Below are 44,388 nucleotides of genomic sequence, written 5' to 3' on the forward strand. Positions count from 1 at the left end.
ATTTGGTTGGTGATCAGGACTTTTAGAGGTAAAGCATCGGCCTAGAGCTTTGCGGAGCAATTTTTACAGAAAATTGCATCATGATCATGACCCTTTTTCCCACAGGCAACACATTCCTTTCCTGAGGATTCAGTTTTTCGCTGATTTTTTTCTGCTTGAGCGATTTCGGAAGTAACAATTCCAGTTGGTACTGCAATAATCGCATACCCCATGAGCATCAGCATGGATGCAAATGCCTGTCCCAGCACAGTCTGAGGAGCTATATCCCCGTATCCCACAGTTGTAATCGTTACAATAGCCCAATAAATACTCCTGGGAATACTGGTGAAGCCACTCTCTCCTCCCTCAATCATGTACATGAGCGTGCCCATGATCATTGCCAGTGTAAAAACAGCCCCAAGAAAAACAAATATCTTATACCTACTCGCTGCTAAAGCATTGGATAAGACAGAGGCTTCCCGCAGGTATCTTCCTAATTTGAGGATTCTAAAGATTCGTAAGAGTCGAAGAGATCGAATTACCACTAAGTAGCTCCCTCCTACCATAAATAGTGTGAGATAAGTAGGTAATGTGGCCAGCAAGTCTACGATTCCAAAAAAGCTAAAAATATACTTTTTAGGCTGGGCTGTAATAAATATACGCAGCAAATATTCGACTGTAAACAAGATGGTGAACAACCACTCAGAAACAAAGAAAATGGTATCATAGGTCTCGCGAAACTCCTTGACACTCTCAAGCATGACGCTGAGTACACTTAATACTATTGCCCAGAGTAGAATGATATCAAACAACTTACCTGCTCTGGTCTCTGTACCAAAAACTACCACAAATAGCTTTTGTCTTAATTGTGGAAAGTGCTTGAACTGTGGCTCGGACATAGTTTAAAAATACTATGAAATAAAAAACCCCACGCTAAGCATGGGGTTTATATTTTGAGATTCTAAAAGATTACTCTTGAAATGTCACTCCAAGTTTCTCCAATACACTTATTGTTGGAATACTTGCATTCCAACGTGCATTGATAGTAGCAATAATTTCGTTGGCCACAATGGCATGTCCTCTTGGATTTGGATGGACACCATCGGTAGAAAATACTCCATTTGGAGCAAAATCAGGAGTTAACGTTACTCCATCCACCTCAATTCCTTTCACTCCATCAGCTGAACCAGTTGGTAATGCCAACGCAGCTGCAGTAGCCGCATCCAGACCTAACATATCAACAAAGAGTGGCTGTACAGTTACGAGTGCTATATCAGCTCCTGCATCGTTTAGACTAGCTACTGTTGCTGAAATAGCTCCGTTATATGTAGCTCTTGCTGTTACTATAGCTGCCTGTTCAGCAGCATTCAAAAAGTATTGATCTCCGTTAGCCGCTTCTGTAAATGAAAATCCGAGAGGAATAACCACTCCTATGGGAGTATCTTCTACACTATCGTCACCATCTGCCTCTGTACCTAAGACAGCACCCGCACTTAAGAGAACCAGTTCACCAGCTACAAGTGGTCTGGATTGTTCGTAAGGAACTAAAGCCGCTCTTTCTTGAGCTGTGATTGCCATTCCTGCCTCCAGATTATCAAAATAAGGCTCCAAATCCACTAATTCTTCATCGTGAACAAGAATTGGGTTATCTCCTTCAGAATAAGATATAAGTCTACGAGTAATATCATCACTATCACTATATCCGGCACTCAGAGTCCCCTGCAATGCTGTATTGACAGCTGCCAGACCATCATTCAATTGAGATGCTGTAGCGGCATCTAATTCAATTGCATCCCAAGTAACCGCTTGAAAGAATGGTAAAGTCACCACAGGTGGTAAATCAATCACCACACCTTCTGAGCCATTGGCTGTTAGTTGCGTTAATGCTGAGCCTAAATCAGTAGCAAAATCAGTGGAAGAATATGCCGTAAGCGGCTCAGTTCCTTGTCCACCTGCAAGTGCATATCCTAAATAGTCATTAGCTCCTAACCATAAGGTGAAAAAAGTGCGATCTACAGCAAGTGCATCACCTAATACACTAGAAGTATTTGGGTCTACAGCAAATCTCGTAAAGTAAGGATTACCTACGTCTGGAAAACCATAACCAGCAGTTTCGAGATCAGCAAGTTTAAGCCCTGGTACTCCAAAATTCCCAAGAGTAGTTTTATCACCAGAATAAGCGGCGATTAATTCACCGGAAGTAGGTACTGGTGCTTGTAAAGACAAATCCAGCACGGTACGTCCTGCAATCACTCCACTTCCAACATCTGAAAAAGTAGAATTAAATCCGTTTTCTGAATTGATATCTGGTTGGTTGAAATCGCCTCCGCCAACCATCGCAAACTGACCAGCTAAGAGATTAGGGAAGCTATTTTCCTGACCTTGATTATAAAGTGCTCCATCCGCATATCCTGCAGATAATGAGTTACCTATTGCAACATAGCTGGAGAGATCCAAATCTCCAGAAGTGCCAGGAGTAGGACTTTCCACCTCATTTACGGCAATCCAATCCTCTATTAATTCATCCTCACTGCTACAAGCAAAAACTAGTGTAGCAAAGAAAATTATAGATAGTTTATTAAATATTTTTTTCATCGTCTTCAATTTTAGAAGTTACTTAGAATGTTATCAAGGTTCAACTGAACGTAGTATAGAGCTCCTATACTTGGGTTTCCATGAGAGGTTGTATATCGCTCATTAAGGATATTTGAACCTCCAACCTTGATTCGTCCATTGATGTTTGGAAGACTATAAGTAACCTGAGCATCCAATGTTGCAAAATCAGAAATAACGCTAGATCCAATAGCTGATTGCCACAAGAAAGCATCTTGCCATCTATATGTCAATCCAAAGCCAATTCGCTCAGTCACCTTTCTATTACCAAACGTAATGTTGTATCTCCACTCAGGAGTGTTAAACGCGACGTTATAGGTTCTTGCAGTCAAGTCATCAAGGTCTTCAAGTTTATTGTATGAAGCATTCGCGCCGAAGTTAAACCCTTCAAGGAAGGTGTATTCTGCACCAAATCCGAAACCGTAGGAGTTAATATCTTCATCAATATTTGTGTCATATCCGTATCGTTGAAGGCTTATTCCTGTGCCTCCTCCATCAACAAAAGTCTGTAATTCATTATCATCATGCCGAGCACCAGCTGATGCAACAGTATAACCGCTAGGAACAGACTGGATATCACCAGTCACGACCGCTTGAGTTACGTCAATTTCAGCTCCAAAATCCTGATACGTACTATTATAGTAGAAAGCATCAATCAAAAGTCTTCCATCCATAAGAAGACCTTTATAACCTACCTCCCAGGTTGTTACTTTCTCAGTTTCAAATGGCTTATAAGCATCTGAAGCAACCACAAGATCATTAACATCACCACTCGCCTGAGCGGCCATCACACTTTGGGTAGTATATACTGTGTTTCTGTTGATGTTATAGTTCTCTGTTAAAATCTCGTTTCTTCCGATAAGTCTTCTCGTTACCACATCAAGATCTATATACTGATCCTGTGTTGTAGGAATTCTAAATCCTCTTTGATATGAAGCTCTCAAATTTTGATCTGCCAAAAATTCCCAAACCCCTGATAATCTTGGTGAAAGCTGACCGTCAAAATTCTCATTTTTATCAAATCGAATTGATCCTTGGAGCTTCACATTGTCTATTACATTTTTAGAAACTTGAAGGTACCCTCCAAATTCATTGAATGATATTTCATCACCATTTTCGTCCAGCGTAAACAGCGTACCCTCAGAATTAAGTGCATACGTTCTAAAGTTTGCACCTACAACTACATCCGCAAAATCAATTTCATTTTTGAAATTGTAGCTTCCCTCATAGTGCCATAATGCTGACTTATCTAGGAACTTAGCCCCACCTTCTGCAATTGAACGATTTCTAAATTCGTCAAAGTCAGACTGAAAAGTCTCAGAGTTTACTCCGGGCTGCTGAGCATCAGCTGCTGCTCTTGCAGCTGCATGAAGTGCTTCATAGTTATTCGGTGCTACTGCGCCAGTTGCAATTGCGCCGGCATACGTTTGGAAATATGCTGGCAGATATCTTCTCTGATTAATAAGTGATGCAAAAGTGTTTGCTGCATATGTATCTCCAGCATCTTCCTGCGTTGTGTATCCTCTAACAAAGAAGTTGTCTCCTCTTAGCTCAAGCTTTCCTGTCCAGATAGAGAAGTTGTCTAATATAAATCTGTCATTCGCAGTATATACTGAGCTTCCACGTCCCCAGTTCATTTGGGCTATCGCTTCTATTTTATCATTCAATCTATAGTGGAATGCACCACCTAATTTTAAACTCTCTGTTGTATTATCTACAAAATCTGATTCCTGATAACCTGTTGGAGAAAAAGCTCCATTAGCACCATTTGGCAATAAGCTTCTAATTGCTGCAATGCTTGGTCCATTTACCGGATCGGAAGCAATTGTAATGTCAGCAATTGTACCAATATCGATTAAAAAATCTCCATAGGTGTTGATACCATCATATGTTCTATTGTTGCTTCGGTTACTTCCGAGATTCCCTTCAACAGTTGCGCCACTTTGATCTCTTTGATCAACTCCAATAAAATCTTGAGCTCTCAGCCATGAAGCATTGATTTTGAAAGCCATTTTATTATTGAATGCTTTGGCATATCTAAAGCCCATATCTGTATATGGGGACATTTCGTGATCACGCTCATCTGCATGTGTAACCCCTACCTTGGAGTAAAAATCAAGTCCCTGATAATCAAATGCACTTTTACTTTTCATTAAAAGAATCCCCTGAATTGCATTTGGCCCATAAAGCGCCGATGCTGCACCTGGAATCATTTCCACACTTTCCAAATCCAGTTCACTAATACCTACAACGTTTCCAACCGGGAAGTTAAGACCGGGAGCCTGGTTGTCAATTCCATCAATTAGCTGAACAAATCTGGTATTTCCGTTAGAACCAAAACCTCTAGCATTAACTGACTTGAAGGTTAAACTTTGAGTACTAAAATCAACTCCATTAAGGTTTCGAATTGCTGAATAAAAATCCTCAGATGGCGTGTTTTGAATATCCAGAATATCCATTCGCTCAATACTAACTGGGGACTTAAGTGCGCTCTCCTCAACTCTGGAGGCAGAAACCACAACTTCCTGCCCTAATAATGTTGATTCTACAAGTTGTACATCTAATTGGGTAGTACTTGAAGAAACTTCAAGGCGCTGCGTTTCATATCCAACATACGAAACTATTAGATTGAAAGGGGGCTGAGCCTTTACCGTCAAGGAGAATTTACCATCTACATTGGTGATGGTACCGAGTACCGTCCCTTCAACGAGAACGTTTACACCGATAAGTGCCTCGCCCTCACTATCTACGATGGTTCCACTTATCGTGGTTTGAGCGAAAGCGGTGACCGATAAGAGTGTCAACGCCAACCCAAAAATCATCTTTGTCAAATTCCTAATCATAAGGTTGATGTTTTGTGAATAATTTTTTGATATTAATAATACTTAAAAAAGCGAACATACAAGCAATTATCTATTGCTTATTGAACACATGCATTGTAAATATTCCAATCCGGAAATATTATGCATGCATAATATTAGTGATTTTTCTTGAAATCAAGGAATTTATTGGCAATCCAATAATTATTTATCCCTGACTCTTCACATGTTCAACAAGGCGATCACATAGTGTAGAAATCTCCTGATTCATGTATTCATCACCTGTTGCATTTAGCACACTCTGAGCAAGCCCACCCAGACAATCGATGTAGAAATGTTTCATTTCATCCATGGGCATGTCCTTTGACCAGAGGTCAATACGCATGGTGTTCTTGTTCTCATGATCCCACAGATTTAGGCTAATGGATTTCGTTTCAGACAAACCTGGTTGATCCTTTTCATCTGCATCCCACATGATTTTCTCCGGAATGTTTTCCTTGTCCAATTCCACGACAAATTTGATTTCTGACTTCTTCATGAAAGGTTTATTTATAAAAATTTAATCACCAGATTGGCGATCTATTATGGCAATGAATTTCTAAAACTTTGGTAACGGCTTGTTGATCCGCTATCAACAGTCGTATCACATCCAATCTCATCGGACTTGGCGTTGATATTCTCTACTCTTGATTGATCAAGCTTATGCGCTCCGCTAAATGCGGATATTAATTCTGGCTGAACGTTTAAAGCACGATCCATAAACAAGCCCCAACCATTGCATGCCTGTCCGGAACCTGCTAATAAGGATGTGGAGAGAGTGTCAGAAGCCAACTCATTAGCGCGAGAAAAAACCAGGTAATTCCCCCTCAAATCCAAATCTTCAATAATCTGCTTTAGCTTTTCATCATCACCGGATGTTGCAATGGATTTAAGTCCATTTACCCCATACTTAAAAAAAAGACGCTCAGTAATGTATGAGCGATCCACATTAGCAACCAGGAAGGCAAGAAGACCTGAAAATTGATCCTCGTTAGTCAGATAAAAGATCATTCCAGTACTCACATAAAGATTGCCTCCTGGCAATGCGAAAGCCTGTCTTGTATCATCATCCAGTAATGTGATGCTCCAGGTGAATGACTCACTCTTAGTCAATGCCGCAGAAGAGGTTATTTCATTTAATCGTGAATTGACATACCCATAAGGGATCGAATTTCCTACTGATGGAATGATACTAAAGTCTGGGTCTTCCGAGATAGCCAGTGCGAGCTTCTCTCCTAATAAAACCTCATCTTCCTCGGTAAAGTCAATTAAAGATTCTGTCTTCGAACATGACGTCATTAAAGTCAGGGTGACCAGAAACACTATCAATATTTTAAAACCCAACAATTTCATTTTAAGATTTTTAGTGCTGCTTCTTTGTCCCTAGCTAGCTGAACTTTCAGGTCATCAATACTGGCAAATTTCATTTCCTTCCGCAGCGACCTTATAAACTCAACGGTAATTTCCTTACCATAAATATCTTCATCAAAATTAAATAAATGCGCTTCTATACTCCTATTGGTACCATTTACCGTGGGTTTAAAACCTATATTGAGCATTCCATTAACCATCCTTCCCTCAACTGAGGCACGTATAGCATAGGCTCCATCTGAGGGCAACAGCTTATATTTTTCAGGAACTTCGAGATTGGCTGTAGGGAAACCGATGGATCTGCCTTTCTTATTTCCGTCCACCACATTGCCTGTGATGCTATAATTTCTACCGAGCAGTGAATTTGCAAGGTGTATCTCACCTGTTTCCAGCGCATCACGAATTTTAGTAGAGCTAACACCTACATGATCAATTTCCTGTCTTGAAATTTCATTCACTTGAAAACCATATTCGTCTGCATGCTCATGAAGAAATTCAATGTTTCCTTCTCTATTGTTTCCAAAATGGTGATCGTATCCAATAAATAGATGCTTGGTACCCGCTCGGTTTATCAATATTTCCTTCACAAACTGATCAGCACTCAGATTTGAAAACTCGGGTGTGAAAGCAATCTTCAAAATATAGTCTACGCCTAAATCCGCAATCAATTTCACCTTCTCGTCAAATGTGGACAAGAGCTTCAGTTTGTCCGCATCTTTGTTAAGGATAAATCTGGGATGAGGCCAAAAAGTAATCAGAATGCTTTTTCCATTGTTTGCTTTAGCATCAGCTACCAGTCGCTTAAGAATAGCCTGATGACCAATGTGAACACCATCAAACGTTCCTATTGTTACAACCGAATAGTTGGGCTTTTCAAAAGCTTCAATATGATCAATTACTCTCATTGTGCTGGCGTACAAACTCATCCAAATCTACTGCATCTGACAACTGATATTCTCCCACACTGGTTCGAATCAATTTCTTTAAATATCCTCCCACTCCAAGCTTCTGCCCAAAATCATGTGCCAGACTTCTGATGTATGTTCCCTTGGAGCATGAAACTTTAAATCCGATGTTAGGTAAATCTGAGGTATCGATCTCAAAATTGTGAATGGTTACATCACGAGGTTCAAGCTTCACCTCTTTATTCTTCCGTGCCTTCTTGTACGCACGTTCCCCTCCCACCTTGATTGCGGAGTGGGCAGGCGGTACCTGTTGGATCGGTCCTGATAAAGCCTGCTTTACATTTTCTAATTCATCGAGTGTGATATGGGACCAATCAACTTCGGAATCAAATTCAGTTTCTAAATCATAAGACGGTGTAGTCTTACCGATCTCAATGATACCCTCATAAGTTTTATCGAGCCCTTGAAGTTCGTTCAGCTTCTTTGTAAACTTCCCCGTCCCAATGATCAGAAGACCTGTGGCCAAAGGATCGAGAGTGCCGGCATGCCCTATTTTCTTTACCTTTAGCGTATACCGAAGCTTTTTCACCACATCGAAGGATGACCAGTCTACTGGTTTATTGATCAATAATAGCCTCCCTTCCTCGTAGGTGTTTTCCATATATTACGACGCAATGATGGCGATAGCCCCAACAATAAAACAATAAATAGCGAAGTAAGTCAGCTTTCCTTTCTTAACAATTGCGATCATCCATTTGCAAGCGACAAACCCAGAAATAAATGCGGCTAGAAACCCAACAAGCAAGCTAGCAGCATTGATGCTGTGAGCAGATGGATTTTCAGAAAAGTCCAACATCTCCAAAAAACTCGCACCTAGGATCGGAATTAGCACCATCAAAAAAGAAAACCTCGCTGCTTTTGACTTTTCTACTCCCAAAATCAGCGCAGTAGCAATCGTAGAACCAGATCGGGAAATTCCAGGAAGAACGGCAACAGCCTGAGCAACCCCAATCACCATTGCGCTGAGGAAGCCGACTGATCCAGTGCCGTCCTTCTTGTAATGTGCATACAGCAGCAAGGCTCCAGTGATTAACAGCATGGAACCCACCAGCGCGAGATTGCCAACAAAAAGCGCTTCGATCTGATCTTTGAAAAAGATAGCCACCACAAAAACCGGAATCATCGACAGTAAAATTTTTGCAGCAAATTGAGTTGACTCATTCCACTGAAATTTGAAGATGTCTTTTAAGAGAACGACAATATCTTTCCGAAACACAGCGATTGTTGCCAATGCAGTAGCCAGGTGTACTACAACTGCAAAGAGTAGATTATCAGAACTTTGGGCATCCAGAAGCACAGAACCTATCTCCAGATGACCACTACTGCTCACCGGTAGAAATTCAGTAAGCCCTTGAATAATCCCTAAAATGAGGGCCTCTACCCAGCTCATTCAGCGTCAGTCTTTTCTTTGGGTTTGTAGAAAATGGCCACAAACTGAATAATAAAGCCCAGCATAACCACGATTGGACCAAGTGTAAGACCTAGAAAACCAAAACCATATGGTTCTGTATCCATGGTCATAATAATAAAGCCAATTGCCAGCACAACAACACCAGCTATCATGATCATATAATTAGCTTTCGAAAAAGCAAGTTTTCTTTTCTCTGACATAGTTTAGTAAAGTTCGTCCAAAGACATTTTTAAATATTTTCTGATAGCCCGAAGTGAGCTGAAGTATCCTACGATAATTCCCATGATAAGGATGAGCGAAAAGAGAATTAAGAAACCATTCATATCCTGAAGCTCTTCGAGTCCCTCGATGATACTATTCATATAGACTGTAAATCCGTAAATGATACTGCATGCAAGCACTCCTGCAAAAAATCCATAAGCCATGGAGCGATAAAGGAAAGGTCGCTGTATGAATGAACTTGTGGCACCAACAAGCTGCATGCTACGGATTAGAAAACGCTGCGAGAAGAGGGCCAGCTTAATGGTATTATTGATCAAGATGATCACAACGAGTAGGGCAAAAATAGCTATCCCCAAAAGAATGAATCCAATTTTAGCCAGGTTATCATTGATGCTCTCGATTAGGCTTTCTTCATATTCTACCTCAAACACACCTCGTATAGCTTCGATCTCAGCCTTAATTTTTTTAAGACTATCTAAAGCCTGATGACTACCTCTCACCTTTACAGCAAACAGATCTCGCAAGGGATTGTCGCCTAAAAAGTCTTTGAAATCCTCGCCTGTGGCTTCTACAAATTGTTGAGCGGCTTGCTCCTTGGTAATTAGTGAAATCTGAGGCTCTTCCTTAACAAGTATATATGGTTTAGAAGCAATGGCCGTCCTAATTTTGGTAATGTCTGACTGAGAAATGTTTTTGTTGAGGTAAACCTGAACTTCAATGTTTTCCTGAATGCGAGTGCCAAGTCTGGTGCTATGGAGTAGTAGCCAACCAAAAAGGCCTAAAACCAACAATGCCACTGTGATACTAAATACCACACTGGCAAAGGGATAACTTCCAAGTTTTCGTTTTTTTCTGACTTTCTTCTCTTCCATTAAGTCACGAATTTAGACAAAATGGAACTGCTTTGAAACGAGAAAGCGTCTACTTATTTTCTCTAAGCAGCTTCAACTCTTCAATAACCTCTTTATTGGTCACGAGTGGCAACTCAGTCAGCTTGTTTGCCATGCCGACGCTGTAGTAACTTCCCTGATGGTAAACGTAAATTCTTCTACCTGCAAGGCTGTTGATCTCAAGAATCTCATATGGAGATTTATTGAAATCACCACTTAGGAAGAGTTTACCATCAAAGTATTTATACTTGATTACGTTAGACCTGTTGTTTTCAGATTCTACGTCAATCGGCTCATTAGAAGATTCTGAAGAAGTATTTTCTGGCAATTCATCCAAATCAGAGCCGGAGAAACGACTTTCATCTTCAACACTAGCTACTGCTGGTGCATCGAAAGACGGCTTAAATTCCTCTACCTTCTCAACAACCTCTACTAGTTTTTCGGATTGAACAGGAGTGCTTTCCTGAACGACTGGTTTTTGATCAGTTGTATTCTCCACCTTAGCTACTGAAACTGCTTTTTCTAACTCAGTATCATTTTTTACATCCGTCTCGTCACCAAGCTCCAGTACATAGTCAGTCGACCCTGTTTCAACAGGAGCTGTAATGGTAATAGGCTCTGTGGATTCAATTTCTTCTTTAGACTCACCCATGAAATAAATACCTGTACCAATGATAGAGGCCACAATTACTCCTCCCATCGACTTCATTAGGGCAGACTGCTGAACAAATTCAACCCAGGTAGGGCCTACGTTTATTGCATCTAGTCTACTCTTAAGTTCGAGTTTTCTATACTCCTTCAATCCGCCAATCACATCTCCCTGAAGATCACTCTCAGCTTTCAATGCAGGATCGGCTTCCAGCTGTTTTTGAAAAGCTGCAATTTCCTGCTCACTCATTTGGCCTGAGTGAAATTTGTCGATTTGCTCTTGTTGTTGGTTCGTCATAATTAGTCAAAAAAGTCTTCGGTGGTGTATTTACTTTTTATTAAACTATCTAGCTTTTTCTTACACTTATATTTCTTTGTTTTTGCAGTGTCCGTATTGGCAAAATTCATCTTCTCTGCAATCTCAGGCATACCCATACCATCAAAATAATAGTAGGTCAATACCTTTTTGCACACATCTCCCAACTGCCCAATACAGTCCATCACAATCTTTAGACGCTCTTTAGCGTCGTGCGTTTGAAACTCTTCTTTATCTACCTCCTCCGAACTCAAACGGCTCTTTCTATCCAACTCCTTTCTCCACTGATTGAGACAGATGCTGTATAAATAGGTGCTGATCTTGGAAGTCAAAACCAGTTTCCCACTTGCAGCTTTCTGCCAAAAAGCGAGTAAGGCCTCTTGGTATACGTCTTTCGCCTCGTCCTCAGTCCCATTATTGGACAGAACAATCTTGGTCATCATCCTGTAATATTTCTTATACAGGTGATCAAGCATATGCTCGTCTCCACGACTAATTCGCTCCAGAATCTCACTGTCCTTCATACACCAAGCCAGTTTTAAATACGATTTAAACTCAAATAGTAACCCCTCATTGATGAGTATAGGGTTTACAATTGTAAAATACGCTAAATATCATGTTAATTCAACGATGGTTCTATCAGCAATCCCAAATACTCGATCATCCTTCTTCGGTCTAATCTTCTTAATTCCGGTGAATTGTCCAAACGCTGGAAGCACCCCATAGTCTTTCGAAAAATAAAAGCATGGCATAGTCATGCTCTGCCTACCTCTTCCCCTGATGGAAACTCCCGGATGAATATGTCCTGAGATATTATAAAGTTTTGATTCTTCCCTGATGTGTGAAAATGAAAAGGGTGAAACCTCTAAAAGGGGTATCATTGGTAGGTTTTCAGGGTAATTAGATAAAATATCATGATTTCCCTCCACCAGGATGAATTCCACAAAGTCATAAACATCCAGAAATCGCAGAAAATCATCCCATTCATTGTTTTCTACACTGTGAAACAAATCACCAAGCAGAATGACCCTTTCAGGCTTATGATTTTTGATAAGTCTTTCCAGCGTTTGTAGGTCGGTCAAATGTATTTTCCTGGAAATAGGGATACCGTGCTTACGAAAGTGACCAGCTTTTCCGAGGTGGAGATCGGACAAGATCAGTGTTTTTAGAGCTTCCCAAAAAATAGCCCGCTGAGGAAGCAACTTCAGTTTTTCGCCTTCAATGTCGATTATAAAATCACTCACCTGTAAAGGGTAGCCAGGTCTGTGTTCGATAAAAAAAGAGCAAATATCCTCTCACTTTCAGGTTTCCATCTTCTACCCAAAGTTTGCAATCGTAGATGTTTCCATTTTCGGGATCCATGATCTCTCCTTTATGATACACATTATCACCTTTATTATACTTCATATCGGTGATGATTTCCATCCCTATAACCTTCTGGCCCTTGCGGTGATCCTCGCATTCTTCACAAATAGGATCAGGGTCTTCACCTGGTTCACGGAAAAGCTGGATGATCTTACCGAAATACTTTCCATCTTTTTCAAATATCTCCACCACGGAGCGTGGCTTTCCTGATTCATCGTCAATGGTTTTCCATTTACCAACAATAGATTGTGCTGAAATAGAAGAGGCTATGCAAATTGCAATGATGAGTAAAACTTGTTTCATAGATCAAATTTAGTCGTCAGCGACAGATCGTTCAAGCTGCATCTGCATTTTTAAAATACGATCGGTGATATCTTCGGTACTAAGGCGCTCTCTTCGAATCATATCCACCAAAATCGGAAAAGCAAATGGGGTCGGTTTTTGAGTTTCTTTCACTACAATCTTTTGAGAATTGATCCTTCGTATGGCTTCCATGAATCGGGATTGATCCAGTTGAAGCGTTAAGACTTCATCCATGGCTTGTTTGAGTAGCAGATTGCTCTCATCATATTCTTTGAATGCCTTGAAAAGAATCCCCGAGGATGCTTGTAAATGGCGAGCTTTGATATTCTTGCCGGGATATCCCTGAAAAATCAGTCCTGCAATGGTCGCCACATCTCTGAATTTGCGCTGAGCCATCTCAGTCATGTTGACTGATTCCTGGATGTCCTGAAAAATGTTTTCCTCTGAAAATAAATCCAGTTCAAGTGCCTCATCTATAGCGATCTCCTGATCAGAAAGCAACTCAAAACCGTAATCATTCATGGAAATAGAGAAAGTGATTCGTTGAAGTTTACTAATCCTATAGGCAATCAAACCAACCAATACTTCATGCACAAACATGCCTTCGAAAGTGAAAAAGAATAGGTGATGCCCATGCTCAGTTTCCACTTTCTCAATCAGAAGTGAGCCCTTATCTGGAATCATTGACATCCGACTCTGGAGTTCTAAAATTGGTTTGATCTTTTGTAGCTCCGGGTCGGTAAAATTTCCCTCAATTACTAATTGAAGTTTATTCCTGATCTGATCTGATAGCAATGAAGACAGAGGCAATCTTCCTCCTCCCCATGCCGGAGTAAGGCCACTTTTTCGTTTTGATTTTTTTACCAGAACAGTCAAATCCTTGATCCTGATGAATTCAAGGTTTTGTCCTGCAAACCAAAACCTATCACCCGGATTTAACTTTGCCACAAAGCTCTCCTCCACTGTACCCAGGTGGCCTCCTGAAATTAGCTTAATGCTCATGGCAGGATCTCCTACGATCGTTCCAATGGATAATTTATGACGATGAGCTGCTTTATTGTTGATGATTTTATAGATGCCATTGTCGTTGTAGACCCGGGAAAATTCATCGTATTCACCCAGGGTGCTTCCTCCAGTGGTTATGAACTCCAAAGCCCAGTTCCATTCATCAGCAGTCAATAAGCGATAACAATACGTCTGTTTGATTTCCTCCAGAATTTCAAGCGGTCGAAAACCTCCACTAACCGAAAGCGTCACCAGATACTGAATGAGTACATCGAGACATTTCTCTAATGGTTTTCGTTGCTCAAACTTTCCCTCCTTTATAGCCGACCTTAAAGCTGCTCCTTCAATCAACTCTAGTGAGTGTGTAGGAACAAAATAGATTCTACTAACCTCTCCGGGACCATGACCACTACGTCCGGCGCGCTGTTGAAATCTGGATACACCTTTTGGCCCACCAATCTGGATCACCGTATCAACAGGTCGGAAATCCACACCTAAATCAAGGCTAGATGTACATACAACCAATTTCAGCTTTCCTTCATGCAAGGCATCTTCTACCCATCCGCGAATGTTCTGATCCATGGACCCATGATGCATGGCGATGATACCCGCCAGCTCGGGTGCTTCTTTCAAAATAGCCTGATACCAAAGCTCCGTTTGGGACCGGGTATTAGTAAACAAAAGAGTGGTGTTGCTTTCATGGATAATTGGCAGCACTTTATCGAGCAGCTTAACACCGAGATAGCCTGACCATGGAAATTTCTCAACCTCATCAGGCATGACAGAGGTCACCTCTATTTTCTTTTCAATATTGGACTTAATCGAAACCGCATCCTTATATAAATCCTCACCTAGTAATACTCGTTTTGCCTGAGGTAGATTGCCAATCGTTGCAGATATTCCCCAGATTTTAAGCCTTTGATCTGTAAGCTTCTTGATTCGCGAAATTGCCAACTCGGTAGCTACTCCACGCTTGGTTCCGATCAATTCATGCCACTCATCAACAATGATGCTTTTGATGTTTTTGAGATAGTTAGGATAATCACTCTGGCTGAGTAAAACATGCAAACTTTCAGGAGTAATAACTAAAGCTTGAGGTGCTGATTTCTTTTGTCTTTGTCTTTCTGAGGTTGAAGTTTCACCTGTTCGCAACCCAACCTTCCAACGGATATCCATTTCATCACAAACCAGTTGCATGGCTCGCTGAATGTCCTTGGCCAGAGCCCTTAGCGGGGTGATCCATAAAATCTGAACTTCCGGTTTTACATCGTATGGTTCGTGATTCCTTAAAAATTCCAAGAGGCAGGGAATCCACAAAGCATAGGTTTTTCCTGATCCAGTCGGAGCATTGAGCAAACCACTCTTTCCATCGAGGTACGCCTTCCACGTCTCTCGTTGAAATTTAAAAGTTTCCCAGTTTTTAGACTTAAACCAGTCTTCGCCAATCTGAATCAGGGATTTATTACTCACAGCAGGAAGTTAAAATAAAGGCACAAAAAAACCTCGATCCGCAACAAGCGAACCGAGGTTCTTGATAATTTAATACAGATGAACTATTGTTTCATTGCATCTATTTGCGCTTTAACATCAGCTTCAGCTCCTACCAACGTATCAACTCTGGTCATAGCCTCAGCATTTTCCATTGCTGTATAAGTTACAATTGCCTGAACCTGTCCATCTTCAAGTGATTGCATCTCAACTTTGAACTCCTTAGATACCTTTACGATCTCCTCAACCGGCTCCACTTCATCTACAACGATAATAGCCGCTTCTTCAACAGCAGATCCATGGCTACCTGATCCGTAAACCTCTCCCAAGATTGGGGCAATCACAAGACCTACAAGACAAGTCAGTTTGATTAGAATGTTCATTGAAGGGCCAGAAGTGTCTTTGAATGGATCACCCACTGTATCTCCTGTTACTGCTGCTTTATGAGCTTCAGAACCTTTATAAGTCATTTCACCATCGATCATAACACCAGCTTCGAATGATTTCTTCGCATTGTCCCATGCACCACCGGCATTGTTTTGGAAAATAGCCCAAAGTACACCCGAAACGGCAACTCCAGCCATGTAGCTACCAAGTGCTTCAGGTCCCATCAAGAATCCAATTAGAATTGGCGCTATGATGGTAATAGCTCCTGGAAGCATCATTTCTCTCAAAGCCGCTTTTGTAGAAATATCCACACACTTGCCGTATTCAGGCTTGCCAGTTCCTTCCATAATACCAGGAATTTCTTTGAACTGTCTTCTCACCTCTTTTACCATTTCCATAGCTGCTTTACCTACAGATCTCATTGCCAGAGCAGAGAAAACCACTGGCACCATACCTCCAATGAATAATGCAGCAAGTACATCCGCTTTAAAAATGTTAATCCCATCAATTCCTGTGAAAGTCACATATGCTGCAAAAAGGGCTAATGCTGTCAAGGCAGCAGAAGCAATTGCAAATCCTTTACCGATTGCAGCTGTTGTATTTCCAACTGAATCAAGAATATCAGTTTTTTCTCTTACATCGTCAGGCAGTTCACTCATTTCAGCAATACCACCTGCATTGTCAGCAATCGGCCCGAATGCATCGATGGCCAACTGCATCGCTGTAGTAGCCATCATAGCAGAGGCTGCTATACCTACTCCGTAGAATCCAGCCAGCTCATAAGCTCCCCAAATCGCACCAGCAAAAAGAAGGATTGGAGCGAACGTGGAAATCATACCGGTAGAAAGTCCGGCGATGATGTTTGTAGCAGCTCCCGTTGCAGAGTTTTGTACGATATCTAGTACAGGCTTTTTACCAAGACCAGTATAGTATTCAGTGAAGTATGAAATAAGACCTCCTACAGCCAAACCAACCAAAACTGCATAGAATACACTCATTGATGTTACAGTTAAGCTTCCTTCCCCGAAGAATACCATAGTCATTTGAGCAGGAAGTAACAGGTCAATTACGAAGTAACATGCAACTGCAGTAAGGATAATCGATCCCCAGTTTCCTTTGTTAAGTGCTGCCTGAACCTGAGGCTCTTTGGCATTATTACCTGAAACTTTGATCAACATCGTTCCAAGAATAGAGAATACGATTCCAAGACCAGCGATTACTAATGGAAGCAAGATTGGGCCTATTCCATTGAATGCATCGTCAATTGATCCACCCATATCACGAATCACATAGTTTCCTAGTACCATTGAAGCCAATACAGTTGCAACATAAGAGCCAAAAAGGTCAGCACCCATACCTGCAACGTCTCCCACATTATCTCCAACGTTATCAGCAATTGTAGCTGGGTTTCTTGGATCATCCTCTGGAATCCCTGCTTCAACCTTTCCTACCAAATCAGCTCCTACATCAGCAGCTTTCGTGTAGATACCTCCTCCTACTCTTGCGAAAAGTGCAATCGATTCAGCTCCCAACGAGAAACCGGCAAGAGCCTCAAGCACTACAGTCATATCATTAACTCCATTAGCAGTCCATTGTCCGCCCATGAAGAATTGAAACAAAAAGATAAATAGCATACTTAGGCCAAATACCGCAAGCCCGGCAACACCAAGTCCCATTACTGTACCACCAGTAAACGACACTTTTAATGCCTGAGGTAAGCTTGTTCGTGCAGCTTGTGTGGTTCGTACGTTTGCCGCTGTAGCTATCCGCATCCCTATATTTCCAGCCAATGCTGAAAAGAAAGCCCCAATTACAAAGGCTACAATGATGAACCAGTGAGTGGTTTCAACCATCATTGATATTACTCCTAATAGAGCTCCAGCCAAAACAACGAAGATGGCCAAGATTCTGTACTCTGCACTTAGAAATGCTAATGCCCCCTCTCTAATGTGATTTGCAAGTGTTTGCATTTTCTCATCACCTGCATCCTGCTTGTTTACCCAGCGGGATTTGATGATCATCACAAGAAGCCCTAGAAGCCCTAGAGCAGGCACTAAATAGATTAATTTATCCATGATTTTTTAAATGGTTTTTCAAAAACAGTGCGCAAAGATAGGTCATCAGGCTTTTATAGAAAACCCAGATTTAAATCATAGAAGAAAGAAATAATTAGAGATCAGAAGAATCAGTATTGATGTAATTCAAAAACTCGTTTTTAATATTCTGATCCTTGAATTTTCCATCGAAATAAGCAGTACCTGTTCGGCTATTTGTGTCGTTCACTCCACGCGATGAAACACACATGTGTGAAGCATCCATCACAACTGCTACATCCTCAGTTTTTAGAATCGATTTCAATTCCTGACCTATTTGCACGGTCAACCGCTCCTGAACTTGTGGGCGCTTTGCGAAATACTGAACGATTCGATTGATCTTGGATAGACCGATCACCTTCCCGCTCGAGAAATAGGCTACATGGGCTTTTCCGTAAATTGGCACAAAATGATGCTCACAATGAGAATAGAATGTGATGTCCTTTTCTACGAGCATTTGATTGTAGTTGTACTTATTATCAAACAGTCTGATTTTGGGCTTGTTTGCAGGGTTCAATCCTGAAAAGACCTCTTTCACAAACATTTTAGCCACTCGCTTAGGTGTCCCGGCAAGACTATCATCCTCCAGATCAAGGCCAAGAATCTGCATGATTTCCCTGAAATGCTTAGAGATCAGTTCTATCTTCAATTCATCATCCTGCTCGAAAGCATCAGGACGCAATGGAGTCTCGTACGATGATCCAACATGATCATCTCCAAACTCATCTACCTCAACCCGGGTATTCAACGAAGTTTCTTTCTGTTTCATAAAGTGTAATTTTCATCTCGTACCGGTCTTCTATTTCTGGTCGAAGTAAATCGTAGATGACTTTGACGATATTCTCTGCTGTCGGATTCAAATGTTTAAATTCGGCAACATCTAAATTCAAGTTTTTGTGATCAAATCTTGAGAGCACTCGCTCTTTTATCAGATCACTCAATTTTTTCATATCATAAACATAACCGGTATCCGGATTCGGTTCACCAGTCAGACTTACGACTATCTCATAATTATGCCCATGCCAATTTGGGTTGCTGCATTTCCCAAATACCTCCGCATTTTTTTCATCTGACCATTTCTCATTGTATAGACGATGTGCAGCGTTGAAGTGTTCTTTTCGGTTGATTGTAACTCTCGGCATTTGGCAAAATTACTGGAACTCTTAACAAACACTTTCATAAAGATGTTTCCCATCACTATGAATTTATTTTTGTGTGGGTTTGTTTTGCCTTGAAATTCATCCAATGGAGATTCCAGAAATCAGAAAAAAAATTGAGGAATACCGAATCGAAGGAAAGCGGCTTTTCACCACTTCTTCCTTTCAAACGCACAGTATTCCAATGCTGCACATCTTAAGCGAAATAGACAATACGATTCCCGTCTATTTTATAAATACTGGGTATCTCTTCCCGGAAACTGTCTCATTTCGTGATGAAATAGCTGAAAGATTCGGTCTCACAATCGTAGACTTAAAACCAAATACACCAAAATATATGCAGCGCGAGACGAACGGCAAGCTGTTGTTTACAACCGATCCAGATCATTGCTGTTATCTCAATAAAACCCAACCTATGGAGTCCGTACTTGCTAGCCATGATGTTTGGATCAATGGCGTTAGAGGTGATCAGAGTGCCGTACGAAAAGCCATGAAAGTAGAACAACCAGCTCCTTTTGAAAGTATTCGATTTCACCCAATGCTGGATTGGGACAATCGTAAAATATTTGCCTATATCAAGGAGCATGACCTTCCAAGGCATCCACTAGATGCGAAAGGATATATCAGTATTGGTTGTGAACCGTGCACTAGAAAAATGGATCTGGATATGCAGGAGCGAGAGGCAAGATGGTTTGGTCTGAATAAAGTAGAGTGTGGTTTACACACGGATCTAGTTAAATAATTGTCACATTGAGCCTGTCGAAATGGACATTCAAAAGACAGGTTTCGAGAACCTCAACCTGACACAAAAAATATGAAAGTACTCATCACCGGGGGAGCCGGATATGTTGGAACAAAGCTGGTAAAGCATCTGGTTGGAAATGCTCAAATTGAGAAAATTATCATTTACGATAACCTCAGCAAAGGACACCACAATTTTTTCCTTGGCCAGGATTATGAAAACAAGAAAAAAATTCAATCAGTCCGTGGAGATATTCTCGATACCCGGCAGCTTCAGCGACTGATGAAAGATGTAGATGTGGTGGTTCATCTTGCGGCAATTGTTACGACTCCTTTTGCGAATACCGACCCTCACTTCTATGAGCAGGTCAATCACTGGGGGACTGCCGAGGTAGTCTACAGTGCCGAAGAAGCTGATGTTTCCAAGTTCATCTACCTGAGTAGTACTTCGGTTTACGGAGCGAGTGATCACATTGCAAATGAGACCACAGTTCCTGCACCTTCTACTTTCTATGGTATCTCTAAACTCCGGGGAGAAGAGCATGTGAATAGACTGGGTGAGAAAAAAAATGCGATAGTGATCCGTGGAGGTAATGTGTATGGCTACAGTAAATCCATGCGTTTTGATGCGGTGATCAACCGCTTTATGTTCGACGCTAACTTTACGAACCGAATCCAAATCAATGGAAACGGAAAGCAATCACGGGCATTTATCCATGTGGATTACTTATGTAATGCACTCGCCCAGACCATCACCAATGATGTCCCGAATGGTACATACAACCTGGTGGATAAAAATCTACAAATCCTGGATTTGGTAGATGTACTGAAAGAAATCTATCCATCACTGGAGTTTCTTTTTACTAATCAACATATGAATCTCCGGGAATTGAAAATTGATCCAAATAGTGAATTATTCAATCATATCAAGCGTTTTCAGTCCAATGAGTTAAAGGCTGAATTGGAGGAGTTTAAAGGAAGGTTTGCTTTTTAGGTTACACTTTTCCAACACGCAAAAACAAAGGAAAATAAACCTGCCGTTTTCCAGACTTCCATACCTCTGAAAGGCTGGATCGTAGCTTATCAATTGGCGAATGACCATTTTGCTTGATGTAATGTTGCACGGCAGACCAGGTGCTGATGTAACCAACCAGTTCATCCAAAGCCAGGTCTTTTTGCATTTTGAACTTAGGAACCTCCATGAACTCATCGAAAGGGAAAGGAATGGTTTGATAGGCCTCCTCAATGTGATTACGCTCAGGGTCCCAATAAGGCTTAGTCACGTTCCAATAAAAGTTTTTGATAATTTCTCCAGCCTCTCCTTCTACCTGTACCAGACCATATCCAATTAAAGCAATCACTCCACCGGGTTTAAGAACCCGTTTCACCTCCTGATTGAACTTTGAATGATCAAACCAATGAGCCGCTTGCGCAACAGTGATCAAGTCAAAATGCTGGTCTGGAAAGTTCGTTTGCTCAGCGGGCTGCTTAGAATATTCAATGTTGGATTTCTGAGTGGAATTGGAGAGCTGCTTCGCGCTAATATCTGTCGCGCACACTTGCTGAAAAGTTTTGGCAAGCTCAACGGCCAGCTGTCCATTTCCTGTTCCACAGTCCCAGCAAGCTTCGTGTTTATCAGTTAATGAGAGGAGATAATCAATTAGCTCTTGTGGGTAGACCGGACGGAATTTCGCATAGTCGGCGGATTGAGTGGAGAAGTTGTCTTTCATTTCTAGTCGACAGTTTTTAGTCCACTGTCGACTGACGACTATGGACTTTAAAACTAATTCACCCCATCATAAGCACTTTCCACGCCGTATCCACCTCACCTTCATTCAAGAGATCAGCGGCAAGTTTATGAAGTTCCAGTTGGATATTTTCTTCATCATCGAAGGAATCGAGAATGGAACGAACCTCTGGTTCATTGGCAAAATCCTTTACTTCCTCATCTGAAGGAAGGGATTCTACATTTCCAAGCATCCCCAGGTGGTTGCCGGTAAGTACCGTACTGGTTCGAATTTGATCAGGTATTTGGTCTACTCCTATGCCCATGGTTGTCAGAGGTTTGGCTACTTCAAATATAGCATCTCCGCTCGCTCTGGCATACCAATTTCCACCCATTCTTGCCACAGCATCCAATTTATTGGGATCAATCTTGCCGTTCTCCCCCAATATCCGATCTGAGATGTGCATCAGCAGCACCTCACAAATCACGAGCTGTCCGGCTCCACCCTGCTCTCCAAGCGATTTCACTTCGATCACTTTGCACTCAAACGAAACAGGCGCTTCCTTCACTCGGGGTGGCTTTACTCGCTCAGACTTCTCCTCAGTGAACCCGGCCTTACTAAACTCATTCACTCCCTTTGCATACTCCGTGCTGCTCAGCGACATCTGCTGCACCATGCCGTAAGACACGATGTTCACCGTGCACTCTGCATGTTCCTTTACATTTTCCAAGGTGTGCTTTGTCGTGTTGTCTCTTCCTCTTCGTGCCGGGGAAAAGATCATGATCGGAGGGTTGGCACTGAAGACATTGAAAAAGCTGAAAGGACTCAGGTTTACATTTCCGTCCTTATCTACCGTGCTGGCAAAGGCAATGGGACGTGGCGCCACAGCTCCAAGCAAGTGTCCGTGTAGTTCAGGTACCGGTATTTCTTTCGGGTCGATTGTCATTTTCGTATTTCTCTTTAGATGTCAGGTTGAGCCTGTCGAAACCTGTTTTTTCTAATGTCCTCCTTCGACAAGCTCAGGATGACAATGTTACTTCGCTGGCAGCACTTTCGTACTCACCTCACCAAAACCGATACGTACACCATCTTGTTTTGCATGGCCTCTCATGATCACCGTATCTCCATCCTGGATAAACTTACGCTCACTGCCGTCAGGCATAGCTACAGGTTTGGTTCCCTTCCACGAAATCTCCAGCATGGATCCAAACTGATGAGGCTCTGGCCCTGAGATGGTACCACTTCCATACATGTCCCCGGTCTTGATGTTACAGCCATTCACCGTCTGATGAGCCAGCTGCTGCGCCATGTTCCAGTACATGTATTTGAAGTTGGAATTACCCACCACTTTCTCTTCGCTATCCTCCGGCTGAATGGCCACTTCAAGATCAATATCAAAGTGTTTGTTTCCTTCATATTGCAAATAAGGAAGCACCTTCGGCTCTTGCTTAGGGCCTGGAATTCTAAAGGGCTCCAACGCATCAAGCGTAACAATCCATGGAGAAATGGACGAAGCAAAGTTCTTTGCCAGAAATGGTCCTAGTGGCACATATTCCCACTTCTGAATATCCCTGGCAGACCAGTCATTAAAAAGCACCATACCAAAAATGTAATCCTCTGCTTTATCCACAGGTATGGACTCTCCCAGCTCATTAGAACCACAGGTGATGAACGCCATCTCCAGTTCAAAATCTAGTAGCTTACATGGACCAAAAACAGGTGGTTCATCATCATTTGGTTTTTGTTGCCCTTTAGGTCTGTGGATTGGAACCCCGGACTCTATAATGGATGACGCTCTACCGTGATAGCCTACCGGTATGTGCTTCCAGTTGGGCATTAGTGCATTGTCCGGATCGCGAAACATACACCCCACATTATACGCATGCTGCTCACTCGAATAGAAATCCGTGTAGTCACCTATCTGCACCGGCAAACACATTTTGACTTTATCCTGATCAAATAGCATAGAGCCTAGCGCATAATGACTTTTTAGTTCTTCATTTCCTTCTTGAAGTAATTCAGAAATTCTATTTCTTACCAATCGTCCGGTTGGTTTTCCCAAAGTCAAAAAGCTGTTGAGGTACTCCTTATCAAAAATACCTTCCGATAATCCCAGCCCATCGAACAACCCATGCTCCTGTAATCCCGCCAGGTCAACCACTTTGTCACCTATCGCTACACCTGCTCGCTGCTTGCCGCCTTCTTTGAAGATACCAAAAGGCAAATTCTGGATAGGGAAGTCAGAGTTTTCGGGTACTTCTACCCATGATTTCAAGGTTGGATTATTCGCAGCTATTTCCATTTTGTCTTTTTTTATTCCTAAACCACAAATATGCATGGCATAATTCCATTGACAAAGGGAAAAGAAGTGTAAGAGCTACTAACTTTGCGGCTTCAAAAAATTTAACTCGAAGAAAGAGCATCGATGAGCATTTCCGCACAATATGACCCGACCAAGGTAGAGGATAAATGGTACCAGTACTGGCTGGATCAAAACTTCTTTCATGCCACACCTAAAACCGGCAAAGAAGCGTACACGATCGTCATCCCTCCTCCGAACGTCACAGGTGTCCTGCACATGGGTCACATGCTCAACAATACCATTCAGGATGTATTGATTCGGAAAGCCAGAATGGAAGGCAAAGAAGCATGTTGGGTGCCCGGCACAGACCATGCCTCCATTGCTACAGAAGCCAAAGTAGTGAAGATGCTTCGTGAAAAAGGCATCAAAAAATCAGATCTCACCCGTGATGAGTTTATGAAGCATGCTTATGAGTGGAAAGACAAATACGGCGGGATCATTCTTGAGCAGCTGAAGAAATTAGGAGCTTCATGTGACTGGGAGCGAACTGCTTTTACGATGGACGAGAACTATCACGATGCAGTGATAAAGCAGTTTGTGGACCTATTCAATAAGGGCTATATCTACCGAGGATTGCGCATGGTCAATTGGGATACGGAGGCTCAGACCACCATTTCCAATGAGGAGGTGATTTACAATGAGGATGGAGAGAAAGCTGTTCTTTACCATGTAAAGTATCAAATCAAAGACTCGGATGAGTTTGTGACCATCGCTACTCAGCGACCGGAGACCATCATGGGTGATACCGGAATTGCAGTGAATCCAAAAGATGACCGATTCAAGCATCTGATTGGTAAGAAAGCATTGGTTCCATTCATCAACCGTGAGATTCCAATCATCGGGGATGACTATGTGGAGTTGGATTTTGGAACCGGTTGTCTGAAAGTGACTCCAGCACATGATCCAAATGACTATGAAATTGGTCAGCGGCACAATCTTGAGATTATCGATACCATCAATCTCGATGGAACACTCAATGAAAAGTGTGAGATAGATAAGTACGTGAATCAGGATAGATTCAAGGTGCGAAAAATGATCGTGAAAGATCTGAAAGAGGCAGGCATCCTGGTAAAAGAGGAAGAGTTTATAACCAAGATTGGACGTTCTGAACGAACAAACTCTGTTGTAGAACCTAAGCTCTCTCTTCAGTGGTTCATCAAGATGAAAGAAATTTCTAAGCGAGCGCATAAGGCAGTGATGGATGACGAGATTCAACTCTTCCCTGCGAAGTTCAAGAACACCTACAACCATTGGATGGAGAACGTTCGCGACTGGTGTATCTCCCGTCAGCTGTGGTGGGGTCAGCGGATCCCTGCCTACTATTATGGTGAAGGTGAAAATGATTTTGTCGTTGCGGAGAATATAGATCAGGCGGTTGAGGAAGCTCGAAAGACGACCGGTAACAATAGCCTGACTGCCAATGACCTGAGACAGGACGAAGATGTATTGGACACTTGGGCATCTTCAAATCTTTGGCCAATCGCCGTATTTGATGGCTTCAATTCAACATGCTACGATCCGGCCACCGGTAAGATCGATAAGAGCAAGAATGAAGAACTAAACTTCTTCTATCCTACCAACACATTGGTGACTGCTCCAGAAATTCTGTTTTTCTGGGTAGCGAGAATGGTGATTGCCGGGTATGAATACCTAGATGAGAAGCCATTCGAGAATGTATACCTGACCGGGATCGTTCGGGACAAGCAAAGACGAAAGATGTCCAAGTCGCTGGGCAACTCTCCTGATCCACTTGATTTGATCAAACAGTATGGAGCGGATGGAGTACGAACCGGTATGTTATTTAGCTCTCCGGCAGGAAATGATCTGTTGTTTGATGAGAAGCTGTGTGAGCAGGGACGAAACTTTTCCAACAAAATCTGGAATGCCTTCCGACTGGTTAGTGGCTGGGAAACTACTGATACAGCACAGCCTGAGGTTAACAAGCAGGCCATCACATGGTTTGAAAGTAAGCTGAACAAAGCATTGACTGAGCTGGAAGATCACTTCTCCAAGTTCCGAATGTCTGATGCGTTGATGACCGCCTACAAACTGGTGTGGAATGACTTCTGTAGCTGGTACCTGGAGTGGATCAAGCCGGAGTACGGTCAGCCGATCGATGCGGCAACTAAAGCCAAAACCATCGAGCTTTTTGAGAAAGTATTGAAGCTGTTGCATCCGTTTATGCCATTTATCACAGAAGAACTGTGGCATGAGCTGAAAGACCGAAAATATGGTGATGCGATCATCGTGGCTGAGTGGCCAAAGGCAGCCAGCTATGATGAAGCTATCCTGAAAGAAGCCGATCTGCTTTTTGAGATCACTTCCGGTGTTCGAAATATCCGAAGTTCCAAAGGCATCTCTCCCAAGGAAACCTTCGAACTAACTACCAATGCGAAAGCAGTTGGAACCATAGCTGACTCCCTGAAGAAACTGGCGAACCTATCTAGTATTCAGTCTGGAGACAAGCCGGTGAATGCCTTCAGTTTTGTGGTGGGATCGGATGAGTACTTCATCCCTGCCACAGACAATGTGGACATGGATGCAGAGAAGAAAAAGATGGAGGAAGAGCTCAATTACGCACGAGGCTTCCTGAAGTCTGTGGAGAAAAAGCTTTCCAATGAAAAATTCGTGAACGGCGCACCTGCTCAGGTAGTAGAGATGGAGCGCAAGAAGATGGCGGATGCCGAGGCGAAGATTAAGACGCTGGAGGAGAGTTTGGCTTCTTTGTAGCTGTCATCCTGAGCCTGTCGAAGGATAGACATCCCCCTCCTTCCCGCAATTACCCACACCCCCCTTCAAAGGGGGAATAACCTCTATGCTATGTTCTTGGTTCATTCCGAGGAACGAGGGATCTATACAGATAGAAGTAAAGATTTCTCCTATCGTCGAAATGACAGAAAGAAAATGCTTTATAAAGCCTTAAATTACACTAGCAAGATTCCGGCATTCGTTCCTCAGCCGGAATGACGTTCTAATTTTATTCCGTCATTCCTGATGGAACGTAGTGGAATTCAGGAATCTCGACACTTATTTTATCTCAAATCCTGGCTGCCATAAACAAACTAATATCCTTAAACGCAAGGTTGAAGCGCTTCGCTAGCGCAAGGTTGGTTAATGTGCCTTTGTAGGAATATACGCCCTTTTGTAGCCAAGGATGGGTATAAATCATCTCATCAATCCCACCACAGTCACCTGCTTCCAGCAAGATTGGCGTAAAGATATTTGAGATCGCCAATGAGGCTGTTCGGGCTACTCGTGAGGCAATATTCGGCACGCAATAGTGCGTCACATCGTGCTTTACAAAAACGGGTTTTTTATGATTGGTTAGCTCCGAGGTTTCTATACAACCTCCCTGATCGATACTCACGTCTATGATTACTGAACCGGACTTCATTTTCATCACCATATCTTCGGTTACCAGCATTTTACTTTGCCCTTTTTCAAAACGCACCGCCCCTATCAGCACGTCAGCTTCCTCCACTTCCTTAGCTAGGAGTGCAGAATCATAGGTGGAAGTATATATCTCCTGACCCAGCGAGTGCTTGAGTCGGCGCATCTTATAAATCTCATTGTCAAACACACGAACCTCAGCTCCATGTCCCAATGCTGCCCTTGCTGCAAACTCAGCCACTGTTCCACCTCCAATAATAACTACACGCGTAGGTGGAACACCCGTTATTCCCCCAAGAATCACCCCTCTACCATTATTGGCACTGCTTAGGTATTCCGCAGCGATAATCATCACATTGCTACCGGCAATCTCGCTCATGGCTCTTACAAGTGGCAGCCCTCCTACTTTGTCCTGTATAAATTCATAGCCTATGGCAATCAGCTTCTTCTTATTGATAGCTTCCAGGTATTTTACATTCTGCTTGCCTGCCTGAAAAGCAGAAATCAGCGTGCTGCCCGGTTTCATCATCTCTATTTCCTTCATCGTAGGTGGCTCCACTTTCAGCACCGTGCGGCACTCAAATACCTCCTTAGCACTATAGGCAATTTTGGCCCCAGCCTCACTGTACTCTTTATCTGAAAAATTGGCTGAATCTCCTGCTCCGGCCTCCACCAGTACCTCGTGCCCATTGGCGACCAATACTCCCACGGAAGACGGCTTGATAGGCATGCGTTTTTCCTGATCGGCAATTTCCTGTGGTACGCCTATCTGCAAGGATTGGTGTTTTTTTGAAATTTTAGCAGGTGCCTCCTGCGGATAAAGGGTCTGCTCTTGTGCCAGCTTCGCAAATCCGGATTTCTCGTTCATTTAGGTTGTGCAGTTAGTGATCGGGTGTTATCACCTACTAATTTAATGCTTATTTGGAGGTATTCATCGGGTAAAAGTGATTCGATGATGTCCGGCCACTCCAACAAACATAGATTTCCGGAGTACAGATAATCCTCCACCCCAATGTCCAGCGCCTCTTCAAAGTCTTTCAAGCGATAGAAATCAAAATGATAAATATCGACCCCTTTCTTAGTTTGATATTCATTCACAATGGAAAAAGTCGGCGAACTCATTTCATCCACCACACCAAGTTCCTTACAAATAGCCTTGGTGAGGGTGGTCTTACCTGCTCCCATTTCAGCATCAAAGCACCATACCTTGATATGACCAAAATTGCTAATCAGCTTACGAGCCACCTCTTGTAGCTCCTCTTCATTGTAGTTTGGGATGGTCATTTGTTTGCCAAAGTGATAAAGGGAATCATGATCTCTTCCATGGAAATTCCACCATGCTGAAAGGTGTCCTTATAATGCCTCACATAGTGATTGAAGTTGTTCGGATAAGCGAAGAAATGATCATCCATTGCAAAGACATACGTCGAGCTCATGTGCGGTCTGGGAAGTCCTAAATTCTCCGGATCACGAGTGAAGAAAACGGACTTCTCATCGAAAGCTAAATTTCTCCCTACCTTATACCTCAGGTTGGTGTTCGTATTGCGATCACCCACAATTTTCTGTGCTTTATTCACCCGGATCGTTCCATGATCCGTGGTGATCATCACTTTCACTTTTTGATTGGCTAATGCCTTCAATGTATCGTACAATGAAGAGTGTGTAAACCATGACTTGGTGATCGATCGGTAAGCTGACTCATCTGGTGCCAGCTCTCGAATCATTTGCATATCTGTACGAGCATGCGACAGCATATCCACGAAGTTGAAGACGATGGCATTCAGACCATTATTCATAAGATTGGTGATACTCTCACTCACCTGCTTACCTTCTTCTGCACGTAGAATTTTGTGGTAGCTAAACTTTTCCTGGATTCGATTTCGTGCCATATTAGCTTCCAGCAGCTCAGCCTCCTTCAAGTTTTTCCCCTCATCAATTTCTTCATCCACCCATAGGTCTGGGTACCGCTTAGAAATATCAAGAGGCGTCAGTCCGGCAAAAAGAGCATTTCGCGCATAAGAAGTAGTAGTAGGTAGAATCGAGAAATACATTTCTTCATGATCAATGTTGAAAAGCTCAGCTACCTCAGGCTCGATTACTTTCCACTGATCATATCGCAGGTTATCGATGATGATCAAAAAAACAGGTTCCTCTCCCACCGCAGGAAATACCTTTTGCTTGAGTAGATTGTGAGAAAGCAGTGGACGCTCTATATCAGGATTTGTTATCCAATCCTCATAATTGGAAGTAATGAAAGCTGAGAAGTTGGTGTCAGCTTCTACCTTTTGTGCATTCAGTACTTCCACCATGCTTTTGTCTTCGGTCTCATCTATTTCCAGCTCCCAGTACACCAGTTTTTTGTAGATGTCCATCCAATCATGATGATCCTGAGCATCCATCACACTCATAGCCAGCTGCTGAAATTCCTTCTGATAGCCCAGATTTGTTTTTTCTGAAATGATCCGTTTATTATCAAGAATTTTCTTAACAGAAAGCAAAATCTGATTCGGATTGAGCGGCTTGATCAGATAGTCAGCAATTTTAGCCCCTATAGCCTCTTCCATAATCTCCTCCGCTTCATTTTTTGTAATCATCACAACTGGAAGATTAGGATGAGTAGACTTGATGTAGTTAAGTGTTTCCAGTCCGCTCATTCCCGGCATATTCTCATCAAGGAACACAATATCAAAGTAATTGTGGTCAATTTCTTCCAGTGCATCAGCCCCACTATTTACTGGAGTCAGCTGATATCCTTTTTGCTCAAGAAATAAAATGTGAGGCTTTAACAGCTCAATTTCATCGTCCGCCCATAAGATTTTAAATTGCTGCATTAATTCAGTTTTAGCATTGGTTTGCTAAGTAAATCACAAACGCTGTTGAACAAAAAGAAAATTCTAAATGATCCGGTTTACGGATTCATCAATATACCCAACGATCTCATATTCGACATCATAGAGCATCGTTATTTTCAGCGGCTGAGGAGAATAAAACAGCTGGGGATTACAGATTATGTGTATCCCGGAGCGCTGCATACCCGCTTTCATCATGCACTTGGCGCGATGCACCTTATGAGTAATGCGTTGGATTCCCTACGGGGTAAAGGAATTGAAATATCAAACGCTGAATATGATGCAGTGATGATCGCCATCCTGCTTCACGATTTAGGACATGGTCCCTTTTCGCATACGCTTGAGTTTTCACTATTCAAAGGTGTGAGGCATGAAAAAGTGAGTCTCTGGATGATGAAGCAGCTGAATGAAGAGTTTGATGGAGCGCTGAACTTGACCATTGAGATTTTTGAAAACAGGTATCATCGACCTTTCTTTCATCAACTGGTTTCCAGTCAACTGGACATTGATAGACTTGACTATTTGAAGCGTGATTCTTTTTTTACTGGAGTGTACGAAGGCTCAATTGGTTCAGAAAGGATCATCAAAATGTTGAACGTGGTAGAGGGTCAACTAGTGGTAGAGGAAAAAGGCATTTACAGTATCGAAAATTTTCTCAGTGCTAGGCGACTCATGTACTGGCAGGTATACCTTCACAAGACTGCAGTAAGTGCAGAGGTCATGCTCATTGAGATCATCAAACGTGCCAAAGAGCTTACTCAGAAGGGAAAGAAAGTGATGGCCACTCCAGCTTTGTCGATATTTCTGGAGCAGAATATCACTTCCAAAGATTTTGAAGAAGATAAGGATATCCTGGAGGTCTATGCACTATTGGACGATAATGATATTTGGGGGTCTATCAAGTTTTGGCAAGATCATGAAGATGTGGTTCTGAGTAAGCTGAGCAAAATGCTGCTGGAACGTAAACTCCTGGGGATTTCCTTTTCCAATGAACCAATTGGTAGAATTGTGACAGATGAACTGTTGCAGAAAACAATGAACCTTTATGGTATCTCAGAGCATGATGCACACTATTTTGTGAAAACAGGATCAGTGAGTAATTCAGCCTACATAGCCTCAGGTCAGTCAATTAAAATTCTCAGAAAGCATGGAAATGTGGTTGACGTGGCGGATGCTTCGGATCTCCCGAATATTAAGGCAATGAGCAAGATCGTTACCAAGCATTATTTATGTACTCCCAAAGAGCTGGATAAATGATTATTAAAGGAGACGATATTGGGAAGAAGTTCGGTAAGAACTGGATATTCCGAAATCAGAATTTTGAGATTGAATCCGGAAAACCTACTGCTATTACTGGAAAAAATGGTGCAGGTAAGTCAACCTTACTACAGATTATTGCTGGCTTTCTGACGCCCTCAAACGGCACAATAACCATAGATGGAAAGTCAATAGATGATGCTAATTATTCCTCTGTGCTGATCGGACCTTACACGGAAATTGTGGAAGAGTTTACTCTCAAAGAATTTCTATCCTTTCACAGTAAATTTAAGAAACCAACTATTTCAATTGATGAAATGGCAAATTCAGCCTCTCTTCCACTAGAAAAAGTCATCAAAGATTTTTCTACGGGCATGAAACAAAGGAGCAAACTACTTACAGCCTTTTTCTTTCACAATGATGTAATCCTAATGGATGAGCCTACTTCCAACCTGGATGATGAAGGGTTTGACTGGTGGAAATCTCAAATTGACAATGTTAAAAACAAGACTTTAATCATCTCATCCAATGAGAAGAATGAAATTGCCCAGTGCGCAAATAAGATTAATCTTTAAAAAAAGAGTGATCGGCGAATAATTTGGAGAGCTTTTTTCTGTTTAATAGGTATTAACAAATAAAAATTCCTACTTTTGGATATACCTTATATCTAATCAGACAATTATTTAGATTCTAATTATGAAAAGATTATCAAACTTACTTGCTGCCTTAGTTTTTGCTTCCTTAGTTATTTTTATGTCATGCGGTGGCGGTGGTAGTGATCCAGGTCCGTCAGTTGGCGAAACACAAGCTTCTCTTTTCGAGGGTACGTGGAATGTTTCTGGTAATCCTACTTATGATAATCAAACAGAAGGCACTTGGACCGGCTTTACACTTACAATAAGTGGAATCGCCGAAGGCTCAAATGGTGTTTGGGGTGGTAATTTTACCGCTTCGGGAATACCAAGCGGCTATGGCGAAGTATGGGGTGGTGCAAGTGATGCCACTTCTGTCAGCGGAACTTGGGCGTTTGAAAGTGCAACTTCGGTAAATACTGTTATCAGGAGTAATGACGGAGTTGAAGTTACAATAACACCTAGTACAACGAGTTTAAGTACACAGTTTACTGTGGCTTCTACAGCAAGGACTTCCGGTATTTTTGATGAACTTTGGGTATTCCAATTCACCAAATGATATTGATCTTAAATTTCAATTAAAAGGGTAACTTTGTGTTACCCTTTTTTTATGCTCATCGAAGAAAAATACTTCCCTCAGGATAAGAATTATCTACTCAAGTCCGTCCAAGCCTTTTCCAAGGAAAGCCTCATAAATGACTGGCTTCAGCAAATTTTAATATCATACAATCTGCAACACAACCCAATGGGATTGGAGGATGACTTTATTATTGAGTTGAAAGAGAAGATATCTTTTAGCAAAGAACTACTGGAAGATAATTATGATATTCTTGCTGCCATTTATCGGCATGATCACGCAGACAATCAATTAGAAATAATGTGGGATGGGAGATCTCATATGGAAGCTTATGATGCCGACTGGAAAGAAATGTATGCTCAGTGGGTTGAAAAACTGTCGTTAATCAAAGACATCCAGCGGCCAATTGTCAAATTTGCAGTTTCAGAAGGTGGTGTCAATCACACTTTTCTTAAGCAATCCATTCGAAGAGCTATCCTTTCCCATTTTGATCTGAGAATAAGATCTCAGAAACTGTACCGAGCAAGTGCTTAGTGTTTTATTTTGCAGATTTTACAAAACTTCTGCTTCCCTGGAGGACGCTTCTTAGGTGGCCTTTTGTGTCCATGAAATTTCTCTCCTTTCTTCGCTTCCTTCTTTTTTATCTTCTGTGATTTGTATTCAACCTTGGCATTTTCTTTATAAGCTTGACTAACCCTCTTCCGAAAAGCCAGCCTCTCCTCTTCAGATGTCTTAAGCTCTGATGATTTCTCTTTCTTTAAGAATCCAAATAATGACTTTTTCTCTTTCTTAGCTGCCTGATATTGAGGTCGTGGGGGTTTGGCTGTTTCTGCTGTCCGAGTGTTTTGACTATAGGTATACCCCATGGTCAGCAGCATCAGAATCAATAAAGCAAGCTTTTTCATACACACTAGTTCTAAGTCAACAACGACTCAAGGTCAAATTATTGCCAAAACTGTGAAAAGATTCCGTGCTATCATAAAAATGGTTAATCTTTTGCTTTAATAGATCAATAACCCACCAAACCATTTTATTTTTCCGCTCGTTAGCAAGTCCTCATGAAGAAACTACTTTTTGTCATTTTATTTATTTCAACATTCATCGGTCAGGGTCAGATTGTGCGAGAATCAGAATTGATTGGCAAAATGGAGAAGGGTGCTGAACTCATGGCGCTGGGTAAGTACGATAGTGCCCAGATGTTATTCCAGTTTGTACTTCAAAACATGGAAAAGCTACCTTCTGAAATGGCGTATTTCTTCGGACGGAACAGTTTTCATCTTGGCAAGTATAAGCAAAGCATCAACTGGTTGAATAAATATATCCAACTAAAAGGAACGAAGGGTATTTACTACGAACCTGCCATTCAATACCTCCAATATTCAGAAGATGAATACTTGAAAATTCAACGATCGCAGGCAAAACGTTTCGAAGAAGATATTGCTACCGCTGAATATGATTGTGGAGGATTAGAAAAAATGCTGTGCCCGGTTTGCCATGGATCAGGTGTTGTGGTTCATGCGGGAATCTTTGATGAAGTATACAAAACCTGCCCCTATTCACTCGGAGAGGGTTACCTTTCGTGTAAAGAATACAATTTATTTATGCGAGGTGATCTGGAGCCTAAGCTTAAGGATTAGGAAAGTCGATTTTTAAAATCGCTGTAGCCAAATTTTCGAACAACATCTACCTCTCCGTTAGTCCTCAATATGGCAATTGAAGGATGTTTCACACCATTGAACGTGCTGGTCTTTACCATGGTGTAATGGATCATGTCTTTAAAAATGATCGAATTCCCTGGCTGCAAAGGTTTTTCAAACCAATAGTCATCCAAAAAATCACCAGCCAGACAACTAACTCCACCGAGCCTGTAAGCATGCCAGCCTGCTATCTCCTCATCAGATCCATTTTCCAATTTTGGTCGGTATGGCATCTCCAAACAATCAGGCATATGGCAGGTGAACGACCCATCAAATATGGCAGTCTTTTTGTCGCCATTTTCAACAACGTCAAGGACTGTCGTATAAAGATCTCCGGTTTGCCAGGCAAAGGCACTGCCCGGTTCCAAAATTACTTCTACGTTATTCTCCTTTCTAAATGACGAAAGTAAATTGATCAAGTGATCGGTATCGTATCCCTTTCGGGTCATAAGATGGCCACCACCCATGTTGACCCATCTGATTTGAGGTAGGGATTTACCAAATCGCTCCTTAAAATTTTTCAGCACATTTTCAAGTGCGTAAGAATCAGATTCACACAAAACATGAAAATGCAATCCCTCTATTCGATCCGGTAACTCCGTCAGGTTCTTGGCGGTAACTCCTAATCTGGAAACCGGACTTGATGGATTATATAAATCTGTGCCAACATCTGACCACTCGGGATTTACTCTCAAACCAACGCTAACATCGTTTGGAACCTGATCTATAAATCGATGGTATTGGCTGAGTGAATTGAAAGTGATATGTGAGGATTTTGATACAATCTCATCAAATTCAGCGTCATCATAAGCAACACAGTAGGTATGAGACTTCACTCCCATTTCCTCGTTGCATAGTTTCACTTCGTTCAATGAGCTGGCTGTAGCTCCTTTCACATACTTTTTTACCACAGGGAAAGCGCTCCACATTGAAAATCCCTTGAAGGCCAGAATGATTTCGATTCCGGCGCTTTTTTGCACATGATCGATTAACTCTAGATTTCTGATGAGTTTCGCTTCATCAAGCACAAAACATGGAGAAGGAATATTCACTTGGTGTATCTTTCGTTTAATACGTTCATGTGGTGAACCAAATGACCAGAAATGATATACCCCAAAGCTTCTACACTTATCTGCACCCCATTGGCGATTCCAGATCGCTTTCTAATTTCATCATTGAAAGAAGAAAAAAGGTCTACGGTAGCAGCTCGAACATTGGTAAACTCAGTGAGTAAATTGTGTATGGTGCGCTCATCTGCGTGAGCTTCTGGTACATAATCATCCTGCTCAAATCCCGAAAGTTCTGTTTTATCATTTCGTGCAAAACGCAAAGCACGGTAAGCAAAGACTCTCTCAGAATCTATTAAATGCAAAATGACATCCTTGATGCTCCACTTATCAGGTGCATATTTGTAGCGTCCCTGAGCTTCAGTGAGATTACGACAGAAACCAATAAAGTCATCGCCAGACTTAAGCAAAAGAGGCACAAGTTCTCCTTCGCCCAGCGTTCGGACATAGCCTTGATAAAACTCCGGAACTTCTTTGATATCAATCATTAGTCCATTCCTAAATCTATATCGTGCTTTTCATGCCACGGAAGACCTGAGCTTGCTAATTTTTCAAGGAATGGGTCAGAGTTAAACTCTTCTACATTGTACACACCTGCACCTGACCACTCTCCTGTCATCATCATATAAGCACCTACCATGGCAGGAACTCCTGTGGTGTAGGAAACACCCTGTGCGCCGGTTTCATCGTATGCTGCCTTATGGCTACAGTTATTCCAAATGTAGTAGGTCTTCTCTTTACCGTCTTTCACTCCTTTTATTCGGCACCCAATAGAAGTTTCACCTTCGTAGTTTTCACCCAAATCTCCAGGGTTAGGAAGTACGGCTTTCAAAAACTGAAGGGGCACAATTTCCTTTCCTTCATAATTCACCGGTTCAATTGAGGCCATTCCGATATTTTGGATAACTCTTAGGTGAGTAAGGTATTCATCCCCAAAAGTCATCCAGAACCTTGCTCGTTTGATGGTTGGGTAATTTTTCACTAAAGATTCCAACTCTTCATGATAGAGCAGATAAGAAGGTCTTTTTCCCACATTTGGATAGTCTAAATCTTTTCTAAACTCGAAAGGCTTGGTTTCTACCCATTTACCATCTTCCCAGTATTTACCTTTCTGAGTAATCTCTCTAATGTTTATTTCAGGGTTGAAATTGGTAGCAAAGGCCTTCCCGTGATCGCCCGCATTGCAGTCCACAATGTCTAAATAGTGAATTTCATCAAAGAAATGCTTGGCTGCTCTTGAGGTGAAAACTCCGGTAACTCCCGGATCAAATCCACAACCAAGAACGGCTGTGAGTCCCGCTTCCTTAAATCTATCCTGATATGCCCACTGCCATTTGTACTCGAATTTTGCCTCCTCTGGCGGTTCATAATTAGCTGTATCCAGATAGTGAACGCCAGCTTCAAGGCATGCATCCATAATGGTTAGATCCTGATAAGGAAGCGCCACATTTATTACCATTTTAGGATTGTGCTTTTTAAACAAAGCAACAACCTGATCCACGTGATCAGCATCTACCTGATCCGTCTTCACAGTAACTCCTATCTGATTTTTGATGTCTTTCGCGATATCGTCGCACTTCGATTGTGTGCGAGATGCTAATACTATTTCAGTGAAAACATCTGAATTCTGAGCGCACTTAAACGCTGTGACACGACCAACTCCCCCTGCGCCTATTATTACAACTTTGGACATATTTCTAATTTAAGATTTATGCCAAAGTTAGCAGGAAGATTCCTTACAAAATAAATCGGTACGTGTATTTAATTAAGAAGGTGTTGTTACCGGTTAATCCGGAAAGCCTGGAACTTAAATCACTAAAGCTATTTTGAGTTGATTGATCAAAATATGATCCATTATTAGCCCAAACAAGGAATAATGTAGACCCAGGAATGTACTCCCATCTCATCACAAAATTTGACCTGAACTGAACAATATTGAAGTTAGGATTTGAAAAGGTATAATCTGGGGTGCTCGCTCCACTTTCATAAACCTCGTATTGCTCTTCAGCCTGATTAAAAACAACTTCTGAGTCTGAGAACATAGTAAATCGACTATTATAACTCTCGGAGTTTGGTTCGTTTACTTTCTTAAACATGCTGTAAACACCAGAAGCTATAAAAGGCTGGCCCCAAAACTCTAGAGTTAAATTTGGGGTCAAATTATAGTTAGCTCTCACAGACATACTATAGGTCTCTTGCTCCACTCTTCCTAGGATATACTTTGGTTCACCGTTTAGCTCAGCTTCAGAGATGTACTGAAGGTCATCCCGGTTCCAGTTGATATTAGGAGATATGGAAATTTGCATAGCATCTACAGGACGAATATCGACATTGAGGGAAATACCTGAACTCTTGGAGAAATCATTATTTCCCCAATTAAACCAGTTGTTGAACGAGACACGCACTTTCTTTCTGCTATTAGAACCTATCCAATACCAATAGTTTACGTTTCCCGGATATTTAATAGAAGGTCCTCCTCTAAGGTCAGCATTGGAAGCTCTTTTACCTCCTATCCAGACGCCTTGACCAAATCCCCAATAATTGATGAATTCCCAGTTCATGTTGAAGTTCACCCCTCTGTTGGTAATGGCTCCTCCAAAATCATTATTGTACTCAGCATAAACATTATAATTCTGCCACCTGAACATCTTAGTAACCTTTGGGATTCGATACTGAGTCCAAAACCAGTTGTTTATATCGTCTGTCTGACGAAGAAACCCAGCATCATTTAGCACCAATTCGGGTGATTTATAATTTGATCCAAAGGTCCATCTCCAGTTTCCGCTTCGCTTACCAAACGCGAAAGTGGCTGCAGAACCAGTGAGAGATGTTCGAGTAGAATCCACCTCCTTGTAATTATTATTTGGACGCTGAAAGAATCTTTGAGACGCTGTTTGAGTTTTATAGATGGCACCTTGAGTACCCTCAACCTGACTAAACATCACTCTGAACTCCATTCCATACTTTCGATCCTTGAAGTTGTGATCCAGGTCAATACCTGCACTCGTCGCATTATCATGCAGGTACTCAAGGCCATTACCTCTATTATCAAATCGCTGAACGTGAGTAGCCAGGGCGCCTACTACTGTCTTTCCACCATCAATATCCTGCTGAGCTCTTGCCACCAAATAGTTTGTATATGGCGACACTACTTCTTCCCCTCGGTTTCCGTTGGTGTATACCACATCAGCATGCTCCCTGTTTGTCACAGATTCTAACAAACCCCATGAAAATCCCTTAGCATTTTTTCCTGTGATTTTAGCAGCTCCAATTATTCGAGTTTGATCAGGCTTATCTATGTACTCTATATCTTCTGGGTGACCAGGTGGTCTACCACCTACTCTCCTTGAGTAAAAAAGGTTATTAGGCCCGCCGCTCGTTCTGAAATTTAAAAGGCTACTTCCTTCAAGAAAGAATGGCCTTCTTTCCTGAAAGAATAACTGAAACGCAGAAAGATTTACCGTGGATGGATCAGCATCTACCTGACCAAAATCCGGATTGAATGTGAGATCAAGCGTGATGTCTGAAGTGATTCCAATTTTAGCATCCAGACCTACATTTCCCTTATATTCCTTGCCTGTGTCTCTAAATGGGTTCTCTTCCTCTTTCGGATATTTCTCCAATGAAGCTAGAACATACGGTTGAATTTCTAATTGTTTTTGAGGCTTAATACCCTTTATCCCCTTGAGTTCTCCAAACAAATGAACCCAGCCCGGTGCATTTGGATCTACAGGCTGCCAGGTGGATCTTGCCTCCTCACGAAACAAACGTCTTGTAAATTGAATTCCCCAAGTATGATTTTCTTTATTAGCGAATCGTAGTTGCGAAAGTGGAATTTTAAATTCAGCTATCCAGCCCTCATCATCAATGCTGGTTTTTAGATACCAGATTGGATCCCAGGTTGAATCCCAATTGTCTCCATTGTTTGATACATATTCATCGCCCTTTACCCCAGACACAGAAGCTGTAAAAGAAAACGCAGTTCGCTTGTCATTGTAGCTATCGATGTTGATTTCCACAAAATCTCCGTCAAAACCATCTCTTCTAGACATCCTCTTCACGATTTTTTCAGGCTCTGTATCAAAGGCCCTGATGCCCACATAAAGGAATTTAGCATCATAAAGTATTTTGAATTGAGTTTTCTGCGAAGGCTCAATATTGTATTCCGGCCTATGGCCGACAAAATCACCACCCCACTCTACCTGATCCCAAGCGGCATCATCGAGTAGTCCATCAATTACAATTTCGCTTTGGATACGATCTGTAGTATATGATTTTTTGGGAGGAAGGTCTGTTTGAGCTACACCAGTGAAACCAAACAATAGAAGCAAAGACACAACGCAAACTAGTCCTTGGGAGCGCATGAGTTAGTTTTTTGAGTTAGTTGACGAGTAAGTGACACAACACTTCTGGGAAAGTTGCATCCACAAAGAAATACTACCACCTGTGATAGATGGTTACATTTTTTATGCGAAATAGGACATTTTAATGATAGAAGGCTACTTCAGGGTATATCGAAGACCTGTTTGTATAACAAAACGAGAGGGAGCATTTACCGAATTACTGAGTGGAGTAATGGCATGTCTATAGTTGGGCTCTAGAGTGAAATTAAACTTATCAAATATTGAATAACCCAACTCCAATCCACCGATCCCATCAAAAGACCAGTCATTGTACAGTCCAAACTCACTACTATTTAGGATTTCTTTTGAAGGATCTGAAATCGATCCATTCACCAGATAGTTGGCAGAAAGTCCTGCGTTTAGCCTAAGGCTAAATTTCTTATTGACAACAAAGTATCCTGCTTTGACAGGTATGGATGCCAGTTGAACGTTGTTGTTCAATTCAACTTCATGATCATAATTCTCCTCCACTTCAATCAATCCTTCTCGTGATCGAGTGATTGGTGTTGGCTCTCCATTATCATCCAATCCTCCTGGATTATCTATGAATTCAGTATTATCAACAGTATAGACGTCCAAAACGTTGATTGAGGCCGAACCTTTATTGTCCATGCTTGTGTAGGCAAGTCCACTTTCAAGTGTCCACCGCTTGCCGAATTGCACTCCAAAATCAAATCCGACCGTTCTTGCCAGTCCATCATCCATTTCCTGTGAGATGTTCGTGGTTGGATTTACGAAATTTCCAGTGCCAACTGCTGCTGCCAGTCCTGAAGGATTAATAGCACTTGCTATGGCTCCAGAATTACTGAACTCAGAGCCAAAATTACCGGCCCCTGCTTCTAGTCCAGCCCATACTTTAGTTTCCGAGCTACTTGACCTTTTTTTAGTCTCTAAAGCGGACTGTAAAGTATAATATCTATAAATATCAGCATCAACCGTGGCAATCTCAGGAGTTGGCTTATACATAGGAATAAATCCTATATCCTCGCTGTAAAGCTGAACCTGATCAATGGTGGTTTCATCTTCAGCAATCAAATTATTCGAAGGATCACTTGATTCAGACGTTTTAAACTCAGGAAGGGAAACACCTGAAGTTGAAAAGTGAGGATAGAAAATAGTTTGATTATTATAGTCTCCAGATAAAAGTGCGTTATAGCTGGTTAATTCAGTGCTACTATTTTCTATAGAATCTTCAAGCTTAAAATACTGAGCTCCGAGAGTGATCGCGGCTATTAAAATTGCAGCGATAGATAGCCACTTATACCTGGTTTGCTTTTTGGAATACAAAACCAAAAGGTCAGCGTTGTTGGCTCCCTCAACCCTACTCCAGATTCCATTAGGAGCTTTTATCGTTTGTCCTTCAAACTTCTTACGGATATTATCTTCAAAGTTCTCTCGATCCATACCGTATTTTTTCTCTCTGCAATACCTTTTCCGCTAATAACGACTTGGCTCTAGAATACTGTGACTTTGATGTTCCTTCGCTTATCTGCAATTTTTCGGCTATCTCATGATGCTTGAAACCTTCAATCGCAAAAAGGTTGAAAATAACCTGGCACCCGGTGGGCAACTCCCTAATCAACTCAAGGAGCTCTTCATAACCTAAACTTGAGATCACTGATTCCTTTTCACTCCAATCATCCAAATCATTCACATCTACCATTGGGTAGAGGTAAAGCTTACTTCTCTGATGATTAAGTGCAGTATTCACAACTATTCTTTTGATCCAATATGCCAATGAAGAGTCTTTCCTGAAATTCTTAATGTTCTTGAACACCTTGATAAAAGATTCCTGAAGGATATCCTCTGCCTCTTGTTGCATTTTCGAATATCTCAGAGCTACCAGATACATTCCATCGCAGAATTTATCATACAGTGCCTGCTGATATTCTTTTTTGCCCTTCTGGCATCCTTTTATCAATTTTTCCTCAGTAACCGACATTCATGTTGGCATTTTAAAGACCCAAAGCTGATTGTTATAGTTGTAATCCCTAATTTGGACTTTCGTACCTCTAAAGTTATGAATAACCTAGCGATAATTGCAATAGCTCTCCTATTAGTACAATGTGAACCGGTAGTCCCCCAACAATCTACGGTAAGTAAAAAGATTATTTTCGATAATCATGACTATGAGACGCTTGTAGGTACAGTAAAAATCACACCCATTGAAAATGGTCAGATAAAAGAACTAGAAAATCCGATCGTAAGACTAAATGGTTCTGATCAGTTACAGATTTCTCTAGACCTACTTACCGATCAATTCGAAAACCTGAGTGCAAAGATTTATCACTGCAATAAGGATTGGAAGAAGTCCGTATTGCGTGACATGGAGTTCCTTAATGAAATCAATAACTTCAGAATTTCAGAATTTGACTACTCTGTCAATACTGTTCAACCTTATATTAATTACAGATTGAGTATTCCCAAACCCAAAATTTCAGGCAACTACATTTTGGCAATTCACAGAAGGGCAAACCCGAATGATGTAATCCTAACAAGACGCTTTATGGTAGTTGACCAAAGTGCTTCGATTAATCAGACAGTAAGAATTAGCACGACCATTGATAAGCGGGAAGAAAACCATCAAATAGAATACAGTGTCAATTATGGAAAATTGCTTGTGAACTCACCGACACAAGATATAAGTACAGTGCTTCTTCAGAATCACAACTGGTATACAGCCATTAGAAATGTATCTCCAACATTAATCCGAGCAAATGAAGGCTACATGGAATTTCAACATCTGGATCTCAAAACCAATTTTCCCGGATGGAACGAGTTTCGATTTGCAGACTTACGGACATTAAATGTTTCGGGAAGAAATGTGGGAAGGATTACCAATACTGGCACCCAAATAATTGCACCACTAAAGCTTGATGGCACTCGTGGGAATATTCCCTACACTCAAAATTTCCAAGACATCAACGGAAAATTTATCATTCAAAACAATGACCCAGGGGAAGGCTTCCTCAACGCAGACTATGCCAATGTCACCTTTGCGCTAAAGTCGGATCAAATAAACGGGAAGGTCTATGTGACCGGACAGTTTAACAACTGGAAACTCACGGATGACAACCTGATGAAATTCACCAATCAGAATGGGCTAAATAGATATCAAACCACCTTAAAGCTGAAACAGGGATATTATGAATATCTCTACTATGTAGATAGCGAAGACCTGCCTCCATACTTCTTTGAAGGAAGCCATTTTCAGGCTGAAGATGAGTATGAAATCCTTGTTTACTATCGCAAGCCTGGGAACGTCAACGATGAACTGGTGGGATATAAAAGATTTAGATCTATAGAGCGGTGATTACACATTAAACCTAAAGTGCATCACATCGCCATCCTTCACCACATATTCTTTTCCTTCGATTGCCAGCTTGCCTGCCTCCCGGCAGCCAGCCTCTGATTTAAATTGCTGGTAATCAGGAATTTTGATCACCTCGGCTTTAATAAAGCCTTTTTCAAAATCGGTGTGTATAACTCCGGCAGCTTGTGGTGCTTTCCATCCTTTCTTGATGGTCCATGCTCGTACTTCCGTTTCTCCGGCAGTGAAGTAGGTTATTAAATCCAGCAGAGAGTAAGATGCCTTGATCAATCGATTTAGGCCAGATTCTTTCAAGCCGTACTCTTCCAGAAACATCTGTTTCTCCTCAGGATCTTCAAATTCGGCGATTTGCTCTTCAAGACCTGCTGACACTAAAATCAATTGCGCATCTTCATGCTTGATGTTTTCCTCAAGTTTTTTACTCCACTCATTGCCGGTATTGATAGACTCCTCATCCACATTGGCCACATAGATGATCGGCTTGTCTGTCAGCAACTGTAGCGGCTTTATCCAAGCCCTGTGCTCCTTGTCCATCTCAAGCGATCGAGCATTCTGACCACTTTCAAGGTGAGCCTTAAACTTCACCAAAACCTCATGCTCCGCTTTAGCGTCCTTATCGCCGGACTTGGCTATTTTTTGCACACGCTCTATACGCTTATCTACTGACTCAAGATCTCTAAGCTGAAGTTCTGTATCTATTACTTCCTTATCCTCAATCGGGTCGACTTTTCCAGATACGTGAACAATGTTGTCATTATCAAAACATCTTACCACATGGATGATGGCATCTACTTCTCTAATATTTGCCAAGAATTGATTTCCTAGTCCCTCTCCTTTGCTGGCACCCTTCACCAGGCCAGCTATATCCACGAACTCCATTACTGTTGACAACACCTTTTTAGGATTAACAAGATCAGCAAGAATTTGAAGTCGCTCATCCGGCACGGTAATCACACCCACATTTGGTTCAATGGTGCAGAATGGAAAGTTTGCTGCCTCAGCTTTAGCGTTTGATAGTGCATTAAAAAGGGTGGATTTGCCCACGTTTGGTAATCCAACAATACCACATTGTAATCCCATATGAGAAATAATATTTTGAAATGATGCAAAGGCTTAATGCCCTTCGCGCCGCAAAACTACGTGATTATAAAATAAAAAAGCCTCCCGAAATTCATCGGGAAGCCTCTCTCTTCATACTTAAATAAAAATTATCTTATTAATCCCACTTTAGCTCGGAATCGGAATCAGACACTTCAGCGTTTGCCACCTCGTGTCCTTCTTCAT

Annotated in this window: 42 protein-coding genes (1 of these 42 cut by a window edge); 10 read left to right on the top strand and 32 right to left on the bottom strand. The window is 41.7% G+C overall.

Going from position 1 to position 44,388, the window contains the following annotated elements; translation table 11 throughout:
• Positions 1–45 carry the end of a hypothetical protein gene (locus ACEQZT_RS01630; protein WP_370086570.1) on the top strand. It extends 102 nt beyond the left edge of the window, so 45 of the gene's 147 nt are visible here — the last part of the coding sequence; its start codon lies beyond the left edge, outside the window; it ends in the stop codon at positions 43–45.
• Here ACEQZT_RS01630 and ACEQZT_RS01635 read toward each other — a convergent pair.
• The 18 genes from ACEQZT_RS01635 to ACEQZT_RS01720 form a co-directional block, all read right to left on the bottom strand.
• A complete protein-coding gene (locus tag ACEQZT_RS01635; protein ID WP_370086572.1) occupies positions 42–878 on the bottom strand; it encodes an ion transporter in 837 nt (278 codons plus the stop codon). The genes ACEQZT_RS01630 and ACEQZT_RS01635 overlap by 4 nt on opposite strands.
• A 70-nt stretch (positions 879–948) precedes the next feature.
• Positions 949–2,574, bottom strand: coding sequence for a hypothetical protein (locus ACEQZT_RS01640; RefSeq protein WP_370086574.1), 1,626 nt, complete (start codon positions 2,572–2,574; stop codon positions 949–951).
• An 11-nt stretch (positions 2,575–2,585) separates the two neighbouring features.
• On the bottom strand, positions 2,586–5,435 hold the full coding sequence (locus tag ACEQZT_RS01645) for a TonB-dependent receptor (protein WP_370086576.1): 2,850 nt from the start codon (positions 5,433–5,435) through the stop codon (positions 2,586–2,588).
• Positions 5,436–5,619: 184 nt separating this feature from the next.
• On the bottom strand, positions 5,620–5,949 hold the full coding sequence (gene gldC, locus ACEQZT_RS01650; protein ID WP_370086578.1) for a gliding motility protein GldC: 330 nt from the start codon (positions 5,947–5,949) through the stop codon (positions 5,620–5,622).
• Positions 5,950–5,993: 44 nt separating this feature from the next.
• A complete protein-coding gene (locus ACEQZT_RS01655) occupies positions 5,994–6,749 on the bottom strand; it encodes a M48 family metalloprotease (RefSeq protein WP_370086580.1) in 756 nt (251 codons plus the stop codon).
• A gap of 50 nt (positions 6,750–6,799) precedes the next feature.
• Positions 6,800–7,726, bottom strand: coding sequence for a bifunctional riboflavin kinase/FAD synthetase (locus ACEQZT_RS01660; protein WP_370086582.1), 927 nt, complete (start codon positions 7,724–7,726; stop codon positions 6,800–6,802).
• Complete coding sequence (truB, locus tag ACEQZT_RS01665; RefSeq protein WP_370086583.1) at positions 7,713–8,387, bottom strand: tRNA pseudouridine(55) synthase TruB; 675 nt, start codon at positions 8,385–8,387, stop codon at positions 7,713–7,715. The genes ACEQZT_RS01660 and truB overlap by 14 nt, the downstream gene beginning before the upstream one ends.
• Before the next feature lie 3 nt (positions 8,388–8,390).
• The gene (locus tag ACEQZT_RS01670) at positions 8,391–9,176 is read right to left on the bottom strand and encodes an undecaprenyl-diphosphate phosphatase (RefSeq protein ID WP_370086585.1); all 786 of its coding nucleotides are present in this window, start codon (positions 9,174–9,176) and stop codon (positions 8,391–8,393) included.
• Complete coding sequence (locus tag ACEQZT_RS01675; RefSeq protein WP_370086587.1) at positions 9,173–9,397, bottom strand: DUF3098 domain-containing protein; 225 nt, start codon at positions 9,395–9,397, stop codon at positions 9,173–9,175. Before ACEQZT_RS01675 ends, ACEQZT_RS01670 begins: the two co-directional genes overlap by 4 nt.
• Positions 9,398–9,400: 3 nt before the next feature.
• Positions 9,401–10,291 carry a cell division protein FtsX gene (locus ACEQZT_RS01680; RefSeq protein WP_370086589.1) on the bottom strand — a complete coding sequence of 297 codons (891 nt, stop codon included), beginning with the start codon at positions 10,289–10,291 and terminating at the stop codon, positions 9,401–9,403.
• A gap of 49 nt (positions 10,292–10,340) precedes the next feature.
• Positions 10,341–11,207 (bottom strand): hypothetical protein, encoded by an 867-nt coding sequence (locus tag ACEQZT_RS01685; RefSeq protein ID WP_372530119.1) that lies wholly within the window; start codon positions 11,205–11,207, stop codon positions 10,341–10,343.
• Positions 11,208–11,257: 50 nt separating this feature from the next.
• Complete coding sequence (locus tag ACEQZT_RS01690; protein WP_370086593.1) at positions 11,258–11,797, bottom strand: RNA polymerase sigma factor; 540 nt, start codon at positions 11,795–11,797, stop codon at positions 11,258–11,260.
• A 90-nt stretch (positions 11,798–11,887) separates the two neighbouring features.
• Entirely contained in the window at positions 11,888–12,517 is a 630-nt protein-coding gene (gene pdeM, locus ACEQZT_RS01695) for a ligase-associated DNA damage response endonuclease PdeM (protein ID WP_370086595.1), read from the bottom strand.
• The gene (locus ACEQZT_RS01700; protein ID WP_370086597.1) at positions 12,510–12,941 is read right to left on the bottom strand and encodes a DUF2147 domain-containing protein; all 432 of its coding nucleotides are present in this window, start codon (positions 12,939–12,941) and stop codon (positions 12,510–12,512) included. The genes pdeM and ACEQZT_RS01700 overlap by 8 nt, the downstream gene beginning before the upstream one ends.
• A 9-nt stretch (positions 12,942–12,950) precedes the next feature.
• Positions 12,951–15,416, bottom strand: coding sequence for a ligase-associated DNA damage response DEXH box helicase (locus ACEQZT_RS01705; RefSeq protein WP_370086599.1), 2,466 nt, complete (start codon positions 15,414–15,416; stop codon positions 12,951–12,953).
• An 83-nt stretch (positions 15,417–15,499) separates the two neighbouring features.
• A complete protein-coding gene (locus ACEQZT_RS01710) occupies positions 15,500–17,896 on the bottom strand; it encodes a sodium-translocating pyrophosphatase (protein WP_370086601.1) in 2,397 nt (798 codons plus the stop codon).
• A gap of 94 nt (positions 17,897–17,990) precedes the next feature.
• Positions 17,991–18,683, bottom strand: coding sequence for a GTP cyclohydrolase I FolE (folE, locus tag ACEQZT_RS01715; protein ID WP_370086603.1), 693 nt, complete (start codon positions 18,681–18,683; stop codon positions 17,991–17,993).
• Positions 18,646–19,056, bottom strand: a complete 411-nt coding sequence (locus ACEQZT_RS01720; RefSeq protein WP_370086605.1) for a 6-pyruvoyl tetrahydropterin synthase family protein — start codon at positions 19,054–19,056, stop codon at positions 18,646–18,648. The genes folE and ACEQZT_RS01720 overlap by 38 nt, the downstream gene beginning before the upstream one ends.
• 103 nt (positions 19,057–19,159) lie before the next feature.
• On the opposite strand from ACEQZT_RS01720, the gene ACEQZT_RS01725 reads away from it, so the two are divergent.
• Entirely contained in the window at positions 19,160–19,813 is a 654-nt protein-coding gene (locus ACEQZT_RS01725; RefSeq protein ID WP_370086607.1) for a phosphoadenylyl-sulfate reductase, read from the top strand.
• A gap of 72 nt (positions 19,814–19,885) precedes the next feature.
• Complete coding sequence (locus ACEQZT_RS01730) at positions 19,886–20,806, top strand: NAD-dependent epimerase/dehydratase family protein (protein ID WP_370086609.1); 921 nt, start codon at positions 19,886–19,888, stop codon at positions 20,804–20,806.
• 1 nt (position 20,807) lies between these two features.
• Here ACEQZT_RS01730 and ACEQZT_RS01735 read toward each other — a convergent pair whose 3' ends face one another.
• From ACEQZT_RS01735 to fahA, 3 genes are all read right to left on the bottom strand, one after another.
• Positions 20,808–21,542, bottom strand: coding sequence for a class I SAM-dependent methyltransferase (locus ACEQZT_RS01735; protein WP_370086611.1), 735 nt, complete (start codon positions 21,540–21,542; stop codon positions 20,808–20,810).
• Positions 21,543–21,600: 58 nt separating this feature from the next.
• Complete coding sequence (locus ACEQZT_RS01740) at positions 21,601–22,485, bottom strand: flavin reductase family protein (RefSeq protein WP_370086613.1); 885 nt, start codon at positions 22,483–22,485, stop codon at positions 21,601–21,603.
• Positions 22,486–22,572: 87 nt separating this feature from the next.
• Positions 22,573–23,841: a fumarylacetoacetase gene (fahA, locus tag ACEQZT_RS01745; protein ID WP_370086615.1), complete on the bottom strand. Its 1,269-nt coding sequence runs from the start codon at positions 23,839–23,841 to the stop codon at positions 22,573–22,575.
• Positions 23,842–23,964: 123 nt separating this feature from the next.
• Here fahA and ACEQZT_RS01750 point away from each other — a divergent pair, with 123 nt between their 5' ends.
• Entirely contained in the window at positions 23,965–26,631 is a 2,667-nt protein-coding gene (locus ACEQZT_RS01750) for a valine--tRNA ligase (RefSeq protein ID WP_370086617.1), read from the top strand.
• A gap of 307 nt (positions 26,632–26,938) precedes the next feature.
• On the opposite strand, the gene ACEQZT_RS01755 is transcribed toward ACEQZT_RS01750, so the two are convergent.
• Genes ACEQZT_RS01755 through ACEQZT_RS01765 form a run of 3 tightly spaced genes read right to left on the bottom strand, consistent with a single transcriptional unit; the run spans position 26,939 to position 30,122 of the window.
• On the bottom strand, positions 26,939–28,159 hold the full coding sequence (locus tag ACEQZT_RS01755; protein ID WP_370086619.1) for an alanine dehydrogenase: 1,221 nt from the start codon (positions 28,157–28,159) through the stop codon (positions 26,939–26,941).
• On the bottom strand, positions 28,156–28,575 hold the full coding sequence (tsaE, locus tag ACEQZT_RS01760; RefSeq protein WP_370086621.1) for a tRNA (adenosine(37)-N6)-threonylcarbamoyltransferase complex ATPase subunit type 1 TsaE: 420 nt from the start codon (positions 28,573–28,575) through the stop codon (positions 28,156–28,158). Before tsaE ends, ACEQZT_RS01755 begins: the two co-directional genes overlap by 4 nt.
• Complete coding sequence (locus ACEQZT_RS01765) at positions 28,572–30,122, bottom strand: PglZ domain-containing protein (protein ID WP_370086623.1); 1,551 nt, start codon at positions 30,120–30,122, stop codon at positions 28,572–28,574. Before ACEQZT_RS01765 ends, tsaE begins: the two co-directional genes overlap by 4 nt.
• A gap of 45 nt (positions 30,123–30,167) precedes the next feature.
• Here ACEQZT_RS01765 and ACEQZT_RS01770 point away from each other — a divergent pair, with 45 nt between their 5' ends.
• From ACEQZT_RS01770 to ACEQZT_RS01785, 4 genes are all read left to right on the top strand, one after another.
• Positions 30,168–31,397, top strand: a complete 1,230-nt coding sequence (locus tag ACEQZT_RS01770) for an HD domain-containing protein (protein ID WP_370086624.1) — start codon at positions 30,168–30,170, stop codon at positions 31,395–31,397.
• On the top strand, positions 31,394–31,972 hold the full coding sequence (locus ACEQZT_RS01775) for an ATP-binding cassette domain-containing protein (protein ID WP_370086625.1): 579 nt from the start codon (positions 31,394–31,396) through the stop codon (positions 31,970–31,972). Before ACEQZT_RS01770 ends, ACEQZT_RS01775 begins: the two co-directional genes overlap by 4 nt.
• A gap of 121 nt (positions 31,973–32,093) precedes the next feature.
• Positions 32,094–32,588, top strand: coding sequence for a hypothetical protein (locus tag ACEQZT_RS01780; protein WP_370086627.1), 495 nt, complete (start codon positions 32,094–32,096; stop codon positions 32,586–32,588).
• 51 nt (positions 32,589–32,639) lie between these two features.
• Positions 32,640–33,140 (top strand): hypothetical protein, encoded by a 501-nt coding sequence (locus ACEQZT_RS01785; protein WP_370086629.1) that lies wholly within the window; start codon positions 32,640–32,642, stop codon positions 33,138–33,140.
• Here the strand turns inward: ACEQZT_RS01785 and ACEQZT_RS01790 are convergent.
• Positions 33,137–33,511 carry a hypothetical protein gene (locus tag ACEQZT_RS01790; protein ID WP_370086631.1) on the bottom strand — a complete coding sequence of 125 codons (375 nt, stop codon included), beginning with the start codon at positions 33,509–33,511 and terminating at the stop codon, positions 33,137–33,139. The two genes, ACEQZT_RS01785 and ACEQZT_RS01790, sit on opposite strands and share 4 nt — an antisense overlap.
• A 153-nt stretch (positions 33,512–33,664) precedes the next feature.
• Here ACEQZT_RS01790 and ACEQZT_RS01795 point away from each other — a divergent pair, with 153 nt between their 5' ends.
• Entirely contained in the window at positions 33,665–34,243 is a 579-nt protein-coding gene (locus ACEQZT_RS01795) for a hypothetical protein (RefSeq protein ID WP_370086633.1), read from the top strand.
• On the opposite strand, the gene nspC is transcribed toward ACEQZT_RS01795, so the two are convergent.
• The 6 genes from nspC to ACEQZT_RS01825 all read right to left on the bottom strand — a co-directional run bounded on the left by nspC (position 34,240) and on the right by ACEQZT_RS01825 (position 41,715).
• A complete protein-coding gene (gene nspC / locus ACEQZT_RS01800) occupies positions 34,240–35,355 on the bottom strand; it encodes a carboxynorspermidine decarboxylase (protein ID WP_370086635.1) in 1,116 nt (371 codons plus the stop codon). The genes ACEQZT_RS01795 and nspC overlap by 4 nt on opposite strands.
• Positions 35,352–35,858, bottom strand: coding sequence for a DinB family protein (locus tag ACEQZT_RS01805; protein WP_370086637.1), 507 nt, complete (start codon positions 35,856–35,858; stop codon positions 35,352–35,354). The genes nspC and ACEQZT_RS01805 overlap by 4 nt, the downstream gene beginning before the upstream one ends.
• Positions 35,858–37,063: a saccharopine dehydrogenase C-terminal domain-containing protein gene (locus tag ACEQZT_RS01810; RefSeq protein WP_370086638.1), complete on the bottom strand. Its 1,206-nt coding sequence runs from the start codon at positions 37,061–37,063 to the stop codon at positions 35,858–35,860. The genes ACEQZT_RS01805 and ACEQZT_RS01810 overlap by 1 nt, the downstream gene beginning before the upstream one ends.
• A 43-nt stretch (positions 37,064–37,106) precedes the next feature.
• The gene (locus tag ACEQZT_RS01815) at positions 37,107–39,734 is read right to left on the bottom strand and encodes a DUF5916 domain-containing protein (protein ID WP_370086640.1); all 2,628 of its coding nucleotides are present in this window, start codon (positions 39,732–39,734) and stop codon (positions 37,107–37,109) included.
• 135 nt (positions 39,735–39,869) lie between these two features.
• Positions 39,870–41,177: an outer membrane beta-barrel protein gene (locus tag ACEQZT_RS01820; protein ID WP_370086642.1), complete on the bottom strand. Its 1,308-nt coding sequence runs from the start codon at positions 41,175–41,177 to the stop codon at positions 39,870–39,872.
• Entirely contained in the window at positions 41,158–41,715 is a 558-nt protein-coding gene (locus tag ACEQZT_RS01825) for an RNA polymerase sigma factor (protein WP_370086644.1), read from the bottom strand. The genes ACEQZT_RS01820 and ACEQZT_RS01825 overlap by 20 nt, the downstream gene beginning before the upstream one ends.
• 78 nt (positions 41,716–41,793) lie before the next feature.
• Between ACEQZT_RS01825 and ACEQZT_RS01830 the strand changes: the two genes are divergently transcribed.
• Positions 41,794–43,086: a type IX secretion system plug protein domain-containing protein gene (locus tag ACEQZT_RS01830; protein ID WP_370086646.1), complete on the top strand. Its 1,293-nt coding sequence runs from the start codon at positions 41,794–41,796 to the stop codon at positions 43,084–43,086.
• Here the strand turns inward: ACEQZT_RS01830 and ychF are convergent, their stop codons facing one another.
• Complete coding sequence (gene ychF, locus ACEQZT_RS01835) at positions 43,087–44,184, bottom strand: redox-regulated ATPase YchF (protein ID WP_370086648.1); 1,098 nt, start codon at positions 44,182–44,184, stop codon at positions 43,087–43,089.
• Positions 44,185–44,388 lie beyond the last annotated feature (204 nt).

The sequence above is a fragment of the Ekhidna sp. genome (assembly GCF_964218185.1).
Classification (GTDB): domain Bacteria; phylum Bacteroidota; class Bacteroidia; order Cytophagales; family Cyclobacteriaceae; genus Ekhidna.

What these genes read in the sequence shown, in the direction of transcription:
- ACEQZT_RS01635 (WP_370086572.1), bottom strand. Translation starts at nt 878, where the DNA reads ATGTCCGAGCCACAGTTCAAGCACTTTCCACAATTAAGACAAAAGCTA.
- ACEQZT_RS01640 (WP_370086574.1), bottom strand. Translation starts at nt 2,574, where the DNA reads ATGAAAAAAATATTTAATAAACTATCTATAATTTTCTTTGCTACACTA.
- ACEQZT_RS01645 (WP_370086576.1), bottom strand. Translation starts at nt 5,435, where the DNA reads ATGATTAGGAATTTGACAAAGATGATTTTTGGGTTGGCGTTGACACTC.
- gldC (WP_370086578.1), bottom strand. Translation starts at nt 5,949, where the DNA reads ATGAAGAAGTCAGAAATCAAATTTGTCGTGGAATTGGACAAGGAAAAC.
- ACEQZT_RS01655 (WP_370086580.1), bottom strand. Translation starts at nt 6,749, where the DNA reads ATGACGTCATGTTCGAAGACAGAATCTTTAATTGACTTTACCGAGGAA.
- ACEQZT_RS01660 (WP_370086582.1), bottom strand. Translation starts at nt 7,726, where the DNA reads ATGAGAGTAATTGATCATATTGAAGCTTTTGAAAAGCCCAACTATTCG.
- truB (WP_370086583.1), bottom strand. Translation starts at nt 8,387, where the DNA reads ATGGAAAACACCTACGAGGAAGGGAGGCTATTATTGATCAATAAACCA.
- ACEQZT_RS01670 (WP_370086585.1), bottom strand. Translation starts at nt 9,176, where the DNA reads ATGAGCTGGGTAGAGGCCCTCATTTTAGGGATTATTCAAGGGCTTACT.
- ACEQZT_RS01675 (WP_370086587.1), bottom strand. Translation starts at nt 9,397, where the DNA reads ATGTCAGAGAAAAGAAAACTTGCTTTTTCGAAAGCTAATTATATGATC.
- ACEQZT_RS01680 (WP_370086589.1), bottom strand. Translation starts at nt 10,291, where the DNA reads ATGGAAGAGAAGAAAGTCAGAAAAAAACGAAAACTTGGAAGTTATCCC.
- ACEQZT_RS01685 (WP_372530119.1), bottom strand. Translation starts at nt 11,207, where the DNA reads ATGAGTGAGCAGGAAATTGCAGCTTTTCAAAAACAGCTGGAAGCCGAT.
- ACEQZT_RS01690 (WP_370086593.1), bottom strand. Translation starts at nt 11,797, where the DNA reads ATGAAGGACAGTGAGATTCTGGAGCGAATTAGTCGTGGAGACGAGCAT.
- ACEQZT_RS01700 (WP_370086597.1), bottom strand. Translation starts at nt 12,941, where the DNA reads ATGAAACAAGTTTTACTCATCATTGCAATTTGCATAGCCTCTTCTATT.
- ACEQZT_RS01710 (WP_370086601.1), bottom strand. Translation starts at nt 17,896, where the DNA reads ATGGATAAATTAATCTATTTAGTGCCTGCTCTAGGGCTTCTAGGGCTT.
- folE (WP_370086603.1), bottom strand. Translation starts at nt 18,683, where the DNA reads ATGAAACAGAAAGAAACTTCGTTGAATACCCGGGTTGAGGTAGATGAG.
- ACEQZT_RS01720 (WP_370086605.1), bottom strand. Translation starts at nt 19,056, where the DNA reads ATGCCGAGAGTTACAATCAACCGAAAAGAACACTTCAACGCTGCACAT.
- ACEQZT_RS01725 (WP_370086607.1), top strand. Translation starts at nt 19,160, where the DNA reads ATGGAGATTCCAGAAATCAGAAAAAAAATTGAGGAATACCGAATCGAA.
- ACEQZT_RS01730 (WP_370086609.1), top strand. Translation starts at nt 19,886, where the DNA reads ATGAAAGTACTCATCACCGGGGGAGCCGGATATGTTGGAACAAAGCTG.
- ACEQZT_RS01735 (WP_370086611.1), bottom strand. Translation starts at nt 21,542, where the DNA reads ATGAAAGACAACTTCTCCACTCAATCCGCCGACTATGCGAAATTCCGT.
- ACEQZT_RS01740 (WP_370086613.1), bottom strand. Translation starts at nt 22,485, where the DNA reads ATGACAATCGACCCGAAAGAAATACCGGTACCTGAACTACACGGACAC.
- fahA (WP_370086615.1), bottom strand. Translation starts at nt 23,841, where the DNA reads ATGGAAATAGCTGCGAATAATCCAACCTTGAAATCATGGGTAGAAGTA.
- ACEQZT_RS01750 (WP_370086617.1), top strand. Translation starts at nt 23,965, where the DNA reads ATGAGCATTTCCGCACAATATGACCCGACCAAGGTAGAGGATAAATGG.
- ACEQZT_RS01755 (WP_370086619.1), bottom strand. Translation starts at nt 28,159, where the DNA reads ATGAACGAGAAATCCGGATTTGCGAAGCTGGCACAAGAGCAGACCCTT.
- tsaE (WP_370086621.1), bottom strand. Translation starts at nt 28,575, where the DNA reads ATGACCATCCCAAACTACAATGAAGAGGAGCTACAAGAGGTGGCTCGT.
- ACEQZT_RS01765 (WP_370086623.1), bottom strand. Translation starts at nt 30,122, where the DNA reads ATGCAGCAATTTAAAATCTTATGGGCGGACGATGAAATTGAGCTGTTA.
- ACEQZT_RS01775 (WP_370086625.1), top strand. Translation starts at nt 31,394, where the DNA reads ATGATTATTAAAGGAGACGATATTGGGAAGAAGTTCGGTAAGAACTGG.
- ACEQZT_RS01780 (WP_370086627.1), top strand. Translation starts at nt 32,094, where the DNA reads ATGAAAAGATTATCAAACTTACTTGCTGCCTTAGTTTTTGCTTCCTTA.
- ACEQZT_RS01785 (WP_370086629.1), top strand. Translation starts at nt 32,640, where the DNA reads ATGCTCATCGAAGAAAAATACTTCCCTCAGGATAAGAATTATCTACTC.
- ACEQZT_RS01790 (WP_370086631.1), bottom strand. Translation starts at nt 33,511, where the DNA reads ATGAAAAAGCTTGCTTTATTGATTCTGATGCTGCTGACCATGGGGTAT.
- ACEQZT_RS01795 (WP_370086633.1), top strand. Translation starts at nt 33,665, where the DNA reads ATGAAGAAACTACTTTTTGTCATTTTATTTATTTCAACATTCATCGGT.
- ACEQZT_RS01805 (WP_370086637.1), bottom strand. Translation starts at nt 35,858, where the DNA reads ATGATTGATATCAAAGAAGTTCCGGAGTTTTATCAAGGCTATGTCCGA.
- ACEQZT_RS01810 (WP_370086638.1), bottom strand. Translation starts at nt 37,063, where the DNA reads ATGTCCAAAGTTGTAATAATAGGCGCAGGGGGAGTTGGTCGTGTCACA.
- ACEQZT_RS01815 (WP_370086640.1), bottom strand. Translation starts at nt 39,734, where the DNA reads ATGCGCTCCCAAGGACTAGTTTGCGTTGTGTCTTTGCTTCTATTGTTT.
- ACEQZT_RS01820 (WP_370086642.1), bottom strand. Translation starts at nt 41,177, where the DNA reads ATGGATCGAGAGAACTTTGAAGATAATATCCGTAAGAAGTTTGAAGGA.
- ACEQZT_RS01825 (WP_370086644.1), bottom strand. Translation starts at nt 41,715, where the DNA reads ATGTCGGTTACTGAGGAAAAATTGATAAAAGGATGCCAGAAGGGCAAA.
- ACEQZT_RS01830 (WP_370086646.1), top strand. Translation starts at nt 41,794, where the DNA reads ATGAATAACCTAGCGATAATTGCAATAGCTCTCCTATTAGTACAATGT.
- ychF (WP_370086648.1), bottom strand. Translation starts at nt 44,184, where the DNA reads ATGGGATTACAATGTGGTATTGTTGGATTACCAAACGTGGGCAAATCC.